This is a genomic window from Nocardioides psychrotolerans (assembly GCF_900113685.1).
Classification (GTDB): Bacteria; Actinomycetota; Actinomycetes; order Propionibacteriales; family Nocardioidaceae; genus Nocardioides; species Nocardioides psychrotolerans.
The window spans coordinates 1-55639 of the sequence record NZ_FOQG01000019.1 but is presented as its reverse complement, the minus strand read 5'-3'; the positions used below and the strand labels follow the sequence as shown (position 1 = coordinate 55639).

Below are 55639 nucleotides of genomic sequence, written 5' to 3'. Positions count from 1 at the left end.
GGTTGATCGCCGGCCTGCGCCTGGCGCGCGACCACGCGCCCGACGCCGAGATCGAGGTCCGGATGGACTCCAAGCTCGTCGTCGAGCAGATGTCGGGTCGCTGGAAGATCAAGCACCCCAGCATGCAGCCACTCGCGGCGCAGGCGGCCGCGCTGGCGCCTGCGGGCACGTCGTACAGCTGGATCCCGCGGGAGCGCAACAAGCACGCCGACCGACTGGCCAACGAGGCGATGGACGGGATGCGTGACGGTGTCACGGTCGCCGCCGACGAAGACTCGCTGATCGAGGAGATCGAGAGTCCGGCTGCGGCTGCGGCAGGCGACCCCCCGGCGTCCTTGCAGAGCCAGGCGCGCGGCTGGTCGGCGACGTCGCAGGAGCCGACCACGCTGATCCTGGTGCGTCACGGCGTCACCGCCCACACGGTGGAGAAGCGGTTCTCCGGAGGCCTGGCCAGCGCCAACCCGCCGCTGAGCGACGAGGGCCGCGAGCAGGTGCGTGCCACGGCCGAGTGGCTGGCGCCCATCGCTGAGAAGATCGAGGTCGTCATCGCCTCGCCCGTACGGCGCACCCGGGAGTCGGCGGAGATCGTCGCGGAGGTCCTGGGCAAGGCGCTCGTCGAGGAACCGGGCTTCGCGGAGATGGAGTTCGGGATCTGGGACGGAATGACCTTCGGCGAGGTCGCGAAGGCGCACCCCAAGATGCTCGACGCGTGGCTGGGGTCCATCGATGCGGCTCCCGAGGGCGGCGAGTCGTTCAGCATCGTCGAGGAGCGGGTGCTCGCCGGTCTCCAGCGGGTCCTGTCGGACCACGCCGGTGAGACCGTGGTGGTCGTCAGCCACGTGACGCCGATCAAGACCCTGGTCTCGCACGCCGTCAACGCGCCGCTGGACTCGGTGTTCCGCATGGAGCTGAGCCCGGCATCGGTGACGGTGGTGTCGTTCTTCGGCGGCGGTGCCGACGGGGACGAGCCGCGGACGTCGATGCGGCTCTACAACGCGCTGCCACCGGCCCGCGACGCGTTCGCCGACCCCACGCGCTGGTAGGCCGACTCGGCACGATGTTGCAGCACCATCACGCGCACTCGGCACTCGGCACTCAGCCGGTGACGTCCTCGGGCGTGGCCTCGTGGCCTGATCGCCCCTGGGTGCGGCGCAGCTCCTTCATCTCCGCCTCGAACACGTGGCGGCGGCCCTCGACGAGCTGGTCGAGGGCGCGCTGCTGGAGTCCCCTGGCCGCCGCGTAGTAGCCGTCGTCGTAGGCCTCGACCATCTGGAAGGACCACATTCCCGGGAGCGGGTTGCGACCCAGCACGTCGGTGTCGAGGGCGTCGGCGAGGTCGGGGTGCCCGGCATCGCGGATCATCGCGGTCGCCTCCTCCAGGGTCGTCTCGGCGCTGCCGCAGAGCCGGTGGAACGCATAGAGGTGCCCACGCGCGTCCTCCACGTGGTCGAGGGCGGCGGAGAGCTTCCCGAGGGCCTCGACGGTGGCGTCGTCGACCCCGTCGGGGCGGCGGTGCTCGGGGCTGGGGCGGCCGTGGTCGGCGGCGTGGTCGGCGGCGTGGTCGTGCGTCTCGTCGGTCATCCGACCAGCGTGGCAGCCGCCGCGATCACGCGGCACGCCCGCAGGGGGGAGGCGGGAGGCCGCGGCGGTGCGACGTGCAACATCGCGCCGACTCGGCGTACGGGCGATCAGAGGGCGGAGACGACGACGTCGAGCTGGGTGCCCTGGGGGGAGGGGGCGCCGACCTCGACGGTCCACCCGAGGTCGCGGACGACGTCGGCCAGGGCCGCGGGGGTGCGGGGGTCACGGCCGTCCTCGAGCAGCTCGCGCACGATGCGCCCCTTGGTCGCCTTGTTGAAGTGGCTGACGACCTTGCGGCTGCCGTCGACCTCGTGCAGCACGCGGACGGTGGCCACGCGCTTCGCGAGGTCAGCCGGCGGCCGCCAGAACGCGGCGTACATCTGGGACCGGAGGTCGACGAGCAGGCCCTTGCCCAGGGCCTCGGTGAGCGCCGGGCCGAGCGCGTCTCGCCAGTGCGCGGCCACACCGCCGAGGCCGGGCAGGGTGGCGTCGCCGGAGAGCCGGTAGGCGGGGATCCGGTCGCCGGGGCGGACCAGCCCGAAGAGGCTGCTCGTCACGGCGACGCGCGAGGTGGCGCGGCGCTTGGCCGCCGACGACAGCGTCGCGAAGTCCAGCGCCTCGTAGACCACGCCGCTGTAGACCTGGTCGGCTCGCGCTGTCGGCGCATCGCGGACGGTGGCGTTGAGGGCGACCAGATCGAGCTGGGTCCTGGGTACGCCGAGCGTCGCGGCAGCTACGTCGGGCTCGCCCTCGCAGAGGGTCACCAGGGCATCGAGGACGCGCTCGCGGGCCGAGGTGAGCACTGGGCTGCCGAGCGCGGAGAGGTCGAGCGGCTTGCCACGGCGCGCAGCGGTCTTGCCCTCGCTGGGCGGCAGCAGGATCAGCACGCGGCAAACCCTAGTGAGGTCGCCGTGGTCGACCTGCGCTGGTCGCTCGAGGTGAGGCGCGCCTCACCCTCGTCTAGGCTCGGAGCCATGCCGAGCAACCGCGTCGTCCACATCACCGGAGCCGAGGACGGTGCCGTCGCAGCGCTGCTGCGCGAGGGGATCGGACGGATCCGCGCCGAGCTCGACGTGACCCCGGACTTCCCGCCGGAGACGGAGGTCGCAGCGGCCGCCGCCGCGGCGAGGCCGCGGATGCCGGAGCTCGACCGCACCGAGCTCGCCTTCGTCACCATCGACCCCGAGGGGGCGATGGACCTCGACCAGGCGCTGCACATCGAGCGCGACGGCACCGGTTACGTCGTCCACTACGCGATCGCCGACCTCGCGGCCTTCATCACCGCTGGCGACCCGGTCGACCTGGAGTCGCACCGCCGGGGCGAGACGCTCTACGGCGGCGACAGCAAGGTGCCGCTGCACCCCAAGGTCATCTCGGAGAACGCCGGGTCGTTGCTGGCCGGTGAGGTCCGGCCGGCACTGCTGTGGACGATCGTCCTCGACGAGACCGGTGAAGGCACCGACATCACCGTCGCGCGGGCCCGCGTTCGTTCGACCGCCAAGCTGACCTACGAGCAGGCCCAGCGGGCGATCGACGACGCGAGCGCCAGCGAGGTCCTCGTGCTGCTGAAGGAGATCGGCGAGCTCCGTCTTGCCCGCGACGCCGCCCGCGGTGGGGTGTCATTGCCGCTGCCCGAGCAGGAGATCGACATCCAGGGCGACCACTGGACCCTGGAGTTCCGCAGCCTGCTGCCGGTCGAGCTCTGGAACGCACAGATCTCCCTCCTCACCGGCTTCGGGGCCGCCTCGCTCATGGTCTACGGCCGGGTGGGGCTGCTGCGGACTCTCCCGCCGCCGGACCCGCGTGACGTCCAGCGTCTGCATCGCACGGCCCGAGCGCTGCACATCGAGTGGCCGGCCGAGCAGCTCTATCCCGACTTCATCCGCTCGCTGGACGCCACCGATCCGGCGCACGCGGCGATGATCGTCGCCTCGGCCCGCCTGCTGCGCGGCAGTGGCTACGTCGCCTTCGACGGCGAGGTGCCGGCCGAGCCGATGCATGCGGCGCTCGTGTCCGAGTACGCCCACGTGACGGCGCCCCTGCGCCGACTCGCCGACCGCTACGCCGCCGAGGTGTGTGTCGCGCTCTGCTCGGGGGAGCCCGTGCCCGACTGGGTGCTCGCGGCGCTGCCGGCGCTGCCGAAGGAGATGCAGCAGTCGGGGCAGCGGGCCAAGAGCTATGAACGGGCCGTCTTCGACCTGGTCGAGGCCGGGTTGTTGACGGCCCGCGTCGGCGAGGACTTCCCTGGCGTCGTCGTCAGCCTCGACCGCAAGGACCCGTCCCGCGGGACCGTGATGCTCACCGGCGTGGGTGTCGAGGCCCGTGTCGTCGGGGACGGCGAGCTGCCGCTGGGGACCGACGTCCTGGTGCGGTTGGAGAAGGCCGACGCGGCGACGCGGACCGTCGAGTTCCGACTGTTGCCGGACGAGGCCTAGCAGCTGCCCCAGAGACCGAGTCCGGCCGCCCGAGCCTTGCGGGCGGCGGCACGGTAGGCCTTCACCCGACGGAACGGGTCGTCGTCGTAGACGTAGACCCGGGCGCGGCCGCGACGCACGAGGCGTTGGTCGATGTCGGTGCTGCCCTTCATCACGTAGCGCAGCAGCCGTCCGTAGCGGTCGCGGAGGTCCTGGGTCGGGTCCGACACCAGCGTGACCCGCGTGCCTCGGGGGAGCAGGTGCTTGGTCGTGCGGGACGCCGCCCGACCCCCGCACTCGACGCCGCCGAACACCTCGGGGGTGTCGATGCCGAGCAGCCTGACCTTGACCTCGAGCCCGTTGCGGCTCAACCTCGCCACCACGGTGTCGCCGTCGGAGACGCGCACGATGCGCGCCCGTTGCCGCTTGACGTCCGGCGGCGCGTCCGCCCCGGAGCCGCTCTGGGCGGTCGAGCACGGGCACGGATTGGACTCGCAGGCCACGCCGTCACCGTCGGAGTCGAGGCGGTCGGGGTCGCGTCGCGGGCCGCCCTTGTCGAGGAAGTAGCCCTGGGCCGCGGCCTGGGTCGCGAAGTCGCCGCAGTCCTTGTCGGCGGCGTACGACGGCGACGCGACGCTGCTCAGGGTCGCGCAGCCAAGGGCGAGCGCGAGCAGCAGTCGGGCGAGATGTCCTGGCACGGTTCCCTCCCCGGAACGAGACGTGTCCCCGGAGGCTAGGGGCACCCACAGTCCCGCGCAGCCGAACGTCCTATGGCGTGCCCGAGCTGTCGGCGACGAAGGCCACGATCGTCGAGCCCGGTGCCGACCATGCCGTGCGGAACGACGGGTGCAGGGGCAGCGCCTCGACCTCCGCGAGCGGCACCCAGCGGTGGCCGTCGCTCTCGGCGTGGTCGTGCAGGTCGAGCTGCCGGGTGGGCACGGCGAGGACCGTCTCGTAGGTCCAGCCGCCGCAGCTGGCGGTCGACGAGCCACGCACGTCGACCGCGTGCGCCGTGAGCCCCAGCTCCTCGTTCGCCTCGCGCAGGGCCGCCTGCACCCCGGACTCGCCACGCTCGCGGGCGCCGCCGGGGATGGACCACGTGCCCCCGCGGTGGACCCAGCGGGCGCGCAGCTGGAGCAGGACGCGTCCTTCCTCGGCCAGGAGGAGACCCGCCGCTCCGCGCCGGCCCCAGTGGGCGTGGCCGTGGTCGCAGGTCGCCCAGGTCATGGGTCCAGCCTAGTGAGGAACCCTGGGGCAGGGCCCGGCTGCGGCAGCGCCCGGTTTCATCGAATCTCGGAATGGTCGCGGACCAGGCGCGGTGACGAAGGGACCAGCGGGGTACCGGGTCGCCAGGACCCGCGAAGGAGAGAGCATGACTGACCCGACCACCACGCCCCGCGACACCGGTGGGGGCGCAGACCCGGGGCCGATGCCCACGTCGTCGACCGAAGCCGACCGCCCCGACCCGCTGCGCGGCTCACGCACCAGCGGCCTGTGGCTCGGCGTCGTCGCCCTCGGTCTGGTGCTGATCCTGCTCATCGTCTTCATCGCCCAGAACACCCAGGACGTGACGGTGTCCTACTTCGGCTGGGAGGGCCAGACACCGCTGGCGGTCGCTCTGCTCGTGGCGGCCACGGCGGGTCTGCTGCTGGCCGCCATCGCGGCGACGCTGCGGATGTGGCAGGTACGCCGACGCGTGCACCGGGGCCGTTCGGCCCGTCGCTAAGCGCTAGAGGACGGTCGCTAGAGGACCTGGCGCACCTCCCGGAGCGGGGAGAGCCCGGCGACAGCGACGGCGACGGTGAAGACCACCGCCACGCCGAGCAGGGCCGGGCTCGCACCGAGGAACGCCACGGCAGTGCCGCCCAGGAGGGCGCCGACGGCCGCCGAGGTGCGGTTGACCGACCGCCGCCACAGGCCCATGTCGTTGGCGTTCTCCAGGCCGCCGGCGAGCCCGTGCAGTCCCAGGGCCACGGTCAGCAGAGCGACCCCGGCGGCGGTGGACACCGTCGGTGCCAGCGCGACGAGGAGCCAGGCGACCGGGTAGACCGCCCGGGACCGGACGATCGCCGGCCCGGCACCGATCCGCCGGCCGAGGGAGGGGGCGATGCTCGCGCCGACGAGACCGGTGCTGCCGGCGACGGTGACCAGCAGCCCGAAGACGAGGGAGGACAGCGCCATCTCGCGCAGTGCCACGAGGGACAGCGCCGTGAAGCCCGCGCCGTTGGCGAGGAACCACACGTGCGTGGACAACGCGAGGGGCGCCAGGGTGCGGTGGCGGTAGGTAAAGCGCAGGCCCTCGCCGATCTCGCGACGCAGGTTGCGCGGCGTCGAGGCGTCGACCGGGGGCTCGGTGACGCGCAGTCCGGCGTTGAGGAGCGCGTCGAGGAGATAGCTGACCGCGTCGACGGCAATGGCCACGGGTGCGCCGAGCAGCCCGACCAACCCGCCCCCGAGAGCGGGCCCCAGCGTCTGCGCGGCGGCATCGCTCTGGTCGAGGCGGGCGTTGGCGACGACCAGTCGCTCACGCGGCACGATCCGTGGCAGCAGGGACTGGGTCGCTGCGAACGCGAACACCGAGAAGGACCCGAACAGGAGCAGGAGCCCGACCAGGGGCCACACCTGGAGGGCGTCGAGCGCCCACAGCACCGGGATCGCACCCAGGGTGATCGCCCGACCGACGCTGCTCCACACCAGGATCCGCTGGCGTCGCCACCGGTCTGCGTAGACCCCGGCGACCAGGCCCAGCGCGGCGTACGGCAGGAACTGGGCGGCGTTCACGACCCCGACCTCGAACGCGGAGGCCTCGAGCGTCGTCACGACCAGGACGGGCATCGCCACCGTGGTCACGGCTGTGCCGAAGGAGCTCAGGGTCGCCGCCGTCCAGAAGCGGCTGAACGACGGGGCGCCGTGCGAGGGCGGGGCGTCCTGCATGGGCGGCCTCCCTTGCGCTCCGGGGCGTCACCATCACACCACGGGGCCGCCGGGACCCGGTGCGGACGGGCTGGCCTGTAGGCCGGGTTCTGTGACTGGCAAGCCAGCCGGCGACCATCCATCTACGACTGCCGTTGCCGACAGCCTCCAGCGATCTACCCGTGCACTCGGGCGAGCAGCCCTCGAACGCGCACTGTCTGATCTTGCTCCAGGTGGGGTTTGCCGAGCCGATCCGGTCGCCCGGGCCGCTGGTGGTCTCTTACTCCACCGTTTCACCCTTGCCGACCACTCCCGGAGGAGCGGCTGGCGGTCTGTTCTCTGTGGCACTGTCCCGCGGGTTACCCCGGGTGGGTGTTACCCACCACCTTGCTCTGTGGAGCCCGGACCTTCCTCGGGGACCAGATCACTCCGGTCCACGCGGTCGCCCGGCCAGCCCATCCGCACGCGACACCCTAGTGCCCTCAGTGCCGGATCCCCAGCCTCGTCATTTCGTTCTTGGCGCTGCGGAGATCGCGCGGCGGTTGGTCATCACGTAGGACACGCCCGAGGGGACCCGCACGTTGTCCTGGAGCACCCGGAACTCGCCGCCGATGTCGAAGGTCACGCCCTGGTCGAGGTAGCTCGCCCTGGAGCGCCTCGACCCGGGCGACCAGGGCGGTGGACGCCCTGGTGGTCGGGAGAGCAAGGGGGAGAAGTGTAGTTTCGGCGCCATGAGCGACAGCGAGTTCTGGTACTGCATCAAGCACTCCCGGGTCGAGGGCCACGACGGCTGCCCCAACAAGGAGCGGCTCGGCCCCTACTCCACCGAGGCCGAGGCCTCCCGCGCGCTGGAGACGGCCGCGGAGCGCACCGAGGCCTGGGACAAGGAGTCGGACGCCGGCTGGGACGACGAGCAGCTCGAGGACTAGGCCCCCGTGCTGTCACGCCGTCGCCGCGCGACCGCGCCGCGCACCGTCGAGCCCTGGCCGTTCGTCGGGATGATCCTCATGGCTGCGGCGTTCTTCCTGTACGCCGCCAGCGGCCTGGTCGCCCCCTGGTGGGGAGTGGTGCTCCTCGTCCTCGTCTGGATCGCCCTCTTCGTGCTGTGCTGCGCGTGGTGGACGCCTCACCCGAGGCGGCTGGTGTGGGTGGCGCTGTTCGCCTTCGTGTTCTGGTTCGGCGCGCTCACGGCCGGCGGCGCCTTCCTCGGCTGGACCGCCTGAGCCGCGACAGACCGGCGGGTGCCGGTCGGCACGGCTGAACGTTCGGCCGGCTCCTCACGCCGGCCCGGGCTCGTCGTACGGGACCTGCTCAGCCGGCCGGTCGGACGCGCAGCACCGAGCCACCGCCGGAGTCGGTGTCGGTGGTGATGAGCAGGTCGCCGTTCGGGGCTCGGGTGACCGAGCGGAGCCGGCCGAACTTCTCCAGGATCTTCGGGACGTCCTTGCGGACCAGCTTGCCCTGGGCGTCGAACGTCAGGAACACGACGCGGGTCGCCTTCAGTGCGGCGACGGCCAGGGCACCGTCGAGAGCGCCCCACTTCTTGCCGTAGACGAACGACGCTCCCGAGGTGGCGATCGTCGGGTCTCCCGAGCGCCACCGGGCCTCGAGCTGCGTGCCGGGGAGGGACTGGTCGGTCATCGGCACCGACTCGTCGTAGCCGGGAACCGGGTTCCAGCCGTAGTCACCGCCGGTGACGATGCGGTTGACCTCGTCGTCGCGGTAGGAACCGTGCTCGACCGACCAGAGGGTGCCGTCGCGACGCTGGGCGAGGCCCTGGATGTTGCGGTGTCCGTAGGTCAGGACGTAGCGGCGCTTCTTGTTCTGCGCGTCGATGAAGGGGTTGCTCGGCCAGGGCGCCCCGGTGGTGCGGTTCAGCCGCAGCATCTTGCCGCCGAGGGAGTCGAGGTCGCGCGGGTTGGTGCCGACCGCCGCGTCGCCGGTGCCCACGACCAGCGCGCCGTTGCTGGAGATCAGCAGCCGGCAGCCGCCGTGGCGCCCGGTGGTCGTCGGGAACCCGCCGACCAGCTTCTTGACCAGGGTCGCCCGGGTGAGCGCCTTGTTGAGCGTCCACGCGTTGACCCGGACGTCGTGCCCGCCGCCGGCGAGGAAGCCGCCGGAGCAGGTGTAGAAGCGTCGGTTCTGGGGGAACCCGGGGTCGACCTCGAGCGACATCAGCCCGGTCTCACCGTTGACCCAGACCGAGTCGGAGGGGAAGGCGACGCGTCGCTTGGCGCCCTTGCCGGCGACGAAGAGCCGGGCGGTGTCGCGCTCGGTGATGAGCAGGCGGCCCCCGCCGATGGGCTTGACGTCCCAGGGGTTGCTGAGCCCGGTGACCCGCTTGGTCACGACGAGCCGCGGCACCGCGGCCCGGGCCGGCTCCTTCGCCACGACGGCCGTCGGAGCCGCAGCGGCCCCGGACGACGAGGTGGTCAACGCACCCGCAGGGATGGCTGCGGTGACGAGGGCCAGCAGGACTCCGAGCGTCAGCGATCGCATGGCTTCACGGTAACCCCATCCGCCACCGCTCGTTGGGCCTCTGACACCCGCCCGTGGCCAGGAGGATCCCCGTGCCCCGCTCCAGACTTGCCCGTACGACGACGCTCGCCGCCGGCGCCGCGGCCCTCTGCCTCTCCGTCCCCACCGCAGCGGTGGCGCACGAGGGAGCCGGTGACGTCGCGACCAACCAGCGGGCGTTCCAGGTCGCGTCGAGCGGCGCCGGACAGCGGATGTCCCACGTGGCCAACCTGCAGTACGACCGCACCGGCGAGGCGCAGAACGGCTCCGACATCGAGTTCGTGCGGATCGCGGGGCGCGACTACGCACTGGCCGGCACGCTCGACAAGGGCATGCAGATCATCGACATCAGCCGACCGACGCAGCCGAAGCGGGTGGCCGTCTTCGACTGCAAGGTCAGCCAGGGCGACATCCAGGTGTGGACCAAGAAGAACCGGGTGCTGGCGAGCTACACCGCAGACGGCACCGTCGGCGCCGAGGGCGCCCGCTCCCGCTGCGGCCGCGACCTGAAGCTCGATCCTGACGACGCCGGCACGGTCATCGTCGACATCACGCAGCCCGCGCAGCCGCAGTCGGTGAGCTTCCTGCCGGTGCCGCGCGGCTCGCACAACATGACGATCCACCCGAGCGGCAACTTCCTCTACAACTCCAACTCCGACCTCATCTCCAGCACTCGTCCGGCCATCACCATCTACGACATCCGCAGCCCGAGCCTGCCCAAGAAGGTGCAGGACTTCCGGATCCCGTTCGTCCCGACGTCGCTCGGCTCGGAGTCGCACGACATCACCTTCAACGCTGCCGGCACCCGAGCCTTCGTCGCGGCGCTGTCACAGACGCTGATCCTCGACACCACCGACCCCGCTCGGCCGGTGCAGATCGGCCAGATCATCGACCCCACCATCAACCTCGTGCACCAGTCCGACCCGATCACCTTCAAGCGCCCCGACGGCAGCACCCGCACGCTGCTCGTCATCACCGACGAGCGAGCCGGTGCCGCCGCCAGCACGGAGTGCCCCGGCGGCGGGCTGCACGTCTACGACATCACCGGCGCTAAGGTGCGCAACCCCGTAAAGGTCGGCGCCTGGTTCATCCCGGTCGTGCAGCCGCAGGACGGGGCCGTCTGCACCTCCCACGTGCTGCGGATGTATCCGCGGCAGAAGATGATGACCATCGCCTGGTACAGCCAGGGCGTCCGGGTCCTCGACATCAGTGGCCTCGCGACCGCGCAGGGCTCGCCGGCCACGATCGCGCTCGGCCAGGGCATCGGCATGCGCGAGGTCGGCCACTACACGTTCCCCGACTCCGACACCTGGTCCTTCAAGACCAACAAGATCAACCGCGACGGCTCGTTCTACGGCTACGGCAACGACCTGGTGCGCGGCTTCGACGTCTACCGCTTCCGTGGCCTGCCCGGCCGCACGGTGCCGCCGCTGGCGCCACGCGACCTCGCCCCGGCCCGTACGGCGTCCAGCTCGGCGCTGCTGGCACCCGCGGCGGCCGTGGTCCCGGCGTTCGCGTTCGCGCTGCTGCTGCACCGCCGCTCGCGGCGCCGGGTCACGGCCCCCTGAGGATCAGAAGGTGTGCTCGGGCCCGGGGAAAGTCCCGGCCTTCACCTCGGCGTCGAAGTCCTGGGCTGCTTGCAGGAGCACCGCGTGCAGGTCGGCGTACTGCTTGACGAACTTCGCCATGCGGCCGGTGCGCAGCCCGAAGGCGTCCTGCCACACGAGCACCTGACCGTCGCAACCGGCGCCGGCACCGATGCCGATCGTGGGGATGTCCAGCTCCTGGGTCACCTGCGCGGCGACGTTGCCGGGCACCATCTCCATGACGACGGCGAACGCACCGGCCTCCTGGACCGCCTTGGCGTCGCGCAGGATGCGCTCGGCGGTCTCGCCGCGGCCCTGCACGCGGTAGCCGCCCAGCGTGTGCTCGGACTGCGGCGTGAAGCCGATGTGGGCCATGACGGGGATGCCGCCCTGGGTGAGCTTCTCGATCTGGGGTGCCATCTCGCCGCCGCCCTCGAGCTTGATGGCGTGGGCCCCGCCCTCCTTCATGAACCGCACCGCGGTGAGGTAGGCCTGCTCGGGGGAGGCCTGGTAGCTGCCGAACGGCAGGTCGCCGACGACCAGGGCCCGGCGCGTGGAGCGGCTCACGGCACGGGTGAGCGGGATCAGCTCATCGACCGTGACGGGCAGCGAGGTCTCGTTGCCGTAGACGTTGTTGCTCGCGGAGTCACCGACGAGCAGCACCTCGATGCCGGCCTCGTCAAAGGTCTGCGCGGCGTACTGCTCGTAGGCGGTGAGCATCGAGAAGCGCTCGCCGCGGCCCTTCATCTCGCGCAGGTGGTGGGTGCGGACGCGCTTGACTGTGGCGGCTGTGCTGGCCGTGGTGCTGGCCGCGGCAGGGCCGGTGCCGTAGGGCGCGGTCTCTTCTGACGTGCTCATCATCGAGCTCCCATCGACGTGCATCTCGCGGCTCCCTGCTGGAGTCCACGGACTGCGGATCAGGCTATCCCCGCACCTGGTCGCTGCGCGCTGTGGTGCGCCTCACGGCCGGTCGCTCGGCTCGTGCCAGTCGGGTCGCTCGAGCTCCTCGACCAGGCCCTCGACCGCCTCGAGGTCGTCGGCGCCGCCGGTGTGAGGCTGCTGGAACCGCTCGGCGTACTGCTGCACCTCGTCGAGGCGCCACTCGAGGTCGAACATCTCGGTCATCGGCCCGCCCGCGTCCAGGGCCCTGAGGTCGCGCTCCGCGGGTGCCAGCTGGAGCGACTCCCAGTCCACGAGGAGGGTGCCGCGGTCGGTGAGGAGCTGGTTGTGGACGTCGGGCTCGCCGTGGGTGGGTACGACGGGCCGCGAGGCCGCCTCCTCGGCGAGCCGGTGGTAGCGGGTCACCCAGGTGTCGATCGCGGCCAGGTGGGAGCGCAGGGCAGCCTGGGCCCGCGCGGAGAACGGGCCGCCGTCCCAGGTCGTCCGGGCGCGGCACGCCAGGTCCTCGGCGAGGTCGGGCCCGACCAGCGGGCGCCAGCGCGGCGTGCCCTCGGGCGGTGGGGTCGCGTGGAGTCGGGCGAGCATCGTCGAGGTGACCTCGCGGTCAAGGCGCTCGGGACGGTGCCCGTCGACCCAGGGCGTGGCGCTGAGCAGGTCGTCGGCGAAGGGCACCGTGAGCGGTGGCAGCGAGGCGTGGACGAACTCCAGTCCGTCGGCAGCCAGCGTGGCGGCCGCGCGGTAGGCAGCGGTCAGCGAGTCGGTGCTGCGCCTGTCTCCCAGGCCGTCCAGCGTGACGAAGAGCCGGCGCTCGCCGGCGACCGAGGCTGCCCAGTGGTGGGCGCCGAAGCCGACGGGCAGGTGGGTGGCGGTGTCCGCGTCGGGGAGCCAGGTGGCACGGACGGTGTCGAGCACGTCCTGGTCGCCGACGTGGGCCGGCGGCTCATGCACGGCTGATCCCTGTGCTGCGGACATGTCGTCCCACGAAGGACACGACGGCGAGGCACAGCGCCACGACCCCGACCGTCAGCAGCAGGGCGCCCTCGTCGCCGAGACCCGCACCGCTGACCGCGCCCAGCGCGTAGGGAGCACCGAAACCGAGATAGGTCAGCGCGTAGAACACCGCGACCGTCGCGCCGAGCTCGCCGTGGTCGGCGACCCGCTCGGTCTCGCGCAGACCCGAGACCAGGCAGCAGCCGTAGGCCGCGCCGAACACCGGGCCGGCGATCAGCAGCAGCCAGCGCACGTCGGTCTGGAGCGCGGCGATGGCGATGGCGGTGGCCACCATCGCGGCGACGAGCCCGACCTGCCCCGCGAGCAGGGGGCGGCGGTCGTCGAGACGCCGTGCGGTGCCCTGCACGAGCACGCCCGTGCCAAGGGTGATGCCGGTCAGCACCCCGGCGAAGGCCAGGGCGCCGCGGGTCGACCCGCCGATCTCGGCGGGCAGGAAGGCGATCGAGATCGCAGCAGAGCCGAAGACCCAGGGCGCGACCGGGGCGACCAGCAGGAGGAACGGCCGGGTGCGGGTGACCGCCGGGACGCGCAGCAGGGAGCGCGTTGCCCCGGTCGTGGGGCGTGGTCCGGGCACGGGCAGCAGGAGCACCAGGGCCACGACGCCGAGCGCGACGTGGGGGAGATAGGGCACCGTCAGGGGGTACGCCGTGAGCTCGGCCACGAGCCCGGCCACCAGCGGGCCGACACCGAAGCCCGCGGACAGGGCGATCGCCGCTCGCTTGGCGGCCGTGCCGGCGGCCTCCTCCGAGGACAGCTCGGAGACCCACGCGCTCGCGGCGCTGAAGACCACCCCGGAGCAGATGCCCGCGAGCAGCCGCGCGACCGCGATCCCGGCGACCGACTCGTGCTCGACGATGAGCAGGACGGTCGCCAGGGGGGACAGTGCCACCAGCGGCACGACCACGGCGCGGCGTCCCCACCGGTCGGAGGCAGCCCCGCCGATGAGGAGCGCGGGGATCAGCCCCACGGCGTACACACCGAAGAGGAAGGCCCTCGTCTGCGTCGACATCCCCAGCTCGTCGCGGTAGGCGATCAGCAACGGGGAGAACTGGTTGGCGCCCCACCCGACCGAGAACATCGCGAGGGCCACCCGTTTCCACGCGGTCATGCGGCCCACGGTAGGTGCCCCGGGTCGGTCAGACGCTGGCACCCTTCGCGGCTGCCTCGAGGTCGGCCACGACGATCTTCTGCATGCCGAGCATCGCCGCCTGGGCCGCCTGCGCGCGCGCAGGGTCCGGGTCCGAGAGCAGCTCGATGAGCCGACGGGGGACGATCTGCCAGGACAACCCGAAGCGGTCCTTGAGCCAGCCACACATCGACGGGGTCCCGCCGTCGACGAGCGAGTCCCAGTAGTGGTCGACCTCCACCTGGTCGGCGCAGCTGATGCTGAAGCTGATGGCCTCGGTGAACTGCGCGAACATCGGCCCGCCGTTGATGCCCTGGAAGGTCAGGCCGTCGAGGTTGAAGTCCCCGGCGAGCGCGGACCCGTCGGGCATCCGCGCGAGGTGACCGACCGAGGAGTTGGGGAAGATACCGGTGTAGAACGTCGCCGCCTCCTCCAGGTTGGCGTCGAACCACAGGCAGGGGGTGATCGAGGGCATGGTGCCTCCTTGGTCGCGGGTGATGTTCGTGCAGACCGGTGGGGTGCCACCGAATCATCGCGAGCCCCGTCAGCCGACCCCGACCAGCGCCGCCGAGCGCTCCCAGAGCCCGTCGATGACAGTCTGGTCGTGGGCCTGCTTGTTCTCGCGTCCGTCGGCGTGGAAACGGCTGTAGTAGCGCCCGTTGACCTCGTGGACGGGCCCACCCTCGGCGAGGGCGATGAGAGGTGCCGCCCCGTCGGGGACGCTGATCGTGGCGAACCGCTTGAGTGGCGAGCGGTAGAGGAGCCCGACGAACCACGAGTCGCGGCCGAACGAGCTGCCCACCGGCCCGGGGTGGACGGCGACCGAGACGATGCCGTCCTCCGCCCAGCGTTGGGTGATGCCGCGGGTGAAGACGATGTTCATCAGCTTCCCGGTGCCGTACGCCGGGAACTCGATCGCCCTCCGGCGCTCGTAGTCGAGGTCGTCCAGCACGATCTTGCCCATCAGGTTGCCGATGCTGGAGGTGTTGACGACCAGCGACGAGCCGGCCGCCGCGAGCTGCGGGCGCAGCAGGTTGGTCAGCAGGAACGGCGCCAGGTGGTTGACCTGGAAGTTGGGCTCGTGACCGTCGTGCGTCGTCTTCGACGGAGCGAACGTGCCGCCCGCGTTGTTCATCAGGACGTCGAGCTTCTCGACCCGCTCGCCGACCTGAGCCGCGAGGCGTCGTACGTCGTCGAGGCGGGAGAAGTCCGCCACCAGCGGCTCCGTGCCGACCGCCTCGGCCACCGGCCGGAGCTTCTCGGCGGAGCGTCCGGTCACGTGGACCGTCGCCCCCTTGGCCGCCAGCACGCGCGCCGTCTCCGCACCGATCCCGTCGCTCGCCCCGGTCACCAGCACGGTTCGGCCTGCCATCGTCTGATCAGTCATGCGTCGAGCCTAGGGCGGGCCGCCAGGGGCTAGTGTTCGGCCGTGGCAGATCTCGGACCCAGCGCACTGCCATGACCGCGCGCGACCTGTCCCTGCTGCGGCACCGGTCCCTTGCTTCAGGTCCGGGCGCCTACGAGGTGTGCGTCGGTCTCGCCGTCGAAGACGACACGGCCGGCAGCGGTCGTGACCGTGAGGCTGACGGGCTAAGCCGTCTCGCCGTCGAGGCCCGCGACCTGCACGAACACCTGGGTCCCGTCGCGCGTGTCGACGGTCCAGGACTCGCAGGTGGAGTCGACGCAACCTTCCACCTCGAGGCGAGGACCTGCGGCCAGCTCGTCGACGGACGAGAACTCGAAGGTGACTCCGGAATCCCCACCGATCGTGGTGCAGTCCCTGGCGATGTCCCCGCAGCCGGCGACCAGGACGAGCGGGACGAGGACACCGAGGGCGCAACGCATCCGAGGAGCCAGGATCGTCATGGGGGTCATGTCGATCGGGTGAACGAGAGGGTGCCGCCAGGGCCGCTGAGGACCATTCGGTCATCGGTGACGTCGACCGACGTCGCGCCATCGAGGAGCTCGAAGTAGCGGTCCTCCAGCAGCAGTACGTCGGGCGCGCACCCGATGAGGGTCGTCATGAGGCCCGAGACGCCGTCGTCCTGGGACCAGGTCGCGCCAAAGCTGTTGCACGGCCCGTCGCCCCTGATCTGGTCACCCTCGATCACGATCTCTGACGCAGGGCCGGACCCAGGGACGCCGATGCCGGACTCGAGCAGCCAGCGTCCCTCCGTGTCCTTGTCGCGGACGCTGGTCCACGCGAAGGCCCCCGCAGCGCAGCCCACCAGGATTGCGAGCGCCAACGCCACGGCGGCCTGGTGCCGGTGCTGTGCGCCGCAACCCCGCAGCCGGACGAGGACCCGGTCCGAGAGCAGGGTCCTGCCTGCGATCGCCATCGAACTAGTATGCGGGCACGAGGGCTGATGTCGCCTGGACTGCGCCGGTCCCCAGGAATGTGCGGCCTGTCATCGTCCGGTCGCTCACGCTGCGAGCATCTGGGCATCACTGGTCCGATCATCAGGCCGACCAACCCATCAGGCGAGACCTGAGCACCCCGCCTCACACCCCCCGCCGGCGGGGTCATCGGCATGTCCGGCCACCCATCGCGCGGCCTCACCGTGTCCACACGTCCTCGCGAAGCTCGGCGTCCTGGTTCGACCGTCCAGTGCTCCGACTGGTCGCGGTCCCGACGGAAGCAGACGGCACCGTCCCGACCGACGCGAACGGCGCGACCGACGGACGGACGACGAGGTCCCTAGACTCGCGGCGTGGACTTCTACTCGGCCTATGCGCACGGGTTCGCCCGGGTGGCGGCCTGCACGCTGCCCGTGGCGATCGCTGACCCTGCGACCAACGCGGAGCGGGTGCTCGAGCAGGTGCGGCTGTGCCACGACGACGGGGTGGCGCTGGCGTTGTTCCCCGAGCTGAGCCTCAGCGGCTACTCGATCGAGGACCTGCTGCTCCAGGACACCATGCTCGAGGCCGTCGAGGCGGCCATCGCCACGATCACGGACACGTCGCGCGACCTGTTGCCGGTCATCGTGGTGGGCGCCCCGCTCGTGCACGGCACTCGGGTCACCAACTGCGCCGTGGTCATCCACAGGGGAGAAGTGCTGGGCGTCAGCCCGAAGTCCTACCTGCCGACCTACCGCGAGTTCTACGAGCGCCGCCACTTCGCGCCGGGCGACGACCTGCGCGCCAGCACGATCAGGCTCAACGGGGCCTCCGTGCCGTTCGGGCCAGACCTGATCTTCAGCGCGACCGACGTGCGCGGGCTCGACGTGCACGTCGAGATCTGCGAGGACATGTGGGTGCCGGTGCCGCCGAGCGCGGAGGCCGCGTTGGCCGGCGCCACGGTGCTGGCCAACCTCAGCGGGAGCCCGATCACCGTCGCCCGGGCCGAGGACCGCCGGCTGCTGGTGCGCAGCGCGAGCGCGCGCTGCAACGCGGCGTACCTCTATGCGGCTGCGGGCCAGGGGGAGTCGACCACCGACCTGTCCTGGGACGGGCAGACCATGATCTACGAGTGCGGCGACCTGCTCGCGGAGACCGAGCGCTTCCCCGACGGTCCGCGCCGATCGGTCGCCGACGTCGACCTCGACCGGCTGCGCCAGGAGCGGATCCGCCAGGGCACCCACGACGACAACCGGCGCACCCACGACGCACGCATCCACGGCTTCCGCACGGTCGAGTTCACGCTGGGGCCCCCGAGCGGCGACATCGGTCTGCGCCGCAAGGTGGACCGCTTCCCGTTCGTGCCCGACGACCCGGCGCGGCTCGCGCTCGACTGCTACGAGGCCTACAACATCCAGGTCTCCGGTCTCGAGCAGCGGATCCAGGCCATCGGCGACACCCGGCCCGTGATCGGCGTGAGCGGCGGGCTCGACTCCACCCACGCCCTCATCGTGGCCGCCCGCGCCATGGACCGGCTCGGCCGTCCTCGCAGCGACATCCAAGCGATCACGATGCCGGGCTTCGCGACCGGCGACACGACCAAGGACTACGCCTCGCGGCTCTCCAGGAGCCTGGGCGTCACGTTCGAGGAGCTCGACATCCGGCCTGCGGCCACGCAGATGCTCCACGACATCGACCACCCGTTCTCCGACGGTCAGCCGGTCTACGACGTGACGTTCGAGAACGTGCAGGCAGGCCTGCGCTACGACTACCTCTTCCGGATCGCGAACCACCGCAAGGGGATCGTCGTCGGGACCGGCGACCTCTCCGAGCTCGCCCTGGGGTGGTGCACCTACGGCGTCGGCGACCAGATGTCGCACTACAACGTCAACGCCGGCGTGCCCAAGACCCTGATCCAGCACCTGATCCGCTGGGTGGCCGAGAGCGACCAGTTCGACGCCGGGACCAACGCCCTGCTCGAGGGGATCGTCGAGCAGGAGATCACCCCCGAGCTGATCCCGACCACCGAGGGCACCAAGCCGCAGGCCACCGAGGACACCGTCGGCCCCTACGCGCTCCAGGACTTCACCCTCTTCCACGTGATCCGCCGGGGCCACCGACCGAGCAAGATCGCGTTCCTGGCCTGGCACGCGTGGCGCGACGCCGGGGTGGGGGACTGGCCGCCCAACTTCCCCGACGAGCGCCGACAGGCCTACGACCTGCCCACGATCCGACACTGGCTCGAGGTCTTCGTCCGCCGCTTCTTCATGAGCCAGTTCAAGCGCTCCGCACTGCCCAACGGGCCCAAGGTCAGCTCCGGCGGGACCATGTCGCCGCGAGGCGACTGGCGGATGCCCTCGGACGCCAAGGCCACGGCCTGGCTGGCCGAGATCGAGGCCCACGTCCCGTCCTGATCGGCGGCGTGCGCCCCCTTCGCGGGCGGACGCCGCGGTGCCCCTACGCTGTGGCGCATGGGCAAGCAGGAAGACTTCGTTCTCCGCGCTCTCGAAGAGCGTGAGGTCCGCTTCGTGCGGCTGTGGTTCACCGACGTGCTGGGCTTCTTGAAGTCCGTCGCGGTGGCCCCGGCCGAGCTGGACAACGCCTTCGACGAGGGCATCGGCTTCGACGGATCCGCGATCGAGGGCTTCGCCCGCGTCTACGAGGCCGACATGCTGCTGCTGCCGGACCCCTCGACCTTCCAGATCCTGCCGTGGCGAGGTGGCGGCGACGGCCCGGCCACGGCCCGGATGTTCTGCGACGTGGTGATGCCCGACGGCAGCCCGTCCTACTCCGACCCCCGCTACGTGCTCAAGCGCACGCTCAGCAAGGCGGCAGACAAGGGCTTCACCTTCTACACCCACCCCGAGATCGAGTTCTACCTCTTCAAGGACAGCCCGCAGGCCGGGGTCGACCCGGTCCCGGTCGACCGCAGCGGCTTCTTCGACCACACAGCGCAGTCCCACGGCTCGGACTTCCGCCGCGAGGCCATCACGATGCTCGAGGCCATGGGCATCTCGGTGGAGTTCAGCCACCACGAGGGCGGCCCCGGTCAGCAGGAGATCGACCTGCGCTACGCCGACGCGCTCTCGACCGCCGACAACATCATGACCTTCCGCACCGTCATCCGTGAGGTCGCGCTCGGACAGGGCATCTGGGCCAGCTTCATGCCCAAGCCGTTCACCACCCACCCGGGCTCGGGCATGCACACCCACGTCTCGCTCTTCGAGGGCGACCAGAACGCCTTCTACGAGGCCGGTGCCGAATACCAGCTCTCCCAGACCGGCCGCCGCTTCATCGCCGGTGTCTTGCGCCACGCGCCGGAGATCAGCGTCGTCACCAACCAGTGGGTCAACTCCTACAAGCGGATGATGTTCGGCGGCGAGGCCCCCTCCTACATCTGCTGGGGCCACAACAACCGCTCGGCGATGGTCCGGGTCCCGATGTACAAGCCGCTCAAGGGCAACTCGACCCGTGTCGAGCTGCGCAGCCTCGACGCCGCCTGCAACCCCTACCTCGCCTTCGCCGCCGTGCTCGCCGCCGGCATGAAGGGCATCGAGGAGGGCTACGAGCTGCCCCGCGAGGCCGAGGACGACGTGTGGGCCCTCTCGGAGCGCGAGCGCAAGAACCTCGGCATCGAGCCCCTCCCGCACAACCTCAACGAGGCGATCCAGATCGCGGAGCGCTCCGAGCTGCTCGCCGAGACGCTGGGCGAGAACGTCTTCGACTACTTCCTGCGCAACAAGCGCGCCGAGTGGGACGAATACCGCGGGCAGGTCTCCGTCTTCGAGCGCGACCAGATGCTCCCGGTCATCTGACCGGCCAGGTCCCACGATGTCGTCGGTCCTGGTCGTCCAGCACGAGGACGAGTGCCCCCCGGTGCTCCTCGGGCGCTGGCTGACCGAGGCCGGCTGCACCCTCGAGGTGTGTCGGCCCTACGCCGGTGACGCCCTGCCCGACCTCACGTCGTACGACGGAGTGCTGGTGCTGGGCGGGCCCCAGCAGGCCGAGGACGACACGGTCGCCTGGTTCGGTCCGCTCAAGGAGCAGCTCCGGGCCGCCCACGCGGCCGGCGTCCCGACGCTCGGGGTCTGCCTCGGTCACCAGCTCGTGGCCGCGGCGTTGGGTGGGCGCGTCGAGCGCAACCCACGCGGGCAGCAGCTGGGTCTGATCGAGGTCGGCTGGACCGCCGAGGCGGCGACCGACGAGCTCGTCGGCCCGGTCGCCACGCCTCGCCGGGGCGTCCACTGGAACGACGACGTCGTCACGGTCCTGCCCGAGGGCGCGACCGTGCTGGCGCAGACGGACGCCGGGGAGCCGCAGGCCGTTCGCTTCGGCCCGCGCAGCTGGGGGGTCCAGCTGCACCCGGAGGTCGACGCGGCCACCCTGCGGCCGTGGGCCGAGGAGGACCGCGAGGCCCACGTCCTGCGCGGCATCGACCAGGAGACCTTGCTGCGCGCGGTCGAGGACGCCGCCGACGAGCTGACCGAGGCCTGGCGGCCGCTCGCCCGCTCGTTCGCCCGGATCGTCGGGAGCAGCGCCGGGGACGCGCGGTGACCCGCACCCCGACGACCAAGGTCGCGCTCTTCCGGCACGGGTTCACCGACAGCGCTGCGGCGCTGGAGGCGCTGACGGGCCTGGGGGAGCAGGCGGAGCCGATCCTCGCGATCCTCGGGCGCACGGCCGACCCCGACCTGGCGCTGTCGGCCCTCGTGCGGCTCGCCGACGAGGTCGAGGACCGCGCGGCCCTCCTGACCGCGATCGCCGACGACGAGGGCACCGCGATGCGGCTGCTGTGCGTGCTCGGGGCGAGCAGCGCGCTGGCCGACCACCTGGTCCGCCACCCCGAGCAGTGGCACGAGCTCACCGACCCAGCCATGGGCTCGACGCGTCCTGCGGCCTGGGCGGTGCGGGCGGGCCTGCTGGAGGCGGTCGGGGCCGACCCGCGCGACGACCGGCCGGTGGCGACGCTCCCCGACGCCGAGGCCGTGGACGCCCTGCGCGTGGAATACCGCCGCGTCCTGCTCCGCCTGGCCTCGCGTGACCTGTCCCACGACGTCGGGATAGACGACGCCGCGGCCGAGCTCTCCGACCTCGCGGCCGGCACGCTCGAGGCCGCCCTGGCCGTCGCGCGGCAGCGGGTGGGGGAGTCCGCCTCGCTCGCGCGCCTGTCGGTCATCGCGATGGGCAAGCTCGGCAGCCACGAGCTCAACTACGTCTCCGACGTCGACGTCATCTTCGTCTACGAGCCGTCGCCCGGGCACGAGGACGCCAGCGACACCGCGGTCGTGCGGGCCGCGACCCAGCTGGCCAGCCACCTGATCAGGATCTGCTCCGACCACACCAGCGAGGGCACGATCTGGCCCGTCGACGCCGCGCTGCGCCCCGAGGGCAAGGCTGGTCCGCTCGTGCGCACCCTCGCCAGCCACCTCGGCTACTACGAGCGCTGGGCCAAGACCTGGGAGTTCCAGGCGCTGCTCAAGGCTCGCCCGGTCGCCGGCGACCTGGCGCTGGGTCGGGACTACGTCGACATGCTCGCCCCGCTGGTGTGGTCCGCCGCCGAGCGAGAGGGCTTCGTCACCGACGCCCAGGCCATGCGTCGGCGGGTGATCGAGCACATCCCGGCGCGCGAGGCCGATCGCCAGATCAAGCTCGGCTCGGGCGGCCTGCGCGACGTCGAGTTTGCCGTGCAGCTGCTCCAGCTCGTCCACGGGCGCATGGACGAGCGCATCCGGCCGACCGCGACGCTCAGCGCCCTGGGAGCGTTGACCGACGGGGGCTACGTCGGGCGCGAGGACGGCGAGGCCCTGCACGAGGCCTATGCCTTCCTCCGCACGCTCGAGCACCGCATGCAGCTCTTCCAGCTGCGCCGCATCCACGTGGTGCCCGAGGACGAGCCGTCCCTGCGTCGCCTGGGCCGCAGCGTCCGGCTCTTCAAGGAGCCGGTCCCGTCCCTGAACCGCGTGTGGGAGCACCACCGCCGCGAGGTCCGTCGACTCCACGAGAAGCTCTTCTACCGGCCGCTGCTCGCTGCGGTCGCAGGGATCCCCGGCTCCGAGGCCAGGCTCTCCTCGGAAGCGGCCAGCACCCGCCTGGCCGCCCTCGGCTACGCCGATCCGCAGGCGGCGCTGCGCCACCTCGAGGCGCTCACGGCCGGGCTGTCCCGCACGTCCACGATCCAGCGTGCCCTCCTGCCCGCGATGCTCGAGTGGTTCGCCGAGGGCCCCGATCCCGACGCCGGGCTCTTCGGCTTCCGCCGGATCAGCGAGGCCCTGGGGCGCACCCCTTGGTACCTCAAGACCCTGCGCGACGAGGGCACCGTCGCCGAGCGGCTGGCCCACCTGCTCTCCACCTCGCGCTACGTCACCGGGCTGCTGGAGCGCGAGCCCCAGGGCGTGCGGATCCTCGGGGGATCGCTCGCCCCGCTCCCGGCCGAGCCGCTCGTCGAGGAGATGCTCGCGGCAGCCGGCCGCCAGGACGACGTCGAGAAGGCCGTGCGCGCCATCCGCGCCGTACGCCGGCGCGAGCTGTTCCGCATCGCGGCCGGCGATGCGCTGCGGCTCACCGACGTGGCCGACGTGGGCAAGGGGCTCTCGCGCCTGACCGACGCCACGCTGGAAGCCACGCTGCGGGTCGCGGGGCTCGCCGTACGACGGCAGCGGTCGCTGGCCGAGGCGCCCGCGCGCATCGCGATCATCGCGATGGGCCGCTACGGCGGCTTCGAGCTGTCCTACTCCAGCGACGCCGACGTCCTCTTCGTCTTCGAGGCCGAGCCCGGTGCCGACGCGCACGTGGCCACGTCCTACTCCCAGGCCGTCGCCAACGAGGTACGCCGTCTGCTCGCCCTCCCGGGCGCCGACCCGCCGCTGCACGTCGACGCCGACCTGCGCCCCGAGGGCAAGCAGGGGGCGCTGGTCCGCACGATCGACTCCTATGCCGCCTACTACGCCAAGTGGTCGATGGTCTGGGAGGCGCAGGCGCTGCTGCGTGCCGACGCGGTCGTGGGCGACGAGGACCTGCGGCGTCGCTTCGTGGAGCTCATCGACCCGTTGCGCTTCCCGGTGGACGGGATCTCCGAGGACGACATCCTCGAGGTCCGCCGGATCAAGGCCCGCATCGACCGGGAGCGTCTGCCCCGCGGAGCCGATCCCCACCTGCACCTCAAGCTCGGGCGTGGTGGCCTGGCCGACATCGAGTGGACCGTCCAGCTGCTCCAGATGCGCCACGCCGGCCGGGTCGAGTCCCTCCGCACCCCGCAGACCCTCGACGCGCTCGCCGCTGCGCGGGAGGCCGGGCTGATCAGTGAGGACGACACCGCCCTGCTGATCGAGGGCTGGCGCATGGTAAGCCGGACCCGCAACGCCGTGACGTTGGTGCGGGGGACCTCGGGTGACCAGATCCCGCGGGACACGCGGCAGCGCGCGGCGGTGGCGAGCATCCTGGGCTACCCGCCGGGGGCGACCGACGAGATGGTCAACGACTACCTGCGCTGCACCCGACAGGCACGCGCGGTCGTCGACCACGTCTTCTGGGACTGACCGCGCAACTGGCGGTGTCGGTCCGGCGCGAGATGTGGGATGATCGCGGGGCCAGGCCGCGATCGACTGCCCCCCAGAGGTCGCGTCCTGGCACTTTCATGTCCGGACGTGCGACACGCACCGCGCTCCGTGAGCCTCGTGGAGCAGCCCACCCCCGGGATGTGGGCTGAAGAAAGTCCGAGACGAGGTCGGAACAGCAGTACGTGTCGAGGTGAGCCTGCCCCTGGTCCCACGTGGGCAAACATCCGATCTCGCACCGGACCGGACCACGTAGGATCGCCGACGTGTCCACGTCATGGGGGCGGTCCACCGACACGGGCCGAGACGTCGCTGTCCGGCGATTCACGCTGCTCGGCGTCATCGCCGCCACCGCCCTGACCGTGGCGCTGCTGGTCACTCAGTTCTCCACCGGCTCCGGCGATCCGGAGGCGGTGCCCGCGGCGGGCCCCGACACCGCGGGGGCGCCCCTGTCCGTGCCGGCTGCAGCCAAGGTCCTCTTCATCGGCGATGACTGGACCGCGGGGGAGGGAGCCGCCCTGCAGAGGGCCAGCTTCGTCCACCTCGTGTCGAAGGATCTCGGCTGGGAGTACCGCGTGGACGCCGTCCCCGGCTCCGGCTGGGCGCACAGCGCGCCGACGACGCCCGGCAGCCAATACCTCGACCGGGTCTTCCGGCTCCAGACCGACGACGACTTCGTGCCGGACGTCGTGGTCATCTCCGCCCAGATGCGCTCACCCGCCACGACGCCGGTCATCCGCAAGCTCATGCGCAACACGGTCACGACGCTGCGCGGACGCGTGCCTGACGCGGTCATCGCAGTGGTCCTCCCCTACGGCAACCCGCGCGGGATGGGCATGTGCGAGCCCCTCGAGAACGACCACATCACCTGCGTCGACACCTTCGGCGAGGAGTGGCTCACCGGGGCCGACGCCCCGGCCTACTTCGGTGAGGGCGGGCTGCTCAACAACGACGGTCACGCCTACTTCGCCGAGCGGTTGGCCGCCGACCTGGAGCGCGATCTCGTCGTCGGCTGATCCTTGAGGCTTGCTTGAGGAAACCTCGTGGTTGATCCGGGGGGAGCCTTGATCCGGGTCCTGCAGAGTTCTGTTCATCACCAGAACCTGCCGCCACCGCTTCGGTGGCCCGAAGCTAGGACTCCCTCCATGAGCAAGCACACCGCCTCCAGCCGCACCGCTCGCAAGCACTCGACGAAGATCCTCGCCTCGGTCGTCCTGGTTGCCGGAGCTGCCTCCGTGGCCGGTCTCGGCACCTTCGGTGCGTTCACCTCGAGCACGGCCGCCAGCGAGGCCGTCGCCAACGGCAACGTCAAGATCGAGCTCACCCAGCACGCCGACCTCGGCACCACCGTCGCCGCGACCAACATGGTCCCCGGCGACCGAGTACAGCGCTCGGTCACCCTGGTCCGCAACGCCAACACCGAGGCCTTCGGGTCGGTCAAGCTCACCACGTCGGCAGGCACGGCCAACCTGCTCTCCTCCGACACCACCAACGGCCTGCAGCTCACCGTCGAGCAGTGCGCCACCCCGTGGACCAAGGTCGGCACCACCAACGAGCTGGCCTGCGCCACGACGCCCACCACCGTCATCGCCTCGAAGCCCGTCATCGGCACCGCGGTCGACATGGCGGCAGCCACGACGACGCTCAACGCCGTGGGTGCGGCCTCCTATCTCCGGATCCAGCTGCTGCTGCCGGCCACGGCCGACAACACCTTCCAGGGCCTGGCCAACAACCTCACCTTCACCTTCGACGCCACGCAGCGCGCCGCCACCTTCAAGTGACCCCGCTGCTGTGAACCGGCCCTGGGTGGCTGCCGCTGGGGGGCGGCGGCCGCCCAGAGCCTCACCAGCACCACCCCGTCCTCCATCCACCACCGCTAAGCGAGCAGGAGTCGACCATGAGCCACGCCGTCCCGACCGTCGTCGGCCGTCACCGCGCCGCTGCGCCCACGCCCGTACGGCGGCCGCAGGCCATCGCGCCCTCGGGCGCCGGCGTGGCCGCGTCCGGCAGCTCCGGCAGGTCCGGGCAGCGCGCACCGCGTGGCTCGGTGCCCGCCCGCCTGGGCTCCGCGTTGCTGAGCCTCCTGCTCGCCGCCTGCCTGCTGTCCTTCCTGGTCCTGGCCGTCGGCCCCCACGTCTTCGGCTACCGCACCGCGACCATGCTGACCGGCAGCATGGCGCCCGGCATCATGCCTGGCGACGTCGTCGTGACGGCGCCCCGACCGGCTGCCGACGTCGAGGTGGGTGACGTGATCAGCTACCAGATCCCGATCGAGGACCACCGGGTCGAGACCCACCGCGTGACCGAGGTCATCCACGGTGACGACGGCACGGTCGCCGTGCGCACGCAGGGTGACGCCAACGCCAACGTGGACCCGTGGACGGCCGTCCTCGACGGCGACGTCGTCTGGGAGGTCCAAGGGGTCATCCCCGAGATCGGCACCGTCATCCGTGCCCTTCACCACCCGTTCGTGAGCAAGGGCCTGCTCTGGGTGGCCATCGCCGGCACGCTCCTGCTCGGCCTGACGACGATCTGGTCGAAGGACGAGGCTGACCCGGCCGATGCCGACCTCGCTGATGGTGAGCAGGAGTGAGCCTGATGAGCACCTTCGACCCCCGTGACCTCGACCGCCTCGCAGTGGACGTGTCCCACTGGCCGTTCATGGTGAGCTTCGCCCAGAAGTACCGCCGCCTGCTGCCCCAGCGCGTGACGCGCATCGTGTCCGCGACGGAGCGCGGCGACCTCGACCAGGCGATGGATGCGACGCTCAGCCTGCGGGTCGCCAGCAGCATCGTCGGTGCGCTCGAGCTGGTGGAGATGGCGCGTTACATCGAGACGAGGCTGCGGGCCGGGGACCTGGTCGGCGCCTACGCGCGTGCCCGGTTGCTGGCGGACGCTGCGGAGCGCGCAGACCTGGCGCTGACGTCGTACCTCGTGGCGTGCCAGGACCGCTGACGGCGCCCGTCAGAGTGCTTCCATGCGGTAGCCGACGCCCCGCACGGTGCGCACCAGCGGCGCGGCGTCGCCCAGCTTGCGTCGCAGGTTGCCGACATGGACCTCGACGAGATGAGTGTCGGTGGCCCACTCCGTGCCCCAGACCGACCGCAGCAGCGCCTCGCGCGTCCACACTCGCGCGGGGGTGCGCATCAGCTCGGTCAGCAGGTCGAACTCGGTGCGGGTCAGTGCTAGCTCCTCGTCGCCCCGGAAGGCGCGTCGTCCGTCGACGTCGACCTTCAGCGGACCGTGGTCGAGGATCTCGTTGGTCGTCTCGGGCAGGGGCGTGGGGACGCTCTCGGTCATGGTGGCGGTGGTGCGGCGCGGCCGACGGAAGAGGGCGTTGACACGGGCCTGGAGCTCGCGAGGGCTGAAGGGCTTGGAGAGGAAGTCGTCGGCTCCGGTCTCGAGGCCGATCAGCCGGTCGATCTCCTCGTCGCGAGCCGTGATCATGACGATGTAGACGTCGCTGGTCTCGCGGATGCGTCGGCACGTCTCGATCCCGTCGATGCCGGGCAGGCCGAGGTCGAGGGTCACGAGGTCGGGGTCGAAGCTGGCGACGCACTCGATCCCGGCCAGCCCGGAGTCGACGGAACGCACCTCGAAGCCCTGACTCGTGAGCGTGAACTCGATGAGCGAGCGAATGTCCTCGTCGTCCTCGACGACGACCGCGCGACGCTCGACACCAGCAGCAGACATATCGTGAGTCTGCCAGACCTTGAGGGCTTCTTGAGGTTCATCCGGGCCGTGCTTGAGGTGGGTCGACGAGGCTGGCCGCAGACCCACGAGCTCCGCCCGCAGCTACCCTCCCGCACCACCTCCCGCAGCAGGAAGATCCCATGAACCGGTCAGAGATCGCGCGCCGCGCCGTCTCGCTGACCCTGGGCGTCCTGTGCCTGCTGATGGCCCCGCAGATCGCTCATGCGGCGTTCACCGCCCGGCAGGCCCCGATCTTCGCGGTCGGCACGGCCAAGCTCGTCGCGCCCACGTCCATGACCGGCACGTTCTCCTGCTCGCGCACCACGCTCACCGAGAGCGCCACGGTGTCGGTCACCGGCTTCACCGATGCCGGACCCGCCGGCTCGTCCTACGTCTACCGGTTGTCGGCCACCGGAGCCCCCGAGGCGACTGCGACGTCGACGACCAGGACTGCCTCGCTCACGGGATCGCGCGCGCGGGACAATGCGGCCACGACGTGGACCCTCACCATCGGCGCCACGATCCGCTCCTGGACCGGCCCGTTGCTCACCGCGACGTTCACTTGCAAGGCCACTGGCAACGACAGTGGGAGCCTGTGACCTGCGTCTCTCAGCGCAGAGATGCCACCCCTGTCACCTCCCCGAAACAATGCGGACACGGCGGCCACCTAGGTTCGCGAGCATCCACCCGCGCACGTGCGCGGGGCATGCCCGAGGGAGCGCGAACTTGAGTGCCAACAACGTCCGTCTGCAGGCCATCACCTCGGTAGAGGCCTACACCCCGCCGCCCATCTCCTTCGATCCGGGCGAGGAGCCGGGCGAGATCTTCGGGCAGAACGTCTTCAGCCTGGCGGTGATGCAGAAGCGGCTGCCGAAGGCCGTCTACAAGTCGGTCCTCGCGACCATCGAGCACTCAGCCCCGCTCGACCCCGACATGGCCGACGCCGTCGCGTCCGCAATGAAGGACTGGGCCCTGGAGAAGGGTGCGACCCACTACGCCCACGTGTTCTACCCGCTGACCGGCCTCACCGCCGAGAAGCACGACAGCTTCCTCGACCCGGTCGGCGACGGCTCGGCGTTCGCCTCGTTCTCGGGCAGGACGCTGATCCAGGGTGAGCCCGACGCCTCGAGCTTCCCGAACGGCGGGCTGCGCAACACCTTCGAGGCGCGCGGCTACACGGGCTGGGACGTCATGAGCCCGGCGTACGTCCTGGAGAACCCCAACGGCAACACGCTGTGCATCCCCACGGTCTTCGTGTCGATGACCGGTGAGGCCCTCGACCACAAGACGCCGGTGCTGCGCTCGCAGCAGGCGATGGCCGCGCACGCCGAGCGGATCCTGCGCCTCTTCGGCCACGACCCGGCGCGCGTGGTCTCGTACTGCGGCCCCGAGCAGGAGTACTTCCTGATCGACAGCCACTTCTTCCTGGCCCGGCCCGACCTGCTCAACGCCGGCCGCACCCTCTTCGGCGCCAAGCCGCCCAAGGGCCAGGAGTTCGACGACCACTACTTCGGCGCCATCCCCGAGCGGGTCCTCGGCTTCATGATGGACACCGAGCGGGAGCTCTTCAAGCTCGGGATCCCGGCCAAGACCCGGCACAACGAGGTCGCGCCCGGCCAGTTCGAGATCGCGCCGATGTTCGAGCGCGCCAACGTGGCCTCCGACCACCAGCAGCTGCTCATGACGACCTTCAAGTCGATCGCCAAGAAGCACGGCATGGAGTGCCTCTTCCACGAGAAGCCCTTCGCCGGCGTCAACGGCTCGGGCAAGCACGTCAACTTCTCGCTCGGCAACACCAGCGAGGGCAACCTCCTGCTTCCCGGGGACACCCCTCACGACAACGCGCAGTTCCTCGTCTTCTGCGCCGCGGTCATCCGCGCGGTCCACAAGTACGGCGGCCTGCTGCGGGCCTCGGTGGCCTCGGCGAGCAACGACCACCGCCTGGGTGCCAACGAGGCCCCGCCGGCGATCATCTCGATCTTCCTCGGCGACCAGCTGGCCGACGTGTTCGACCAGATCGCCAAGGGTGGTGCGACCCGGTCCAAGGAGAAGGGCACGCTGATCATCGGCGTCGACACCCTGCCGGACCTGACCAAGGACCCGGGCGACCGCAACCGCACCAGCCCGTTCGCCTTCACCGGCAACCGCTTCGAGTTCCGTGCCCCCGGCTCCCTGCAGACCGTCGCCGGTCCCATGGTCATGATCAACACGATCATGGCCGAGGCGCTCGACCACTGTGCCACCGTGCTGGAGACGGCGGTCGAGGAGGGCACCGACTTCAACGAGGCAGTCCAGGACCTGCTGACCTCGATCGTCAGCGACCACGGCGCGGTGATCTTCAACGGCAACGGCTACTCCGACGAGTGGCAGATCGAGGCCGAGCAGCGGGGTCTGAAGAACCTGCGCACCACGGTCGACGCGCTGCCCGAGCTGATCACGCCGGAGGCCATCGAGCTCTTCTCGAAGTACTCGGTCTTCAACGAGCGCGAGATGCACAGTCGCTACGAGATCGGCCTGGAGCACTACCTGCTCACGGTCGGGGTCGAAGCCAACCTGACCCTCGAGATCGCGACCACGACCGTCCTCCCGGCGGCGCTGCGCTACCAGACCGAGCTGGCCGCCAACGTGGCCGCGCTGAAGGCGGCCGGTGTGGACGCCGACCTGTCGACCCTCGTGTCGGTCTCGGCGCCGATCGCGGCCCTGCGCGCGGGCATCGCTTCGCTGTCAGCGGCCCTCGCCCACGACCATGACGAGGACCCGCTGCGCGCCGCCACCTCCGCCCGTGACGAGGTGCTGCCGGCCATGGCGTCGGTCCGGGAGGCGGCCGACACGCTCGAGACGCTGATCGCCGACGACCTGTGGCCGCTGCCGACCTACCAGGAGATGCTTTACATCCTCTGAGGTCCAGACCACAAAAGTCTTTTCCTGGGCTGACGTTTGGGGGAGGGCGGGCCGGGGCACCGATCAGACGGCTCCGGCCGACGGGCGCACCCGCGCGCCCGTCTCTCACCTGAAGGAGACGTCATGGTCATCGGACTGGGCATCATTCTCATCATCCTGGGCCTCATCCTGGTCTTCGATGTCGTCACGATGGATCTCGCGCAGATCGACGACGGTGCCCTTGGGGGCATCCTCCTCGCCGCCGGGGTCCTCGCGATCGTCGTGTCGCTGGTCGTCAACCAGCAGCGCACCCGCTCGACCCACGTCGTCGAGGAGCGCACCACCCGTCCGCCGCTGTGACGGTGCCGGCGATCGAGCACCACGAGCACACCTGGACGCTGCGCAGCATCGACTTCACCGACGGGGTCGAGGTGCGTGAGTTCGCTTGCGACTCCTGCGAGTCGCTCTGGTTCAACTGAACCGACACGTCTTGTCGACGATGGCCGGTCGCCGTCCTGCGACCGGTCATCGTCGATTTCTCGTGTGATGATGCGCAGGACGCGTCCGCCCGCCAGTCGAGGAGATCCCCATGAGCGATCCGAACCAGCCCAGCACCCCGGCCGGGTGGTACCCCGACGGCCAGGGCGGTCAGCGCTGGTGGGACGGGGCGCGGTGGACCGACCACGTCCAGCCCGCGCCCGCCGTGGAGGCACCGCCGACCCCACCGGCACCTCCCGCCGCTGCGCAGGCTGCTCGGTTCGACCCGAACCAGACCGTCGTCGCTCCGCCGCGGGGAGGTCAGTCGGCCGCAGGGCAGGCACCCATCGGACAGGCCCCCATGGGGCAGGCGCCCGTTGGCCAGCCGCCCGTGGGGCCGCCGCCGGGTGCCCCACCGTGGCAGGCGCCGTACGCCGGTCCCAGCGGGGGTGGTGGAGGCGGCAAGGGCAAGCTCATCGGCGCACTTGCGGCGGTTGCTGTGCTGGTCGTCGTCGGCGTCGTCCTGCTCTTCACGGTGGTGCTGGGCGGTTCCGGACCTGCTGCCGTTGCCGAGGACTACCTGCGCGCCCAGGTCGAAGGTGACCAGGAGGAGGTCTGCGAGCTGACCTCGGCGCAGAGCCAGGACGCCGCTCTCGAGGTCTACGAGGCGGACGACTGCACGGCGTTCGCCGAGGCCATCCAGGGGCAGGAGGGCTACGACGACTTCGTGACGCTCCTCGAGGACATCGACGTCGACATCGAGATCGGCGCCGTCGAGGAGAGCGGGAAGTCCGCGACGGTCGACTACAGCGAGAAGGTCTCCTACACCGGGGACGACGCCGCGCTCTTCAGCGAGTTCTTCGGCGAGGACGAGACCGACTTCACCCAGAAGGGGACGATCACCCTGGTGGAGGAGGACGGCGAGTGGAAGGTCGACGAGGACGAGACCACGTCCGAATGACCCCTGGCGGGGTCGGCGGCGTCGTCAGCTGCGGCTGAGCGTCGGCAGCTCGAGCTGCGGCGCGGCGGAACGCAGGCGCCCGCTGCGCCACGAGGCGTGCACGACGAAGCCGGCGAGCACCGCGCCGAGGGTGCCGAGGGTCAGGTCTCCGAGGGTGTCGGTATAGGCGCCGTTGCGCTCGACGGAGGTGCTGAGGAAGGCGTAGTACTCCGCGACCTCCCAGACCAGGGCCGCAGTGGCGCCGAAGGCCAAGGACCGCTCCAACGTGGCGCCGAGGCTCGAGCTCCAGTGCATCGTCAGGAGGACGACGGCCGCGGCGAGGAGCCCGGTGTTCGCGAAGTGCATCCAGTCGTCGAACCACACGATGGTGTCGTAGAGGTCCATCCGGTTGCCCAGGATGTCGGTGAAGCAGGTGATCGTGACCAGCAGGTCCGCAGCCCAGGGGAACGAGGTGCGCTCGCGCCACAGGGTGAACCAGACGGCCGGAATGGTGAACGCCAGCAGCGGATAGGCGATCGCGCGAATCCCCGCGCCCTTGCCCTCCATGTTGCCGACCTCGGGGTTGAGCAGGGCCAGCGCGAGCAGGAGCAGCAGCCCGCCCTTGGCCGACACGTTGAGCGTTCGCACCACCTGAGGGGTCGGGTAGCGCAGGGCCGGTGCGAGGTCGGTCATGGGTCGAACGCTATCCGCGGTCTCAGGTGACCCCGGGACCGGTCCTCGTCGGTGCCCTCTGGGATGCTTGCGCGTCGCAGGCACGGACGCGAGAGACCTCGAAGGGGGCCACGGCAGTGAGCGAGATCGCCGGCGAGCTGGCGAGGGTCAGGGGCGCCTTCGCGCAACCGACCCTGACCCTGCTCCACCAGCGCCAGGCGCCGGTGGTGATCACCATCTTCCGGGCGGCCTTCGGACGCAACAACAAGCCGATCCCGACGGCGCGGCTGCACGCCCAGGTCGAGGAGCACCTCGCCTCGATCAGGCTCTCCGGGGAGTCCGAGGTCCCGACCGGCAGCGGCAAGGACCTCTGCCAGCGATGGATGCGTGGCCAGTGGCTGGTGCGCTCGCTCGACGAGGCCGGGCACGAGGTCTACACGTTGACCTCCCACGCCCAGCAGGCGCTGGAGCTGGTCAAGAATCTCGCGCGTGACCGGGCCACCCTCAGCGAGCACCGGATCGCCACGATCCTCGGCACGGTCCGCCGGTTCAACTCCGAGGCCAACCCCGATCGCACCGCGCGGGTCACCATCCTCAACGCCGAGATCGCCCGGCTCCAGGCGGAGCGCGACCGACTGGTCGACGGCGCCGAGGTGGTCAGCGCGACCGAGGACTACATGCACGAGGGCTTCACCGAGCTGCTCTCGCTGGTCTCCGCGCTTCCCAGCGACTTCGCCCGGGTCGAGGAGCGCTTCGCGGTGATCAGGGGCGAGATCCTGGCGGCGTTCCGGGCCGAGGACCGTCCCGCGGGCGAGGTCATCGACGACTACCTGTCACGTGCCGACTCCCTGATGAACGCGACCCACGAGGGGCGGGCGTTCGAGGGCGCCTTCGCCCTCCTGCGCGACGACGCCCTGGTCACGCAGCTGCGTGAGGACCTGACCGCGTTGTTGGAGCATCCCATCGCCGACGGCATCCTCAGCGACGCCGATCGCGCCGAGCTCCGCGGGACCGTCCGGCTGGTGCGCGACGGTCTCGACCGCGTGCTCGCCCAACGCTCACGGGTCACCGCCACCCTCAAGGACTACATCGTGTCCCACGACGTGGCCCGTGACCGCGAGCTCGAGCAGACCCTGCGCCAGGTGGAGGCCGAGCTCATGACGTGGATGGCGACGACCGGCCCGCGCGCGGTCCTCGACGTCGCCCTGCTGCCGGCGCGCGCCGGGGTCGAGCACCTCCGGGAGCGCTTCTACGACCCGGCTGACGACGTGCTCCCGGAGCGCATCACCACGGCCGACCCGGGCGACGGCCCGTCGGTCTCCCTGGCGGCCGTGATGGCACAGGGTGGGCCTCAGCTGACCTCGCTGCGCCAGCGGCTCGAGGCGTCGTTGACCTCGTTGCTGCCGGCTGGCTCCCTCGGCGAGCTCTTCGACGGCTTCGAGCCGTCGCTGCGCCGGCCGGTCGAGATCTTCGGCCTGCTGCACCTCGCCGCCGACCGCGAGTGGGAGGCCGAGGAGGCTGTCGAGGTGTTCGGCGCCGTCCGTCCCGACGGGTCGCGGCGCATCTTTTCCGTGCCCCGCCTGCCCCTGCCCGATCCCGACCGACCCGAGAGCGAGACCCGAGCATGAGCGTCGACACCGACCTGGAGACGGGGCTGGACACGGGCGCGGAGACGGATGCTGAGCCCGACCTCGACCTCGACATTGAGATCCTGGACGAGGGGTCGGTCTCCCTCTTCGAGGGTGACGAGGGCGGTCTGGAGCACGCCCAGCGCCACGCCCTCGTCACCCTGCTCAAGCAGCGCTTCATCAGCGCGCGCACCCACCCGCGCGACTGGCAGGTCCTCGTCGAGCACGAGCGGGTGCTGCGCTCGCGCCTCAACGACCTCTTCCTCGACCTCGCCGTCGACCGCGCCCGCGAGGTGGCCTGGAAGCGGCAGGCGACCTCCGAGACGGGCAGCCGCTTCCCGACCCTGCTCTACGACGCCGCCTGGTCGCGCGAGGAGACGCTGGTGCTGGTGCACCTCCGCGACCGGCTGCGTGCCGGGTTGGGGGGCGGCGACGCGCACGTGTTCATCGATCGCGACGACATCGTCGACTACGTCGCGACCTTCCGCCCCGTGCACGCGACCGACGAGGCGGGTGACGAGAAGCGGGCCCGCAACGCGGTGGTCAGCATCGTCAAGACGGGGCTGCTGATCGGCACGGCAGCGGAGGACCGCTTCGAGATCAGCGAGGCCGTCGAGCCGCTGCTCCCGCTCGACCTGCTCCAGGAGCTGCTCGAGGCGCTCCAGCGCGCCACCAGCGCCGATTCGGCAGCGAGCCCGCAGGAGCAGACGGAGCTCTTCGACGAGGGAGCCGGCGACGCGGGCGAAGCAGGGGAGGAGTGACGATGTCCATCGACGAGACCGAACGCATCGACGAGACCGAGGGGGAGACCATCGACGGGCTGTTCGAGCAGCACACGGTCGAGACCCCGGCCGACAACACCGTGCAGTGGCGGGCCACGCTGCTGCAGCTGGTCAACTGGGGCGGCTTCAGCGGGCTGACCACCGTCCCGCTGGGCGGCGACGCCACGATGATCTCGGGAGCTTCCGGCGTCGGCAAGAGCACCGTCCTCGACGCCTACACCGCCCTGATGATGTCGTCGGACACCAAGTTCAACGGCGCCTCCAACGACGCGGTGGCCGGGCGAGCCCGCGGCGTCGGCCAGCGCAACCTGTTGTCCTACCTGCGCGGCGCCGTCGACGTGATCGACGACCCACGCACCGGTCGACCGGTCGAGAAGCTCCTGCGGGGCAGGGGCACCGACACCTGGGGTGCGGTGGCGATGACGTTCGTCAACGACCAGGGTGGCCGGTTCACCGCGCTGCGCACCTACTACGTCCCGCGTCGCGCCACCCGCTCCGGCGAGGTGCAGATGCAGCTCGCCACGCACGAGGGCACCCTCGCGCTCGACGTCCTCGAGGTCGCCGTACCCGAGCGCTTCCATGCCACGACCCTCAAGAAGCTCTTCCCGGGCATCCGCGTGCACCGGACCTACGCCGAATATGCCGCGGTGCTGCACGCGCGTCTGGGCATCGGCGCCAACGGCGACGGGGCGATGGCGCTGCGGTTGCTGGCCCGGATCCAGGCCGGCAACCAGGTGCGCAGCGTCGACGAGCTCTACAAGGACATGGTCCTCGAACGGCCGGTGACCTATGCAGCGGCCGATCGCGCCATCGAGCACTTCGACGACCTCGACGCGGCCTACGCCGCCATGCGCACGGAGGAGCAGAAGCTCGAGCTGCTCGAGCCGATCGCCGGCCTCCACGAGCGCAAGGGGATCGCCGAGCGTCGGCTCGCTGAGCTCGACTCCTACGGCGTCACGCTGCCCGGTGACACACCGCTGCGGAAGTGGCTGCTGCACACCCACCTCGGGCTCATCGAGGCAGCCGTCGGCAGCAACCGGCACGACCGGGCGACGACGGCCGACGAGCTGGCAGCCACGGCTGGGTCCGAGCAGACGCTCCAGTCCGACGTGGAGACGGCCAAGGAGGCGCACCACGCCGCCGGGGGCTCGACGCTCCAGTCGCTGGCACTGTCCCTGGAGCAGGAGCAGGTCATCCGCGAGGGACGCGCCTCACGTCGCACGGTGCTCCAGGAGCGTCTCCTGCCGCTGATCGCGGCGACCGACGCCCGGTCGCCGGACCTCGAGGCGGCGTTCGACTCGAGCGAGGCGTTCCGCGTGCTCCAGCTGCATGCGCGCCAGTGGCTGGGCGGCTGGGAGCGCCAGCAGGAGGTCACCAAGCGTGAGCGTGACGCCACCCGGGATCGGCGCTACCCGATCAGCCAGCGCCAGGCCGAGCTCCGCCGCGAGCGTGCCTCGCTGGAGAGCCGCGCTGGCCGGGTGCCGGTGCGGATGCACGAGCTGCGGGCCGAGGTCGCGCAGGCGAGCGGGCTGGGCATCGACGAGCTGCCCTTCGTGGCCGAGCTGCTCGACGTCGCTCCCGAGGAGGCGGGCTGGCGCGACGCCATCGAGACCGTGCTCGGCGCCAGCGCCCGGATGCTCCTCGTCCCGCTCGACCGGCTCGCGGACTTCTCGGGCGCCATCGACGGGCTGCGGCTGCGCGGCCGGCTCACCTTCGAGGGGGTGCCGCTCGACCTCCCCGACCTCGGCCCGGCCGACCCCGAGCGGGTGGCCGGCAAGCTGGTCTTCCAGGACTCACCGTTCTCCGGCTGGGTGCAGGAGCACGTCGCCGAGCCGGGTCGCAACGCGCTCTGCGTCGAGACGGCCGCCGGCCTCGCCGGTCCCGGCTTCCGCGTCACCATGGCCGGCCAGACCCGCAACGGCCGCCGCGGCACGCACGGCCGCAACGAGTCGCGCAGCATCATCGGCTTCTCCAACGGCGACGCGCTCGCCGAGCTCGACGCCGAGCTCGCTGCGCTGGACCAGGAGCTCGGTGCCCTCGACGCCGAGGTGTCCGAGCTGGACCGGCAGGCCAGCGTGCTGGAGCAGCGCCGCACGTCCTATGACGCCGTCGCCACTGCGCGCTACGACGATCTCGACGTGGAGGGCAGCGAGCGACGCATCGCCGATCTCGGGGCCCGCAGGGCCGAGATCCTCGCCTCCGACGACCAGCTCCAAGCGCTCGAGGCGCAGATCGAGACACTGTCCGAGCGGCTGGAGGGCACACGCCGGACGCGGTTCTGCCTGGAGCAGCGGCAGCGGGAGCTCAACGACGCGCACGGACGACTGGTCGACGACGAGGACCACGTCAAGGACCGGCTCGAGGCGATGGACGCCGACGGCGCCGTGGTCCTGACCGAGCAGCAGGAGACCGCGCTTGCCGCCGACTTCGCGGCTGCGGCGGCCCCGGCGGATCCCACCGACCTCGAGCGGTTCACCGAGACGTCCCACCGCCTGGCCGAGCGGCTGCGCGGAGCGGTCGCGGTCGCCGAGGCAGAGATCAGGCGCGTCGAGGAAGACCTGGCGGCGCTCTTCCGGGTCTACAAGTTCCACTGGGACTCTCCCAACCTCGGTGTCACCGCAGACTCCTACGCCGACTACGCACGCATCCTCGAGGAGATCCGCGGCAAGGGGCTGGCGCACCGGCGTGCCGAGTGGCGTCGCAGGTTGACCGAGTGGAGCGGCCAGGACCTGGTGCCTTTGGTCGGTGCGATGGCCGCGTCGATCGAGGAGATCGAGGACCGCCTCGAGCCGATCAACACGATCCTGCGCCGACTGGAGTTCGGCGGGGCCGGAGACCGGCTGCGGATCCGGCTGCGACGGCTCGCCCCGGCCCACGTGCAGGTGTTCATGAGGGACCTGCGGGCGCTGTCCGCGGGCTCTACGTCCGAGCTGGGGGAGGCGGAGCTGGAGAAGCGGTTCACGGCCCTGAGCCGCTTCATGGAGCAGCTGCGCAAGCCGGCCCAGGTGGGCGCCGGCGCCCCGACTGACCGCGACCGGCTGCTCGACGTGCGACGTCACGTGGAGATCAGTGCCGAACGCTACGACTCGCTGACCGGTGAGCTCCATGCGACCTACCGGACGTTGGGGGAGAAGAGCGGGGGCGAGAGCCAGGAGCTCGTCGCCTTCATCGTGGGGTCGGCGCTGCGCTTCCGGCTCGGTGACGAGATGCGCTCGCGCCCGCGCTTCGCCCCGGTCTTCCTCGACGAGGGTTTCGTGAAGGCCGACTCCGAGTTCGCCGGCCGCGCCGTCCAGGCCTGGCGGGGCCTCGGCTTCCAGCTGATCATCGGAGTCCCGCTCGACAAGGTCACCGGCCTCGAGCCGCACATGGACGAGCTCCTGGCGATCACCAAGAGCAGCACGACCCACCAGTCGTGGATCATGTCGATCACGGACGCCGAGCGGTCGTCGAGGCCGTGATTGGAATGCAGCGGCCGCGATGCCCTAGGTTCCGACCGTGAGTGCTCAGGCCCCATCCGCCGTCATCTTGATCCGCGCAGCACGGTTCGTCCCCAACGCCGCGACGGCGGCTGACAACGCCTTCCAGCGTGAGGTCCCCGAGGGACAGTCCCAGGCTGCGACGTCGACCCGGGCGGTGGCCGAGATGGACGGCGTCGCGCAGGCGCTGCGCGATGCCGGGGTGACCGTCCACGTCTTCGACGACCAGGACCACACCCGACCGGACAGCGTCTTCCCCAACAACTGGCTCTCCACGCACGCGGGCGGCAAGATCGCGGTCTACCCGATGTATGCCTCCAACCGGCGCCACGAGCGCCGCGCCGACGTGCTGGAGCTGCTCAAGTCGCACTACCGGGTGCAGACCATCGTCGACTACTCCGGCCTCGAGCCCGACGGCATCTTCCTCGAGGGCACCGGCGCGATGGTGCTCGACCACGTGTCACGGGTTGCCTATGCCGCTCGCAGCCACCGTGCCGACACCCACGTCCTCGAGCGGTTCTGCACCGACTTCGGCTACGAGCCGATGGCCTTCGATGCCGTCGACTCTGCCAGCGTACCGGTCTACCACACCAACGTGATGGCCTGCATCGGCACGAGGGTGGCGATGATCGCCCTCGAGATGATCCCCGACGTGGCCCGTCGCGCCGAGGTACGCGAGCGGCTCGCGGTGACCGGCCGGACGATCGTGGAGCTCACCGAGCAGCAGATCCGGGACTTCGCCGGCAACGCCGTCGAGCTCCGCGGCCGCATGCCGGATGGTCGGAGCCGCCCCCTCATGGCGATGTCGGCCCGCGCGCGGGGGAGCCTGCGGCCAGACCAGGTGACGACGATCGAGGAGTCCTGCGAGATCGTCGCCGTGGACATCCCCACGATCGAGCTCGCCGGGGGATCGGTGCGGTGCATGATCGCCGGGGTCCACCTCGACCGTCGCCCGACCGACGACCTCGAGCCCACGCCAGCCGTCGAGGCGATCGATGAGAACCCGCACAGCGCCGACGGCCAGGACCTCGTGCGCGCCGTCGATCCGAGCTGACCCGGCTCTCCACGCTCGTCCATGCCGTCCGGGAAGCATCAGCCAACGGAACGCCGAACGTCCGCAACCCGACGTACGTCGACCGCAGGTCCGACTTCACGATCAGGGCACTCACGCCGGATACGTTCGACGACTTCGCTGCCCTCGGCGGGCGCAACAAGGGCATGTTCGCCAGCTGCTGGTGTACACACTTCCACCCCGACTGCGCGGAGAGGGGCCAGAGCGCCGAAGGGAACCGAGTGCTCAAGCAACCTCTGGTGGTCGAGGAGATCGCGCACGCGGCGCTGGTCTACGAGGGCGACCTGGCGGTCGCGTGGGCGGAGCACGGATCACCCGAGGAGCTGCCCGGCATCCAGCACCGCAAGGCGTACGTCGCCACGGCCGAGCCGTTGCCCGACGTCCTCTACAACGACACCCGCACGAGGTATGAGCGCGAGGGCTTCACCCACGACCGGCCCAAGGGTCTGGGCAACTTCGTGATGGTGCGCGACGTGGGCCTGAGGCCGCGCGACTGAGCTGGCCGCCCTTCAGTGGCAGGGTCGCACGATCTGTCTGGCCAGGGCGACGATGCTTGGTGCGGGGGCGACGAGCGGTTCTGCCCTCGCGGGCGTGATGAGAGTGGTGTCGCAATCGACGTTGCCTTGACGTCGATCTGGGCTCGTCGACGGAGTGTCAAGTAGGGCGGCGTCCTGGAGGTGGTTCATACTACGAGCGTGCCAGGCTCGTCAGAGGCTGGCTTCGCGGACGTGGTGTAGTTGCAGCACGCTTCCCTTCCAGGGAAGGAGTCGAGGTTCAAATCCTCGCGTCCGCTCCATCTGCCGGAGCCGGCCGCCACCGGCATGTGTGGGCTCGGTCCCGACGACGTCCCCTGGCCGTCACCTTTGGCCGCGATGGACCGAGCGGATGTGGCCGCTCGGCTACTCGACGCTCGTGACGCTGGCGACTTCGACCACGTATGCGTCGTGGTCGGAGAGACGGCTCTCTCCTGCGAAGCTGAGGAGATCCTCGATCTGGTGCGGCGAGGTGGCGGTGGCGACGTGGAGTCCCAGTCGCTCGACGGCATCGAGCACGGAGCGCCTTCCGTCGACGGAGCCTGCCCACTCCCGGCCCGACAGAGCGTGATTCCAGTCTCCTCCCCACACCGCATGGGCGGCGGCCTCCACGGCAGCGACGGTCGCGAATGTCTTCTCCGCAGTCGTGGCGCCCATCCACGGATCGTGTGTGTGCCGCAGCTCCGCCACGGGAGGATCGAGGAGCAAACACCTACGCCTTCCAGTTCGGCCATGGCGCAGGCGGCGTGAGGGTCGGGCATCGCACGCATCGGGACTCTGGACGCGACTGCCGCCCAGCGTCGCTGGGGCATCATCACCTCAAACTTCCCGTCTCCGACCTGGACCGCTCCCAGCAGTGGTACTTCTCCCGGCTGGGATACCGGGCCGTGCAGGAGTTCCGTGAGGACGGGGTCCTCACGGGCGTCGTCATGAACACCCGCAGGGCGGTCCGCCGTTCGCCCTGCGCCTGGATCCGGACCGGGCCCGGGCAGCGGCCGGTTTCGACTACTTCGCCATCGGCGTCCCTGACAAGGCCGCCATCGACGAGCACGCCGACCGGCTGACCGCGCACGGCAGCAAGCACGCGGGGGTCCACTTCGCCACGCTGGGTTGGATCCTGCCCATGACCCACGACCCCGACGGGCACGAGGTCAGGTTCTACACCGTCGAGCACCACACCGAGACGACGTCGGACCAGGTCCGGGTCGTCAACGACCCGGACCAGGTCCGGGTCGTCAACGACGCGGTCGAGACTGAGGACGCCCGGATGCGCGAGGTCGTCTCTCGCCGCGCCGGGACCCCGACCGTCTGAGACCGGCTTCGACCACTCACGCCACCTCGACAGAAGGAACCCTCATGATCCTCATCCTGACCCTGCTCGCAGCCTTCCCGCTGGGCTACCTGATGAAGACCCGTACGACGCCCTACCTCGTCTTCGGGCTCGCATTCGCCCACCTCTTCACCTTCCAGACCGCATCCCTGGGCAGTCCCGACATCGCTACCCATGCTGCAGTTGTTCGACAGCAAACCTCACGGCGCCGGAGCGAGGATCCATAGGACCTCGCACGACTCGGCACCCGGGTTCCTCCACGTGTGCGGCGCGCTGCCCGAGAAGGTCATGGCGTCTCCGGCTGACAACAGTTCCGAGCCGCTCTCCAGCACGACCTCGATGGTGCCACGGAGCACGTAGGCGCACTCGGCCTCACAGGCGAGGGTGTAGAGCTCGTCCCCACCGCCGCCACCGGGCTCAATCACCGAGTGAATCACCTCCAGTGATGCCTGAGTGCCCGGAGTGATCAGCCGTTCCACGGTTCCATGGCCGCCGAAGTTGATGAGCCGTCCTTCGCCGGCGCGCAGCACCGAGGTCAGCGGCGGGTCGAACAGGTCGCCGACCCGCAGCCCGAGGGTGTCGCAGACGGCCACGAGAGAGGCCACGGACGGCGAGACGTCGTCGCGCTCGAGCCGACTGACGAAACCCTTCGTGAGGCCTGCCGCTTGCGCCACCTGGTCCAGGGTGAGGGACCGCAGCTTCCGCGCTGCCCGCAGCTTGGCACCGATGTGGACCGCGGGTCGTTCCCGCGCCTCGGGGATCCGTCTGGTGCTCATGGCTCCAGTTCTATCGCAACGGCCCGCACCGGGCCGCCGTCGGCACCCGTGAGCCGGATCGGGGTGCACGCCACGAGGAAGTCACGCTCTGGAAGGTCTTCGAGTCGGAAGTTCTCGCCGATGACGCCACCGGCACGAGAGATCAGGTGGTGGCTCGGGAAGCCCACTCCTGGGTGAGTGTCGTCGGGGGTCTCGTCGATGTTGATCGCGTCGATGCAGAACGTACGCACACCCAGATCGAGCATCTTCCGGCAGGCCTCGGCCTCGAGGAACGGGTGCTCGAAGTAGGACGGTGTGCCGTAGTACGCGCTCCAGCCCGTGCGCAGGAGCACGATCACGCCCGGCGCGAGCCGGTCTGCGACCGGCGCGACGTGCTCCCAGCCGATCTGGCCACGTGCCGGCAGACCGAGGGCGTTCACGACCACTCCGGGCCCGACGAACCGTTCGATCGGGATCTCGTCGAGACGCAGGCCGTCCGATTCGAAGTGGTAGGGGGCGTCGACGTGCGTGCCCGACTGGGACCCCATGTGTACGTCGAGCAGGTTGAATCCGTCCCGTTCGATAGTGCTGTGCACCTCGAACCTCGGTGACGGGTCCCCTGGATAGGCGACGGTCCCGGAGTCGACCGGAACACATAGGTCGACGACACGATGGATTCTCATGGGCAACAACTATTGCATGCCAGTAAACACTGACCTAGCGTTCAACCACCTCGCAGCACGTATGAGCCACCTTCGGAAATGAGCAACGGATGAGCGCTCCAGCCCACGACGCACCGATCGACCGCCCCCGGGCGACCGAGGTCGAGCAGCACGGAATCGACACTATCCCCCCGGAGCATCGCCACTCCGGTCCGGTCGACCTGTTCCGGATCCAGTTCGGCGGCGCCAACACCTTCGCCACGATCATCTTGGGCACCTTCCCGATCCTGCTGGGACTGTCTCTGTGGCAAGCAGTCGCAGCGACCGTCGTAGGTGTAGTGATGGGCTCGTTGTTCCTGATGCCGATGGGGTTGTTCGGTCCATTGACCGGCACAAACAACGCAGTCGCGTCCGGAGCCCACTTCGGCGTTCGCGGTCGGGTCCTCGGCTCGTTCCTCTCGCTGCTCACGGCCATCGCGTTCTACTCGATCTCGGTGTGGGTCAGCGGAGACGCCCTGGTCGGCGCGATGATCCGTCTCTTCGGCGTGGCCGACTCCGACCTGCTGCGGGGGGTGATCTACGCCCTTCTGGGCGCGATCGTGATCGTCGTGGTCGTCTACGGGTATGCGTTCATGCTGCTCGTGAACAAGGTGGTGGTAGTCGGCAACTCCTTCCTGATCCTCCTCGGGGTCATTGCCTACTCCGGACAAATCGACCTCTCCTACGATCCCGGAGCCGGGGCATACGCGCTGGGCAGCTTCTGGCCAACGTTCGTCCTGTCCGCTCTCATCGTGATGGGCAACCCGGTCTCGTTCGGCGCGTTCCTGGGCGACTGGTCGCGCTACATCCCTGAACGCACCGCGCCACGATCGCTGTTGCTGGCAACATTCGCCGGCCAGTGCGCCACCCTGCTGCCGTTCCTCTTCGGTGTGGTCACCGCCACGCTGGTCGTCGGCGAGGCCGACTATGTGGTGGCGCTGATCAACGCCTCACCGCTCTGGTACGCCGTGTTGTTGATGGTGGTCGCCTTCCTCGGCGGACTCTCCACCGGCATCACCTCGCTCTACGGCACCGGGCTCGACTTCTCCTCAGTCTTTCCCAGGTTCAGTCGGGTGCAGGCATCGCTCTTCATCGGGGCGCTCGCGTTCGTCTTCATCCTCGTCGGACGGCTGGCGTTCGACCTGATCGGCAGCGTGAACGCCTTCATCGGTGCGATCGTCATCTGCACGGTGCCGTGGATGATCATCATGACCATCGGGTACGTCGTACGGCGGGGCTACTACAGCGCAGCCGACCTCCAGGTTTTCAACCTCGGGATGCGCGGAGGCAGCTACTGGTTCCACAACGGCATCAACTGGCGCGGCATGGCGGCCTGGATCCCGGCCGCTGTCTGCGGCCTGCTGTTCGCCAACTACCCGCCCCTGATCGAGGGTCCGTTGCGCAACGCTGTGGGCGGCGTCGACATCAGCCTCTTCGTGTCCATCGGCCTCGCTGCTGCGATCTACGTGGCCGCGCTGTTCCTGTTTCCCGAGCCGCGCTACGTCTTCGGGCCCGACGGTCCGCGCTGGGTGCCGTCCCGCGAGTCGGACATCGCGGAGGTGGTGGAGGACGGGAACGCCTCATCGCACCGCCAGATCGCGCGCAACCGCGCGGCGGACAAGGCGGCAGTCGAAGAACTGAGCGATGGTCACCCGCATGGCTGACGACACCACGCGTGACGCACCGCTGTTCGGCAATCCTCCGCGCATCGCGGAGGGCGGGCACGTGGGCCAGATCGACAACAGCCTGGTGCCCCGGTTCGCCGGTCCACCCACCTTCGCCCAGCTGCCGCGGATGGACGAGGTCGACAGTGCAGACCTCGCCGTCGTCGGGGTGCCGTTCGATGCCGGGGTGTCCTACCGTCCCGGCGCTCGTTTCGGCCCAGCTCACATCCGCGCCTCGTCACGACTGCTGCGCCCCTTCAACCCCGCCACCGGCGTCTCACCTTTCGCTGCCCAGCAGGTTGCCGACGCCGGTGACATCGCCGCGAACCCCTTCTCGCTGGAGGAAGCGATCACCCAGGTGGAGCGCTCGGCCCGGGCGCTTCTCGAACAGGCTCCCCGTCTGCTGGTGCTGGGTGGCGACCACACCATCGCCCTGCCGTTACTCCGCGCCCTGGGTTCGGAGGAACCTGTCGCGGTGGTGCACTTCGACGCCCACCTCGACACCTGGGACACCTACTTCGGGGCGGCCTACACCCATGGCACGCCGTTCCGCCGAGCCTCCGAGGAGGGGCTTCTCGACACCTCGGCGTGTATCCACGTCGGCACCCGAGGTCCGTTGTACGGCGCACGGGACCTGGTCGATGACCGTGACCTCGGCTTCGCCATGGTCCCCGCCACTGAGATCGACGCCCTCGGAGCCGGCGGGGTGGCGGAGCGGATCCGAGCACGAGTTGGAGAGCGTCCGGTCTACATCTCCATCGACATCGACGTCCTCGACCCAGCCTTCGCGCCGGGCACCGGCACCCCCGAGGCCGGCGGCATGACCAGTCGCGAGCTGCTCGCCATTCTGCGCGACCTGGCCGGGCTCGACATCGTCGGAGCCGACATCGTGGAGGTGTCACCTGCCTACGACCACGCGGAGATCACGGGCATCGCGGCCTCGCACGTCGCCTACGAGTTGCTCAGCGCCATGGCGCCCGGATCCCAGGAGAAGCAATGACCCCGCAGGAATTCGCCAGCTCACTAGTCGCCGCGTTCGCATCCAGCGACTCGGCCCGCTACTTCGCCCACTTCGACCCCGCGGCCACATTCTTGTTCCACGACACCGACCATCTCGTCGAATCGCGTGCGGAGTACGAAGCGATGTGGTCCGAATGGGAACGCGAGGCAGGCTTCAAGGTCCTTGCGTGCACCTCGACGGTGCAACGTGTGCAGGAGTACGGCGACCTCGCGGTGTACACCCACCGCGTCCACACCGTGCGAATCATGGACGGCGCCGAGGACGAGGTGTTCGAGCGGGAGACCATCGTGCTTCTTCGTGACGGCGACACCTGGACTTGTATCCATGAGCACCTCTCCCCGGAGCCAGGAAACAGCTAGCCGGCAGACTTCAACCCCCACGCTCGAGATGTTGCTGATGTGAAAGGCGAGCGGTGCGCCGCATCAGGAACGGCGTCCTGGCGCCGATAGGGCATGAGGGTCTGCGTGCCTCTCTCGGAAGCCGCCACCAGACCACCCGCCACGTCGTCGACCTGGCTGGGTCGGAATCAGGCAACGAAGTGCCGGGCCAGCAAGGCAACAACGGCAAGCCGAATAGCATCGTCGCGAACCGACGCCTCACCGCTGGCACGCCGCCGCCTCGCTCACTTTCCGAGAGTCACTTTGATGGGACGCTACGTCATCCGCGCGGGGCAATCGTTAGAAGCGAAATCGCACGCTGGATCCGTCCATCAGGCCATCCGTGTGGACGGCGTTCCGGACCGTCCGGACATGCCCAATTCGCAACCCTCGACAGGTGCGTCTATTCGCCGCGATTGACTGAAGCAGATGTGGCCGTTCAACTATTCGACACTCGCGGCGCTGGCGACTGCGACCACGTAGGCGTCATGGTCGGAGATCCGGCTGTCTCCAGCACGAAGCGCCGTCCCTCGACGGGGCCTGCCCACTCCCGGCCCGACAGAGCGTGATTCCAGTCTCCAGGTTCCAGGTTCCGATGCGCATGGACGCAGTGTGGCGTTGCGGGGCGCCGCCGGGGGAGCAGGGTTCGACACGATGCCCAGGCGGCGTCAGGGAGGAGCGGGCCGATCTCGTGCGGGATCCGTGGGAATTGCCCACGTCAGGCCGGCGAGAACGGCCCCTGATCTGCGTTTCCGCAGCTCAGGGGCCGTTGTCGGGCTACGACGTGGATCAGATGTCGTAGTAGAGCTCGAACACCGGAGGCCGTGTTGGCCCCTGTTGGTCAACTCGGGAAAACACGGTCTGACCTGGGGAAACGTCGATTTTGACAGTTGGGCGAAGTTGGCTGATTCTGGCCTCGAACGGATCTCCTGCGGAATCCCTGCGGAATCTGGAGGGGCTTGAATCGTGCGCTCAGGACCAGGCCCAACCGTGGGTGGTGAGTCCTACCGTCAGCAGCACGAATCCCTTAGAGGTCATACGCATCACTCCCTTCACCTGTGCTCCGAACAGCGACCAGCGAAATCCGATTTTGAAGGTTGCCTGGATGTTGAGAGTCCAGATTAGGTACAAGACGGAGGTCACGAGCAGAGTCGAACTGCCCAAAGTCCCGGACCTGAACGCACGATTGAGTTGTGACTCAAGCATAGGGCGAGGCGGGCTCAGGATTGGTGTTGCGGCTTATGCGACCAGCCTCAAGCCGAGTCCACGGTAAGCGCTGAACGGTTCGGTCCACGCAACGTTGAACGCGAGGCAGACGTCGGGAATCTTGATCCGCTTCTTGGAGTCCGGCGCCGGCTGCTCGCGGGTGACGACTGTCGAGCCGGTAGCGAGCGCGTGGGCGATCAACTTGTAGTCCGCGGAGTCGAGGAACTCGTCGATCGCTTCTTGCCGGTATTGCCGGGCAGGGCTGGTTGCCCAGGCGGCGATCTCCGTCATGGCCGCGACCACGTCTGCTGTGTCATCGAGCCAGAACGAATCGGGTCGGGTGCGAGCCCAGTCGACGAGGTCGCCCGTGCCAGCTGTGATCTCGTCCTTCACAGCGCCGATCGAGGCGACTTGGCCGACGTGGGTTGGGTCGCCGAGCCAGGTCCAGAAACCAGGTGCGATGTCGAACGCGTAGTAGAGGCGGTTCGCCTCCATGAAGGCGTTGGCGTCGAGGAGATACATCAGGCTGCTCCGAGGCGGCGGGCGTACTCGTCGAATGTGCTCGCGGACTTCATGGACATCAGGCGCATAGCTTCGGTGATGGGAGTACGCCCTTCGAGTGCGTCTGCAATCAGGGCGCGGGAGAGCCGCTCGCCGACGCGGAACGGCTGGTTGTTGTAGTGGTCGCCGCCACCACTTTCCCTCGCCTCGCTGAGGTCGCGAAGCCGAACGACCTCGGCGTCGTATGCGGCGGCGTAGTTCTCGATGCGGCGCACACCGGTCCGATGCAGTGCCTGCAGGACGACCAATGTTCCGCAGCGGAAATCATGGGCGAGCGTGTCGAGGGCTTGCACCAGCGGTGCACTCGCGACCCGTGCGTGTCGATCGGCCAAGTCGTCGCGAGGTACGAGGACCTCGGATGCGACAGCGTTGCACCAACGCTCGATGTCGGACTGGCCATCGGAGCGGGTGTCTTCGTTGCCGATGCCACTGGTCCCACGCCAGACGTGGGCGAACTCGTGGGCGAGGGTGAAGATCTGGCCATTGAGGGTCTGATGGGTGTTGACGAAGACCAGCGGAGCAATGTCATCAACGAGCGCGAACCCGCGGAACTCGTTCTCGTCGAGAGATCGGCGGGTGTTGTTCTCGACCATGGAGGTCGCGACGGTCAGCCCGCCGAGGGTTTCGAAGCCGCGTAGCAGCGCCTTGCGTGTGTCAGCCCACGTGCCGTGACGATCGGACACCTGGAAGTCGAGGGCGCTGCGGATTTCGGCCGCAGCCTCCAACGGGGGGAGCTCGGCTGCAGAGCCGACGAATGCCAGAGGCTCGACACCGAGTGCGAGCGCGTAGTCGCGATACCACTCTTGGCGCCGCTGGGACTGCCCGATGACAGCAATGAGGTTCGCGCTGGGCGTAGGAACTGTCTCGAACCCTTCCCGGAAGTCAGGGACGGGCAAGGACCAAGCGGGAGGCTGGGGGAGAAGTAGGTAGCCGAACGGAACCCCCGCGGCCTTCGCGAAGTCCTGAAGCTGCTTCAACGTCGGTCGGGCTTCCGCAGCGAGCCACTTGTCGAGCTTGAAGCGACGGTGAAGCCCTTCTTCGTCGGCTCCGGTCACGTCCAAAGCCCAGGACAGCACGGAAGGAGCGACGTCCACGCGAACGGTCATCTCTCACTCCTGCCTGTGAAAATTATCGCCGAGGTTGTTCTCCATCCTGCCGCAGCCGGTCGCCGGAGGGGGCAGGACCGCGGATGGGTTTCTCCCAGTGTCGCTTGCGGGTCCGACAGTTCGGGGATCAGCCGATATCAGCCGGGCCCTGCGAGGTCTTGCGCGGTGCCGGCGCGAAGAGCGGCTATCCGCTCGGCAAGCTCGTCCTTCTTCCCCTTCTGAATGTGGTCGAAGCCGACGTAGATCGGGTTCTCGATGGGGCCGTTACGCGCGTCGTTGATGAGTGGCTGCCACGCTGCCCGTAGCTGCTTCGGCAGGTCGAGCTCGTCCCACAGGTCGACGAGGAGTGCGCCGTCGACCCAGCGATAGATCCACACCGGAACGCTCTCGCGGAGGAGGTAGCCGTAGACCCGTCGACGCTCTTCGCGGACAGCGAGATCCCAATTGCGCATGATGAAGCCGCCGCTCTCGCGCGAGGTCGGCCAGTCGGGGAACGTGACCTTGCTGAAGCTCAGCCGTGGCTCGACCCGCCAGAGGCGGTTCGGGATCTGGTAGATCGTGTGTCCGTCGAAGCTGATCGGGATGAAGTCGACGGTGACGTCGAGCCTGAGTGAGTAGCCGGCCGCGCCGATCAGGCGCTCCATCACCGCCAGGGACGGCGACTTCTCCCGACGCTCGTACGCCGACACGGTGGCCTGCGACGTACCTGCCGCACCGGCCAGGTCGCGCTGGGTCCAGCCGCGCGCCTTGCGCGCGATCTCGATGATCGTCGGCCGCTCCATGCACCGATGATATCCGATCAGGTGTTTTTGGCCCCTCGTGCGGGAACGCCCGCACACCTACCTGTCACCCAACCCCGGGCAGACAGGAAGGAGCAACGCAATGAGCGTTGCAAAGAGCCTGGGCGTCGACGACTTCGATGCCCCAAACATGCGAGAAGCGCGAGCTGAGTGGCCCCGCTGGCAAGGAACCGAGCCCGCGCTCGCCGTGGTCGATGACGTCAAGGACCTCCCCAGCTGGATGAAGCTGGCAGAGCCTGCCGAGCGGGACGTCGTACTGGCCGCGCTTCGCTGCGTCGCGCAGGAAGACGCACGCGCATTCCTTGTGCTGGCCTGGCTCCTGGTGCCCGGGGCGTCACTCCTGGCTGGCAAGCTTCGCAGGCTCGTCGACGCGATTGACGAAATCGTGGCCGGTCAGCTGTGGATCCAGATCTGCGAGCACGATCCAACGGACGATAGGTACGTCGCGAAGAAGATCCTCGATCGCGTCGCGCGGGAGTCGATGGCCGAGCTTGGCGTCGGGGACTTGGCGAAGCGTCGTGACCCGGCATGGGACTCCACGGTGTTGGTCGAGCGCTTGGACGAGTCGATGCCGTCCGTCGAGTCGGAGGCGGTTGAGGATCCCAGGGAGCAGCTCGCCGACCTGCTCCGCCGCGCGCTCGACGCTGGGAACCTGTCGGACGCAGACCGCGATCTACTCCTCGACCTGGCCCACGCCGCACATTTGCTGAAGGCGCCCTTGCGCAGGGGGAGAGCCGGCCTGACGACGCCGTCGGTCGCGCAGATGGTGAGCGAAGACCACGCGATGTCAGCAAGGACCGTCAGGCGGCACGCGGCCGATGCCTTGGACGGGCTGATCCAGATGACTCATCACCAGGGCATGGCGCTCTGACGAAACTCAACTCCAAGAGCGGGTGTCGTGGCGCCACGTCCTGTCTTCACCCTCACCTGTCAGTGCGGGATCGATGAGACGCGTGACGAGTTCGCGCGCAAGATCGACGGTGCGGTAGTCGGCGCAGTAGGGCACCGATTTGCTGAGCTTCGCGTATCTGGTTCCCCACGTGGACGGGACCGTGAAGTGCTCGAACGGCTCCATCTGGCGGCGTCGTGCTTCGCTGGCAATGGCGAAGCCAAGCGCGGTGCCGTCGACGTTCTGGGTGACGGCGAGCACGACCAGATCCACCAGGTCCTTCTCGCGACTCGACGGGCGGTCGCGGTAGGTCTGCATGGTTGCGCAGACCTTGTCAGCAATCTGGTCGACGACCGGGTAGACGCGGTATTCATGGCGGATCAGCCTTGGTAGGTCCAGCGCGTTCGCTGGTTCCGTAATCGTCACCGGAGCAGTGAGTCCTGCGCCGATGGAGAGGTCCACGTTCAGGATGTTCTTGCTGCGGCCACCGATGAGGATGTCGAACGACACTGCGTAGCCCTCGGTGTAAGGCTGTTCCTCGCCGCCGATCGACGTCTCGCGACCGATGTATTGGAATACGAAGTGGTCGCCGAGGTCGATTGCGGCCAGGCGACGAAGGTCATCGAGGGCCTCGTCCAGTGTGTATCCCTTGCGATACAGGTCGACGTCGCGAGTCGGCCGGCCTGACGGCACGCGAGCAAGCATGCCCGTGCCGCCCTTGAGCACCCACTCTGAGTCGTCACCCTCGGAGAAGATGCGGCTGAGGAAGCGGTTGAAGTACTCGAGCCGGATTCGCTCGTTCGTGTCGAGGGAGGAGTCGGCAGCCGCCGCCTTCTTTGCTGCTTCCTTGATGGCGGTCTCGACGCCAGCGCTGGTGGGATAAGGCTGGATTTCATCCACGACCGGCGGCTTTCTGTGCGGCACGTGCAAGCGCGAGAGTCTCAGGACCGATCGGCGACGTCGCATTGGCAGCGCCCCAACTCTGGCTGAGCGCCTTCACCAGTTCAGGGCTGACGACCTGTGTCGAGAACTTGCGCAGCATCTCCTCGATGCCGGAATCTCCCAGGAGGTTCGCGACGAGGGCCGATGTGCTGGCGTTCATCGCCGCCAGTTGTGGTGCCAGGGCGCTCTGAAGCGTCGCGGCGAGGCTCTCGTTGATGGTGCGCAGCGACTTCTCCATCTCGGGCGTCATGATGATCCGGTTGAGATCAGTCTTGCTGAGACCTCCGACAAACTTGGCAGCCACCAGCGAGCCGAGGGTTGCGTCTCTTGCCACGCGCCCGGCGAGAGCATCGAGGTCGATGCCCGCAATTTCCATCAGGCGATGTAGCAGTGCGTCACCGTCTCCCTTCTTGAACCCGTCCCGTGCGGCAAGTGGGGCGAAAAGTTCGCGAAGGCGCTGGAGGTCGAGGGTGCGATTGCTGGATGCGTCACGCAGCGCATCGCCGACGAGGCTGAGATCTATGTTGTCATCCACGAGGTCAGCGATCGTGCGCTCCATCGTCATGACCGGCATGCCTTCGACGAGCATGATGTCGCGTGGGTCAAGGGTGCGTTGGCGGTAGCGGATTTCCCGGCGCTGGCTTTGACGTCGAGTTGGGGAGACGAAGTCGTAGCGGAGAGCTCGGAAGTCACCGATGCCGTGGAGGTCCGCGGCGGTTTCTCCAGCCACCGTCACGTCGTTGGTGCTGTCCTTGATGCGCACTTCCGCGAGGCGCTTGGGATCAGTGCTCAGCCAGGCAGCATGCAGATCGTCGAATCGGCCAGCGGGGGCACCGGCGTCCTTGTAGACGCCGTGGGCGAGGCGCTCCAGGTGGCTGGCCTCGGCGAGTCGGGAGAGGTCCAGACGGGTGATGCCGCGCATGCTTGCCTGAGCAGACGTCACCATTCCCCATTGGTAGGCGGTCAGCTCCGCGAGGGTGCGCAGCGCTTCGTTGGACTTCATGCTTGGAGTGTATCGTGCAAGACGATACGTTCCAAGATATCTGAGGCATCGCATGGTCAGAGTCCAAGGCTCGGGCCGCTTAAGCCCGAAACCGAGCGCCGGAACGGTTCGTCGACGGGGAAGGCGGGGTGCTTCCGCTTGGGCGTGGTCAGATCCTTCACCCGGTAGGCCAGCGCCGCCGTCGGACAGTCGACCGGCAGCGGCTTGCGGGCAGCGGCGAGGTCGAGGACCTGCTCGGCGTCGACGCCACGACGTTTCAAGGTGTCGAGCTGCTTGGCCAGCTCAAAGGTCTGCTCGTCGCGCCTGCCGACGTACTCGACGATGCGCTCCTCCCACACCTTGATGGCTTCGCCGTATCGCGCATTGATCGTCCGGGTCAGGCGGCGGTGATACGCCGACTCGCGGTCGTCCGTCGGTGGTGGGCCGGCGATGGCGCGGTCGTGGGGTTTGATGCCGGTGGCCGCACGCCAGACTGCCAAGTCGCGGCGCAGGTCGGGAGTGAGCACGTCGTCGTATCGGCTCGTCCAGGCGGGGAGCGTGGTCGAGGCGCGCTCCTGAACCTCGGTCGCGAGCGTGCTCATCCGTCGAGCTCGCGCGGCGAGGTAAGGACCCCAGGCCGGGTGTTCCGCAAGGTCGGAAGGGATGCCGACCAGCCAAGGCAGCGGCCCGACCGGAGCCTCATCGAGGTCAACCCGAGTCCTGGTAGCGGCCAGGGTGAGGGCGTCGGCGTACCGGGTGACGGCTTCCTGCAGTTGGGCTTCGAGTGAAGCAGCCGCCGACCGGGTGGTTGTTGCCGAGACCGCAGAACCGTCGCGGGCCAGAACGCCTTCGAGCAGCTCGGTGGTGGTCGCCTGCCGGTCGAGAGTCGGGCTCGGCAGGGTGTGGTCCTCGCCGACATCGGCGAGCACGACGTGGACGTGGTTCTCGACCCGGCCACGGGTGAGCATCGTGTAGAGCGTCTGCCGCGACTCCTCGCCGGTAACGATGCCGTGCACGACGTCGGTGGTGAGGCCCTGGGCGGTGTGGACGGTGGAGGCGTAGCCGAGCTCGACGTGAGCAGCGACGTACGCCGCGGGGAGCGTTGTACGCAAACCAGAGTCGTGATGACGCACCGACAGAGCGCCGTCCTTGATGCCGGCGACGATCCAGCGGTCGCCATTCTTGACCCAGTCGGTACCGCTGATGCCGAGGCGTCGGTCGTTGCGGCGCGAGATCACTACGTCGCCAACGCACGCCTCACAGCCGTCGGAGAGCAATGCGGAGGAGCCGACAAGCCCTCGGGCTGCTTGCGCGCGCAGGTTGAGTTCGCGAACCAGTTCACGTGTGGGCGCGAGCATCAGGCAGTCGCGTCCACCGGCACGCTCGCGTGCCCAGGCGTCGAAGACTGCGTCGGCACAGGTGACGGCGTCACCGACGTGCACGCGGTCGTGGTCGACGTAGAACCCGAGCGCTGCCGGTTCGCCATCGCGCAGGTCGAGCGATGCTTCGGCCTCGGTCGGGTCGGTGAAGCGGATGAGTTCGTCGAGTTGAAGAGCGCCGTGGGTGGTGGCGATGTCGCGGAGTACGCCGCCGGCGCCGATCGCGGCGAGCTGCTGATCGTCACCGATGAGCCGGACCGACGCACCACGGGCGACGGCGTACTCGATGACCCGGTCGAGCGTGAGGGTGTCGGCCATCCCGGCCTCGTCGATCACCACCAATGTGCCTGGACCAGTGGAGCCAACCAGAGCGGAGCCGGGGGAGTAGGCCAAGTCGTGGTCGAGCTTCGCGAGCGTCTCGCACGCGATCCCGGTCGCTTCGGCAAGTGCAGCCGCAGCGGCCGCCGACGGTGCAAGCCCGACGACGTTGGCGCCGCCTTCTATCCACACGTTGGCCAGCGCCCGCATCGCGGTCGTCTTGCCCGACCCGGCCGGAGCAAGCGCTAGCTGCACCCGGTTTCCGCTCGTGGCCATCGCGCCCACCAAAGCTTCCTGCCCACGGTTAAGTCGCTCCCCATCGAGCCGTGCGGCGAGCACCGAAAGCTCCACGTCGTCGGTCGACCAGGCGAACCCGTCACACCGACCGGCCGCCGCGACGATCCGCTGCTCGGCATCGAGGATCCGCTGGCTGGTGTGCTGGTCGGCACCGGAGTGCCGGTAGACACTCTCGCCGTTACGACGCCGCAAGGGGCCAGGCTCACTGACCGAGTCGAGGTCGGGGGAGAGATTGACCGACAGTCGCCCGATGACATCGTCGACGACCCACTCGACCACCTCGGCGAGCCGATCCGCCGGAGCTGCAACATCGCGCACCTGCCGCTGCGCCTCGGCACGCACGTGCCAGATCTGCCATGTCGCGCGGCGCGCTTCGAGTTCTGCGACGACCCGCGCCGCCGTCTCGTGGACCCACGCAGCCGACATCCCGTGCTGTGCTCGCCGGACAGGGTGCAACGCCGCCGACACCATTTGTGCAACGTCGCGGTCCGAGCCGAGCGTGCCGACGGCTTCGGCCCGCCATAGTGCCCGCTGGTCGGCGTACGACCGCGGCTCGTGCTTCGCATCCCGAGTCTCCAGGTTCGCCTGCTGCGCGAGTGCGACCGCCTCGGTTGGCGTCGGAGCCCGCCCGTGCGACGAGGCGAACTCTCTCGACAGCTCACGTTGGCGCACCACGATGTCGGACCGCCGCTGCGACCACTTCTCGCACAGCGCCAGGTCGACACCGTCGATCTCGCGTACCGGCCGCTTGTCCCGCGCGGTACCGGGCCGCTCGACGAACTGCACCCCGAGCGCTTCGGTCAGCCGGCGTTCGAGCGCGGTGTTGTAGGTCTCCGACGCGGCGACGACGTGCTCGTGGAGGACCTTTCCGAAGATGGGACTGCCCAGGGATCGGTTGACACCTGACCTGTGAGGATCGCTCCTCGCTGGAAGGATGTCTGTCATGCCGAAGCCGTACCCCAAGGAGTTCCGCGACGATGTCGTGGCCGTTGCCCGCAAGGGCGAAGCTCCGTTGAACCAGATCGCGAAGGACTTCGGGATCTCCGAGGGCTGCCTTCACGGCTGGATGAAGAAAGCCGACATCGAGGACGGTGCCCGGCCAGGCCCGACCGCGGCCGAGTCAGCCGAGCTGCGTGAGGCCAAGAAGCGGATCCGTCTGCTCGAGCAGGAGGCCGAGGTGATGCGACGTGCGGTCGCCTACCTCTCGCGTGACGTCAACC

Annotated in this window: 55 protein-coding genes, 1 tRNA gene and 1 other RNA gene (1 of these 57 cut by a window edge); 31 read left to right on the top strand and 26 right to left on the bottom strand. The window is 69.7% G+C overall.

Annotated features, from left to right (window positions below; all coding sequences use genetic code 11):
- On the top strand, positions 1 to 1043 hold the 3' portion of the coding sequence (locus BM204_RS18720; RefSeq protein WP_091116571.1) for a bifunctional RNase H/acid phosphatase. It extends 169 nt beyond the left edge of the window; 1043 of the gene's 1212 nt are visible here — the last part of the coding sequence; its start codon lies off the left edge, out of view; it ends in the stop codon at positions 1041 to 1043.
- A gap of 52 nt (positions 1044 to 1095) precedes the next feature.
- Here BM204_RS18720 and BM204_RS18715 read toward each other — a convergent pair whose 3' ends face one another.
- The gene (locus BM204_RS18715; RefSeq protein ID WP_091116568.1) at positions 1096 to 1581 is read right to left on the bottom strand and encodes a hypothetical protein; all 486 of its coding nucleotides are present in this window, start codon (positions 1579 to 1581) and stop codon (positions 1096 to 1098) included.
- Between the two features lie 107 nt (positions 1582 to 1688).
- The gene (gene yaaA, locus BM204_RS18710; protein WP_091116567.1) at positions 1689 to 2468 is read right to left on the bottom strand and encodes a peroxide stress protein YaaA; all 780 of its coding nucleotides are present in this window, start codon (positions 2466 to 2468) and stop codon (positions 1689 to 1691) included.
- An 87-nt stretch (positions 2469 to 2555) separates the two neighbouring features.
- Here yaaA and BM204_RS18705 point away from each other — a divergent pair, with 87 nt between their 5' ends.
- Entirely contained in the window at positions 2556 to 4016 is a 1461-nt protein-coding gene (locus tag BM204_RS18705) for an RNB domain-containing ribonuclease (protein WP_091116629.1), read from the top strand.
- On the opposite strand, the gene BM204_RS18700 is transcribed toward BM204_RS18705, so the two are convergent.
- A complete protein-coding gene (locus BM204_RS18700) occupies positions 4013 to 4693 on the bottom strand; it encodes a thermonuclease family protein (RefSeq protein WP_177223725.1) in 681 nt (226 codons plus the stop codon). The genes BM204_RS18705 and BM204_RS18700 overlap by 4 nt on opposite strands.
- Positions 4694 to 4763: 70 nt before the next feature.
- Complete coding sequence (locus BM204_RS18695; RefSeq protein WP_091116560.1) at positions 4764 to 5222, bottom strand: NUDIX domain-containing protein; 459 nt, start codon at positions 5220 to 5222, stop codon at positions 4764 to 4766.
- A gap of 145 nt (positions 5223 to 5367) precedes the next feature.
- Between BM204_RS18695 and BM204_RS18690 the strand changes: the two genes are divergently transcribed.
- Positions 5368 to 5721, top strand: coding sequence for a lipopolysaccharide assembly protein LapA domain-containing protein (locus tag BM204_RS18690; RefSeq protein ID WP_218031307.1), 354 nt, complete (start codon positions 5368 to 5370; stop codon positions 5719 to 5721).
- 17 nt (positions 5722 to 5738) lie between these two features.
- On the opposite strand, the gene BM204_RS18685 is transcribed toward BM204_RS18690, so the two are convergent.
- The 3 genes from BM204_RS18685 to BM204_RS22355 all read right to left on the bottom strand — a co-directional run bounded on the left by BM204_RS18685 (position 5739) and on the right by BM204_RS22355 (position 7533).
- Entirely contained in the window at positions 5739 to 6929 is a 1191-nt protein-coding gene (locus tag BM204_RS18685; RefSeq protein ID WP_091116558.1) for an MFS transporter, read from the bottom strand.
- A 62-nt stretch (positions 6930 to 6991) separates the two neighbouring features.
- Positions 6992 to 7366, bottom strand: an RNA gene (gene rnpB / locus BM204_RS18680) — RNase P RNA component class A.
- 47 nt (positions 7367 to 7413) lie between these two features.
- A complete protein-coding gene (locus BM204_RS22355) occupies positions 7414 to 7533 on the bottom strand; it encodes a circularly permuted type 2 ATP-grasp protein (RefSeq protein ID WP_246166449.1) in 120 nt (39 codons plus the stop codon).
- A 106-nt stretch (positions 7534 to 7639) separates the two neighbouring features.
- Here BM204_RS22355 and BM204_RS18675 point away from each other — a divergent pair, with 106 nt between their 5' ends.
- Positions 7640 to 7837 carry a hypothetical protein gene (locus BM204_RS18675; protein ID WP_091116556.1) on the top strand — a complete coding sequence of 66 codons (198 nt, stop codon included), beginning with the start codon at positions 7640 to 7642 and terminating at the stop codon, positions 7835 to 7837.
- A 6-nt stretch (positions 7838 to 7843) separates the two neighbouring features.
- Positions 7844 to 8131, top strand: a complete 288-nt coding sequence (locus BM204_RS18670; protein WP_091116554.1) for a hypothetical protein — start codon at positions 7844 to 7846, stop codon at positions 8129 to 8131.
- An 88-nt stretch (positions 8132 to 8219) separates the two neighbouring features.
- On the opposite strand, the gene BM204_RS18665 is transcribed toward BM204_RS18670, so the two are convergent.
- Positions 8220 to 9407: a PQQ-dependent sugar dehydrogenase gene (locus BM204_RS18665; protein ID WP_091116551.1), complete on the bottom strand. Its 1188-nt coding sequence runs from the start codon at positions 9405 to 9407 to the stop codon at positions 8220 to 8222.
- Positions 9408 to 9478: 71 nt separating this feature from the next.
- Between BM204_RS18665 and BM204_RS18660 the strand changes: the two genes are divergently transcribed.
- Entirely contained in the window at positions 9479 to 10993 is a 1515-nt protein-coding gene (locus BM204_RS18660) for an LVIVD repeat-containing protein (RefSeq protein ID WP_091116548.1), read from the top strand.
- Positions 10994 to 10996: 3 nt separating this feature from the next.
- Here BM204_RS18660 and panB read toward each other — a convergent pair whose 3' ends face one another.
- The 7 genes from panB to BM204_RS18625 all read right to left on the bottom strand — a co-directional run bounded on the left by panB (position 10997) and on the right by BM204_RS18625 (position 16387).
- The gene (gene panB / locus BM204_RS18655; protein ID WP_091116625.1) at positions 10997 to 11872 is read right to left on the bottom strand and encodes a 3-methyl-2-oxobutanoate hydroxymethyltransferase; all 876 of its coding nucleotides are present in this window, start codon (positions 11870 to 11872) and stop codon (positions 10997 to 10999) included.
- Between the two features lie 99 nt (positions 11873 to 11971).
- Positions 11972 to 12859 (bottom strand): hypothetical protein, encoded by an 888-nt coding sequence (locus BM204_RS18650; RefSeq protein WP_091116546.1) that lies wholly within the window; start codon positions 12857 to 12859, stop codon positions 11972 to 11974.
- A complete protein-coding gene (locus BM204_RS18645; protein ID WP_091116544.1) occupies positions 12852 to 14030 on the bottom strand; it encodes an MFS transporter in 1179 nt (392 codons plus the stop codon). The genes BM204_RS18650 and BM204_RS18645 overlap by 8 nt, the downstream gene beginning before the upstream one ends.
- Before the next feature lie 28 nt (positions 14031 to 14058).
- The gene (locus BM204_RS18640; RefSeq protein ID WP_091116542.1) at positions 14059 to 14523 is read right to left on the bottom strand and encodes a VOC family protein; all 465 of its coding nucleotides are present in this window, start codon (positions 14521 to 14523) and stop codon (positions 14059 to 14061) included.
- A 69-nt stretch (positions 14524 to 14592) separates the two neighbouring features.
- Complete coding sequence (locus tag BM204_RS18635) at positions 14593 to 15435, bottom strand: SDR family NAD(P)-dependent oxidoreductase (protein ID WP_218031308.1); 843 nt, start codon at positions 15433 to 15435, stop codon at positions 14593 to 14595.
- A 203-nt stretch (positions 15436 to 15638) separates the two neighbouring features.
- Complete coding sequence (locus tag BM204_RS18630) at positions 15639 to 15923, bottom strand: hypothetical protein (protein WP_143099836.1); 285 nt, start codon at positions 15921 to 15923, stop codon at positions 15639 to 15641.
- Entirely contained in the window at positions 15920 to 16387 is a 468-nt protein-coding gene (locus BM204_RS18625) for an META domain-containing protein (protein WP_091116536.1), read from the bottom strand. The genes BM204_RS18630 and BM204_RS18625 overlap by 4 nt, the downstream gene beginning before the upstream one ends.
- A gap of 372 nt (positions 16388 to 16759) precedes the next feature.
- On the opposite strand from BM204_RS18625, the gene BM204_RS18620 reads away from it, so the two are divergent.
- The 8 genes from BM204_RS18620 to BM204_RS18585 all read left to right on the top strand — a co-directional run bounded on the left by BM204_RS18620 (position 16760) and on the right by BM204_RS18585 (position 26893).
- Positions 16760 to 18799 (top strand): NAD(+) synthase, encoded by a 2040-nt coding sequence (locus BM204_RS18620; protein ID WP_091116535.1) that lies wholly within the window; start codon positions 16760 to 16762, stop codon positions 18797 to 18799.
- Between the two features lie 57 nt (positions 18800 to 18856).
- Positions 18857 to 20200: a glutamine synthetase family protein gene (locus BM204_RS18615; RefSeq protein ID WP_091116532.1), complete on the top strand. Its 1344-nt coding sequence runs from the start codon at positions 18857 to 18859 to the stop codon at positions 20198 to 20200.
- 16 nt (positions 20201 to 20216) lie between these two features.
- On the top strand, positions 20217 to 20939 hold the full coding sequence (locus tag BM204_RS18610; RefSeq protein ID WP_091116530.1) for a type 1 glutamine amidotransferase: 723 nt from the start codon (positions 20217 to 20219) through the stop codon (positions 20937 to 20939).
- Positions 20936 to 23920, top strand: coding sequence for a bifunctional [glutamine synthetase] adenylyltransferase/[glutamine synthetase]-adenylyl-L-tyrosine phosphorylase (locus BM204_RS18605; RefSeq protein ID WP_091116528.1), 2985 nt, complete (start codon positions 20936 to 20938; stop codon positions 23918 to 23920). The genes BM204_RS18610 and BM204_RS18605 overlap by 4 nt, the downstream gene beginning before the upstream one ends.
- Before the next feature lie 284 nt (positions 23921 to 24204).
- Positions 24205 to 24954 (top strand): SGNH/GDSL hydrolase family protein, encoded by a 750-nt coding sequence (locus BM204_RS18600; protein ID WP_091116525.1) that lies wholly within the window; start codon positions 24205 to 24207, stop codon positions 24952 to 24954.
- Between the two features lie 129 nt (positions 24955 to 25083).
- Positions 25084 to 25719 (top strand): TasA family protein, encoded by a 636-nt coding sequence (locus BM204_RS18595; RefSeq protein WP_091116523.1) that lies wholly within the window; start codon positions 25084 to 25086, stop codon positions 25717 to 25719.
- Between the two features lie 116 nt (positions 25720 to 25835).
- Positions 25836 to 26531, top strand: a complete 696-nt coding sequence (locus BM204_RS18590) for a signal peptidase I (RefSeq protein WP_218031309.1) — start codon at positions 25836 to 25838, stop codon at positions 26529 to 26531.
- 5 nt (positions 26532 to 26536) lie between these two features.
- Positions 26537 to 26893, top strand: coding sequence for an Hpt domain-containing protein (locus BM204_RS18585; RefSeq protein WP_091116520.1), 357 nt, complete (start codon positions 26537 to 26539; stop codon positions 26891 to 26893).
- A 9-nt stretch (positions 26894 to 26902) separates the two neighbouring features.
- On the opposite strand, the gene BM204_RS18580 is transcribed toward BM204_RS18585, so the two are convergent.
- Positions 26903 to 27631, bottom strand: coding sequence for a response regulator (locus tag BM204_RS18580; RefSeq protein ID WP_091116519.1), 729 nt, complete (start codon positions 27629 to 27631; stop codon positions 26903 to 26905).
- Positions 27632 to 27771: 140 nt separating this feature from the next.
- Between BM204_RS18580 and BM204_RS18575 the strand changes: the two genes are divergently transcribed.
- The 4 genes from BM204_RS18575 (at position 27772) to BM204_RS23015 (ending at position 31949) form a co-directional block, all read left to right on the top strand.
- Entirely contained in the window at positions 27772 to 28230 is a 459-nt protein-coding gene (locus BM204_RS18575; protein ID WP_091116516.1) for a hypothetical protein, read from the top strand.
- Between the two features lie 127 nt (positions 28231 to 28357).
- Positions 28358 to 30532 carry a glutamine synthetase III family protein gene (locus tag BM204_RS18570; RefSeq protein ID WP_091116514.1) on the top strand — a complete coding sequence of 725 codons (2175 nt, stop codon included), beginning with the start codon at positions 28358 to 28360 and terminating at the stop codon, positions 30530 to 30532.
- Between the two features lie 123 nt (positions 30533 to 30655).
- The gene (locus BM204_RS18565; protein ID WP_091116512.1) at positions 30656 to 30871 is read left to right on the top strand and encodes a hypothetical protein; all 216 of its coding nucleotides are present in this window, start codon (positions 30656 to 30658) and stop codon (positions 30869 to 30871) included.
- 229 nt (positions 30872 to 31100) lie between these two features.
- Positions 31101 to 31949, top strand: a complete 849-nt coding sequence (locus BM204_RS23015; protein WP_218031310.1) for a DUF2510 domain-containing protein — start codon at positions 31101 to 31103, stop codon at positions 31947 to 31949.
- A gap of 24 nt (positions 31950 to 31973) precedes the next feature.
- Here BM204_RS23015 and BM204_RS18550 read toward each other — a convergent pair whose 3' ends face one another.
- Positions 31974 to 32621 carry a DUF2238 domain-containing protein gene (locus BM204_RS18550; protein ID WP_091116509.1) on the bottom strand — a complete coding sequence of 216 codons (648 nt, stop codon included), beginning with the start codon at positions 32619 to 32621 and terminating at the stop codon, positions 31974 to 31976.
- 116 nt (positions 32622 to 32737) lie between these two features.
- Between BM204_RS18550 and BM204_RS18545 the strand changes: the two genes are divergently transcribed.
- The 6 genes from BM204_RS18545 (at position 32738) to BM204_RS18520 (ending at position 40354) form a co-directional block, all read left to right on the top strand.
- A complete protein-coding gene (locus BM204_RS18545; RefSeq protein ID WP_091116507.1) occupies positions 32738 to 34228 on the top strand; it encodes a DUF3375 domain-containing protein in 1491 nt (496 codons plus the stop codon).
- Complete coding sequence (locus BM204_RS18540; protein ID WP_091116505.1) at positions 34225 to 34989, top strand: DUF4194 domain-containing protein; 765 nt, start codon at positions 34225 to 34227, stop codon at positions 34987 to 34989. The genes BM204_RS18545 and BM204_RS18540 overlap by 4 nt, the downstream gene beginning before the upstream one ends.
- Before the next feature lie 2 nt (positions 34990 to 34991).
- Positions 34992 to 38468, top strand: a complete 3477-nt coding sequence (locus BM204_RS18535; RefSeq protein WP_091116503.1) for an ATP-binding protein — start codon at positions 34992 to 34994, stop codon at positions 38466 to 38468.
- 37 nt (positions 38469 to 38505) lie between these two features.
- The gene (gene ctlX, locus BM204_RS18530; RefSeq protein ID WP_091116500.1) at positions 38506 to 39540 is read left to right on the top strand and encodes a citrulline utilization hydrolase CtlX; all 1035 of its coding nucleotides are present in this window, start codon (positions 38506 to 38508) and stop codon (positions 39538 to 39540) included.
- A gap of 239 nt (positions 39541 to 39779) precedes the next feature.
- Complete coding sequence (locus BM204_RS18525; protein WP_246166452.1) at positions 39780 to 40055, top strand: hypothetical protein; 276 nt, start codon at positions 39780 to 39782, stop codon at positions 40053 to 40055.
- Between the two features lie 225 nt (positions 40056 to 40280).
- Positions 40281 to 40354: transfer RNA gene (locus tag BM204_RS18520), tRNA-Gly, on the top strand.
- Between the two features lie 103 nt (positions 40355 to 40457).
- Here BM204_RS18520 and BM204_RS18515 read toward each other — a convergent pair.
- Positions 40458 to 40748 carry a hypothetical protein gene (locus tag BM204_RS18515; RefSeq protein WP_091116495.1) on the bottom strand — a complete coding sequence of 97 codons (291 nt, stop codon included), beginning with the start codon at positions 40746 to 40748 and terminating at the stop codon, positions 40458 to 40460.
- Positions 40749 to 41214: 466 nt separating this feature from the next.
- Between BM204_RS18515 and BM204_RS23010 the strand changes: the two genes are divergently transcribed.
- Together BM204_RS23010 and BM204_RS18505 are read left to right on the top strand one after the other, a co-directional pair.
- The gene (locus tag BM204_RS23010) at positions 41215 to 41403 is read left to right on the top strand and encodes a hypothetical protein (RefSeq protein ID WP_218031311.1); all 189 of its coding nucleotides are present in this window, start codon (positions 41215 to 41217) and stop codon (positions 41401 to 41403) included.
- A gap of 44 nt (positions 41404 to 41447) precedes the next feature.
- Positions 41448 to 41648, top strand: coding sequence for a hypothetical protein (locus BM204_RS18505; RefSeq protein WP_091116493.1), 201 nt, complete (start codon positions 41448 to 41450; stop codon positions 41646 to 41648).
- Here BM204_RS18505 and BM204_RS18500 read toward each other — a convergent pair.
- On the bottom strand, positions 41622 to 42197 hold the full coding sequence (locus BM204_RS18500) for a helix-turn-helix domain-containing protein (protein WP_091116490.1): 576 nt from the start codon (positions 42195 to 42197) through the stop codon (positions 41622 to 41624). The two genes, BM204_RS18505 and BM204_RS18500, sit on opposite strands and share 27 nt — an antisense overlap.
- Positions 42194 to 42859: a cyclase family protein gene (locus tag BM204_RS18495; RefSeq protein WP_091116488.1), complete on the bottom strand. Its 666-nt coding sequence runs from the start codon at positions 42857 to 42859 to the stop codon at positions 42194 to 42196. Before BM204_RS18495 ends, BM204_RS18500 begins: the two co-directional genes overlap by 4 nt.
- An 89-nt stretch (positions 42860 to 42948) precedes the next feature.
- On the opposite strand from BM204_RS18495, the gene BM204_RS18490 reads away from it, so the two are divergent.
- The 3 genes from BM204_RS18490 to BM204_RS18480 are packed head-to-tail and all read left to right on the top strand — an operon-like array spanning position 42949 to position 45921.
- A complete protein-coding gene (locus BM204_RS18490; protein WP_091116486.1) occupies positions 42949 to 44541 on the top strand; it encodes a purine-cytosine permease family protein in 1593 nt (530 codons plus the stop codon).
- Positions 44534 to 45541, top strand: coding sequence for an agmatinase (speB, locus tag BM204_RS18485; RefSeq protein WP_091116619.1), 1008 nt, complete (start codon positions 44534 to 44536; stop codon positions 45539 to 45541). The genes BM204_RS18490 and speB overlap by 8 nt, the downstream gene beginning before the upstream one ends.
- Positions 45538 to 45921: a YybH family protein gene (locus BM204_RS18480; RefSeq protein WP_091116484.1), complete on the top strand. Its 384-nt coding sequence runs from the start codon at positions 45538 to 45540 to the stop codon at positions 45919 to 45921. The genes speB and BM204_RS18480 overlap by 4 nt, the downstream gene beginning before the upstream one ends.
- Before the next feature lie 1257 nt (positions 45922 to 47178).
- Here the strand turns inward: BM204_RS18480 and BM204_RS18475 are convergent.
- The 3 genes from BM204_RS18475 to BM204_RS18465 all read right to left on the bottom strand — a co-directional run bounded on the left by BM204_RS18475 (position 47179) and on the right by BM204_RS18465 (position 49594).
- Positions 47179 to 47667: a DUF4411 family protein gene (locus BM204_RS18475; protein WP_091116481.1), complete on the bottom strand. Its 489-nt coding sequence runs from the start codon at positions 47665 to 47667 to the stop codon at positions 47179 to 47181.
- The gene (locus tag BM204_RS18470; RefSeq protein WP_091116479.1) at positions 47667 to 48812 is read right to left on the bottom strand and encodes an ImmA/IrrE family metallo-endopeptidase; all 1146 of its coding nucleotides are present in this window, start codon (positions 48810 to 48812) and stop codon (positions 47667 to 47669) included. The genes BM204_RS18475 and BM204_RS18470 overlap by 1 nt, the downstream gene beginning before the upstream one ends.
- A gap of 137 nt (positions 48813 to 48949) precedes the next feature.
- Entirely contained in the window at positions 48950 to 49594 is a 645-nt protein-coding gene (locus BM204_RS18465) for a helix-turn-helix domain-containing protein (RefSeq protein ID WP_091116477.1), read from the bottom strand.
- 100 nt (positions 49595 to 49694) lie between these two features.
- Here BM204_RS18465 and BM204_RS18460 point away from each other — a divergent pair, with 100 nt between their 5' ends.
- Positions 49695 to 50483 carry a hypothetical protein gene (locus BM204_RS18460; RefSeq protein WP_091116474.1) on the top strand — a complete coding sequence of 263 codons (789 nt, stop codon included), beginning with the start codon at positions 49695 to 49697 and terminating at the stop codon, positions 50481 to 50483.
- Between the two features lie 6 nt (positions 50484 to 50489).
- On the opposite strand, the gene BM204_RS18455 is transcribed toward BM204_RS18460, so the two are convergent.
- From BM204_RS18455 to BM204_RS18445, 3 genes are read right to left on the bottom strand one after another with little or no spacing between them, the layout of a single operon-like run.
- Positions 50490 to 51401, bottom strand: a complete 912-nt coding sequence (locus BM204_RS18455; RefSeq protein ID WP_170259251.1) for a nucleotidyl transferase AbiEii/AbiGii toxin family protein — start codon at positions 51399 to 51401, stop codon at positions 50490 to 50492.
- A complete protein-coding gene (locus BM204_RS18450) occupies positions 51394 to 52446 on the bottom strand; it encodes a type IV toxin-antitoxin system AbiEi family antitoxin domain-containing protein (RefSeq protein WP_091116470.1) in 1053 nt (350 codons plus the stop codon). The genes BM204_RS18455 and BM204_RS18450 overlap by 8 nt, the downstream gene beginning before the upstream one ends.
- 56 nt (positions 52447 to 52502) lie before the next feature.
- Positions 52503 to 55364 (bottom strand): AAA family ATPase, encoded by a 2862-nt coding sequence (locus BM204_RS18445; RefSeq protein WP_091116467.1) that lies wholly within the window; start codon positions 55362 to 55364, stop codon positions 52503 to 52505.
- Here BM204_RS18445 and BM204_RS18440 point away from each other — a divergent pair.
- A partial coding sequence (locus BM204_RS18440) for a transposase (RefSeq protein ID WP_143099835.1) occupies positions 55363 to 55639 on the top strand: 277 nt, incomplete at its 3' end. The genes BM204_RS18445 and BM204_RS18440 overlap by 2 nt on opposite strands.

Coding starts and splice junctions, on each gene's coding strand:
- BM204_RS18635 (WP_218031308.1), bottom strand. CDS start 15,435: ATGACTGATCAGACGATGGCAGGCCGAACCGTGCTGGTGACCGGGGCG.
- BM204_RS18580 (WP_091116519.1), bottom strand. CDS start 27,631: ATGTCTGCTGCTGGTGTCGAGCGTCGCGCGGTCGTCGTCGAGGACGAC.
- BM204_RS18550 (WP_091116509.1), bottom strand. CDS start 32,621: ATGACCGACCTCGCACCGGCCCTGCGCTACCCGACCCCTCAGGTGGTG.
- BM204_RS23010 (WP_218031311.1), top strand. CDS start 41,215: ATGACCCACGACCCCGACGGGCACGAGGTCAGGTTCTACACCGTCGAG.
- panB (WP_091116625.1), bottom strand. CDS start 11,872: ATGATGAGCACGTCAGAAGAGACCGCGCCCTACGGCACCGGCCCTGCC.
- BM204_RS18535 (WP_091116503.1), top strand. CDS start 34,992: ATGTCCATCGACGAGACCGAACGCATCGACGAGACCGAGGGGGAGACC.
- BM204_RS18475 (WP_091116481.1), bottom strand. CDS start 47,667: ATGTATCTCCTCGACGCCAACGCCTTCATGGAGGCGAACCGCCTCTAC.
- BM204_RS18470 (WP_091116479.1), bottom strand. CDS start 48,812: ATGACCGTTCGCGTGGACGTCGCTCCTTCCGTGCTGTCCTGGGCTTTG.
- BM204_RS18705 (WP_091116629.1), top strand. CDS start 2,556: ATGCCGAGCAACCGCGTCGTCCACATCACCGGAGCCGAGGACGGTGCC.
- BM204_RS18585 (WP_091116520.1), top strand. CDS start 26,537: ATGAGCACCTTCGACCCCCGTGACCTCGACCGCCTCGCAGTGGACGTG.
- BM204_RS18575 (WP_091116516.1), top strand. CDS start 27,772: ATGAACCGGTCAGAGATCGCGCGCCGCGCCGTCTCGCTGACCCTGGGC.
- BM204_RS18595 (WP_091116523.1), top strand. CDS start 25,084: ATGAGCAAGCACACCGCCTCCAGCCGCACCGCTCGCAAGCACTCGACG.
- BM204_RS18465 (WP_091116477.1), bottom strand. CDS start 49,594: ATGGAGCGGCCGACGATCATCGAGATCGCGCGCAAGGCGCGCGGCTGG.
- BM204_RS18495 (WP_091116488.1), bottom strand. CDS start 42,859: ATGAGAATCCATCGTGTCGTCGACCTATGTGTTCCGGTCGACTCCGGG.
- BM204_RS18450 (WP_091116470.1), bottom strand. CDS start 52,446: ATGAAGTCCAACGAAGCGCTGCGCACCCTCGCGGAGCTGACCGCCTAC.
- BM204_RS18690 (WP_218031307.1), top strand. CDS start 5,368: ATGACTGACCCGACCACCACGCCCCGCGACACCGGTGGGGGCGCAGAC.
- BM204_RS18590 (WP_218031309.1), top strand. CDS start 25,836: ATGAGCCACGCCGTCCCGACCGTCGTCGGCCGTCACCGCGCCGCTGCG.
- BM204_RS18640 (WP_091116542.1), bottom strand. CDS start 14,523: ATGCCCTCGATCACCCCCTGCCTGTGGTTCGACGCCAACCTGGAGGAG.
- BM204_RS18645 (WP_091116544.1), bottom strand. CDS start 14,030: ATGACCGCGTGGAAACGGGTGGCCCTCGCGATGTTCTCGGTCGGGTGG.
- BM204_RS18500 (WP_091116490.1), bottom strand. CDS start 42,197: ATGAGCACCAGACGGATCCCCGAGGCGCGGGAACGACCCGCGGTCCAC.
- BM204_RS18685 (WP_091116558.1), bottom strand. CDS start 6,929: ATGCAGGACGCCCCGCCCTCGCACGGCGCCCCGTCGTTCAGCCGCTTC.
- BM204_RS18460 (WP_091116474.1), top strand. CDS start 49,695: ATGAGCGTTGCAAAGAGCCTGGGCGTCGACGACTTCGATGCCCCAAAC.
- BM204_RS18665 (WP_091116551.1), bottom strand. CDS start 9,407: ATGCGATCGCTGACGCTCGGAGTCCTGCTGGCCCTCGTCACCGCAGCC.
- BM204_RS18695 (WP_091116560.1), bottom strand. CDS start 5,222: ATGACCTGGGCGACCTGCGACCACGGCCACGCCCACTGGGGCCGGCGC.
- BM204_RS18480 (WP_091116484.1), top strand. CDS start 45,538: ATGACCCCGCAGGAATTCGCCAGCTCACTAGTCGCCGCGTTCGCATCC.
- BM204_RS18715 (WP_091116568.1), bottom strand. CDS start 1,581: ATGACCGACGAGACGCACGACCACGCCGCCGACCACGCCGCCGACCAC.
- BM204_RS18675 (WP_091116556.1), top strand. CDS start 7,640: ATGAGCGACAGCGAGTTCTGGTACTGCATCAAGCACTCCCGGGTCGAG.
- BM204_RS18565 (WP_091116512.1), top strand. CDS start 30,656: ATGGTCATCGGACTGGGCATCATTCTCATCATCCTGGGCCTCATCCTG.
- speB (WP_091116619.1), top strand. CDS start 44,534: ATGGCTGACGACACCACGCGTGACGCACCGCTGTTCGGCAATCCTCCG.
- BM204_RS18610 (WP_091116530.1), top strand. CDS start 20,217: ATGTCGTCGGTCCTGGTCGTCCAGCACGAGGACGAGTGCCCCCCGGTG.
- BM204_RS23015 (WP_218031310.1), top strand. CDS start 31,101: ATGAGCGATCCGAACCAGCCCAGCACCCCGGCCGGGTGGTACCCCGAC.
- BM204_RS18540 (WP_091116505.1), top strand. CDS start 34,225: ATGAGCGTCGACACCGACCTGGAGACGGGGCTGGACACGGGCGCGGAG.
- BM204_RS18630 (WP_143099836.1), bottom strand. CDS start 15,923: ATGACCCCCATGACGATCCTGGCTCCTCGGATGCGTTGCGCCCTCGGT.
- BM204_RS18515 (WP_091116495.1), bottom strand. CDS start 40,748: ATGGGCGCCACGACTGCGGAGAAGACATTCGCGACCGTCGCTGCCGTG.
- BM204_RS18615 (WP_091116532.1), top strand. CDS start 18,857: ATGGGCAAGCAGGAAGACTTCGTTCTCCGCGCTCTCGAAGAGCGTGAG.
- BM204_RS18505 (WP_091116493.1), top strand. CDS start 41,448: ATGATCCTCATCCTGACCCTGCTCGCAGCCTTCCCGCTGGGCTACCTG.
- BM204_RS18490 (WP_091116486.1), top strand. CDS start 42,949: ATGAGCGCTCCAGCCCACGACGCACCGATCGACCGCCCCCGGGCGACC.
- BM204_RS18445 (WP_091116467.1), bottom strand. CDS start 55,364: ATGACAGACATCCTTCCAGCGAGGAGCGATCCTCACAGGTCAGGTGTC.
- BM204_RS18625 (WP_091116536.1), bottom strand. CDS start 16,387: ATGGCGATCGCAGGCAGGACCCTGCTCTCGGACCGGGTCCTCGTCCGG.